Genomic DNA, 57671 nt, shown 5'->3' with positions numbered 1-57671 from the left:
CACGGTCGATAGCGAACATCACCGGTAAGTCCATGATCGCTACATCGTGGATCAACTGGTCGTAACCACGCTGTAGGAAGGTAGAGTAGATTGCTACAATCGGATGATCGCCCGCAATTGCCATACCTGTCGCGAGAGTCACGGCGTGCTGCTCTGCAATCGCGACGTCAAAGTACTGCTCTGGGTACTCTTTCGAGAAGCGAACCATACCAGAGCCTTCACGCATCGCTGGCGTAATTGCCATCAGCTTAGGATCTTGCGCCGCCATGTCACATAGGAAATCGCCAAAGATCTTAGAGAAGGTCGGCTTGCCACCGCTGCTCTTCGGCAAACTGTTATGTGATGGGTCGAACTTTGGTACACCGTGGTAACCAATAGGATCTTTTTCTGCTGGCTCATAACCTTTGCCTTTCTTGGTCATGATGTGCAGGAATTGAGGGCCTTTCAGCTCACGCATGTTTTTCAGCGTTTTGACCAGCTCATTCACATCGTGTCCATCAATAGGGCCGATGTAGTTGAAGCCTAGCTCTTCGAATAACGTGCCAGGAACAACCATGCCTTTTAGGTGTTCTTCCGTACGACGAACCAGCTCTTTAATTGGTGGGACACCAGACAACACTTTCTTACCGCCTTCACGGATAGAGGTGTATAGGCTGCCAGAAAGGACTTTAGCAAGGTGGTTGTTCAGTGCGCCTACGTTTTCTGAGATCGACATTTCGTTATCGTTCAGAATCACCAGCATATCTGGGTGAACGTCACCAGCGTGGTTCATCGCTTCGAAAGCCATACCCGCGGTGATTGCACCGTCGCCAATAACGCTGACCACTTTACGACCTTCACCTTCTTTTTGCGCACTGATGGCCATGCCAAGACCAGCACTGATAGAAGTAGAGGAGTGACCAACGGATAGGGTGTCGTATTCGCTCTCTTCACGCCATGGGAATGGGTGAAGACCGTCTTTCTGACGGATAGTTGGCATCTGATCACGACGACCAGTGAGAATCTTGTGTGGGTAAGCCTGATGGCCTACGTCCCAGATCAACTGATCTACGGGTGTGTTGTATACATAATGCAGAGCTACGGTTAGCTCTACTGTGCCTAAGCCAGACGCTAAGTGTCCGCTAGACTGACTCACTGAATTTAGCAGATACGTGCGTAGTTCATCGCACAATGTTGGCAATGTTTCTTTCGGAAGAAGACGCAACTCCTCCGGTGTATTTGCTAACGCCAGTGTTGGGTACTTTGAAATATCAAGAGTCATATAAATGCGCGCTTATAGTTTAGTTCTTGCGCTCGATGACATATCGGGCGAACTCTTCGAGTAACTGAGTATTGTATGGGATTGCTTCCAATGCTTGAAGAGCTTCCTGTAGCAGAGTGTGAGCTTTCTCCATTGCTCCCTCCAAACCCAGTAGAGATGGATAAGTACTCTTGTTCAGCTCTTGGTCTGAACCTTGAGGCTTACCCAGTGTTTCTGTGTCACTGATGATATCAAGAATATCGTCTTGAACCTGAAACGCCAAACCAATCGCTTTTGAGTAGCGCTCTAGGTGTGGCAAAACTTCTAGGCCTTTTTCGCCTGCGGCTAACGCGCCCAGTTTTACGGCACAGTTAATCAGTGCACCAGTTTTATTGCGATGAATTTCTTCCAAATCTGCGAGGGATACACGACGATTTTCTGCACCTAAATCCAACGTCTGGCCAAGACACATACCGCCAGCACCAGAGGCTTGCGCTAGAGCTTGTACCATTTTTATACGCTGGTTCTCTGCGTTCGGATTCAGTTCGCCTTCGGCAAGAATGGTGAAGGCAAGCGTTTGAAGTGCATCACCAGTTAGGATGGCTGTCGCTTCGTCAAACTTGATGTGACAAGTTGGTTGACCGCGACGCAAATCATCATCATCCATGGCTGGTAGATCATCATGAATCAGAGAGTAGGCATGGATACACTCTATTGCAGAAGCGGGCGTATCAAGATCTTCAGGTTTACAACCCAGCATTTGACCAGTGATGTAAACAAGGAAAGGACGAACACGTTTGCCGCCTAGTAGTAGGCCGTATTTCATCGCTTGAATCAGCGGCTGTTCTTGATGAGGCAGTTGCTCAAGCCACTGATTGAGTTGTTGGTTGTTTCTTTGTTGATAAGACGTCAATGTCTCTTGCATCACATTGCTCACTACTGATAATTATTCTGACTCAGGGTTGAAGTCACTCAGTGGTGCTTCATCATCTTCGCTAAGAAGAATGCTAACGCGCTGTTCGGCGTCGCTCAGTTTAGTTTGACCAGCACGAGCCAGTGCAATGCCACGCTCAAATTTACGTAGGGCATCATCTAGGGCAAGATCGCCATTCTCTAGTTGATCAACCAAGCTATCTAGCTCTTCAATGGTTGCTTCGAAGGTCATGTTTTCTGGTTTCTTGACCGCCATCTTTTATCTGCCTTAATCAAGCCTCTAATAGAATGCACGCAAGTTACCTTAGCCTACTAAGTTGGTCAAATTTAACCTTATATAATTGTCACAAAATTAGCGCTCAACGGGTCTGATGAGACAATCTCGATCATTTAGTTCGAGCCTAAACGATCTTTTTGTGATGTATTGACCAAGATTTTTCTAAAAAAACTGTTCTAGTTGTCGATACAAGTAATAATTCGCCTGACTAGGCAATGTTTAAGTATAGCGAGAGGAGTGCTTTGTGGATTTAGCAACCCTAATAGGTTTGATTGGTGGTTTTGCATTCGTCATTATGGCGATGGTGCTAGGTGGCAGCATTGGCATGTTCGTAGACGTCACCTCAATCCTAATCGTAGTTGGTGGTTCAGCATTTGTTGTGCTGATGAAGTTCACCATGGGGCAGTTCTTCGGCGCGACTAAGATCGCTGGTAAAGCGTTCATGTTTAAAGCGGATGAGCCAGAAGACCTGATCGCTAAGATTGTTGAAATGGCAGACGCGGCACGTAAAGGTGGTTTCCTTGCTCTTGAAGAGATGGAAATCAACAACAGCTTTATGCAGAAAGGCATCGACTTACTAGTCGATGGTCACGATGCAGATGTGGTACGTGCGGCACTACAGAAAGACATTGCACTTACCGACGAGCGTCATACTCAAGGTACTGGTGTATTCCGTGCGTTTGGTGACGTAGCTCCTGCGATGGGCATGATCGGTACACTGGTTGGTCTGGTAGCCATGCTTTCAAACATGGATGACCCAAAAGCGATCGGCCCTGCGATGGCGGTAGCGCTTTTGACCACACTATACGGTGCGGTGCTTTCTAACATGGTGTTTTTCCCAATTGCCGACAAGCTTTCGCTGCGCCGCGATCAAGAAACCTTAAACCGTCGTTTGATTATGGATGGCGTTTTGGCAATCCAAGATGGTCAGAACCCACGTGTTATCGACAGTTACCTGAAGAACTACCTCAACGAGGGTAAACGCGCTCTCGAGATCGATGAGTAATCCGGAGGTCATCTGATGGATGAAGATAACAAATGTGATTGTCCACCACCCGGCCTCCCGCTGTGGATGGGGACATTCGCTGACTTAATGTCACTGCTGATGTGTTTCTTCGTACTGCTGCTTTCGTTCTCGGAAATGGACGTACTGAAGTTCAAACAGATTGCGGGTTCGATGAAGTTTGCTTTTGGTGTTCAGAACCAACTTGAAGTGAAGGACATTCCAAAGGGCACCAGCATCATTGCGCAAGAGTTTCGACCGGGTCGTCCGGAACCAACGCCGATTGATGTCATCATGCAGCAAACCATGGACATCACTCAGCAGACGTTGGAGTTCCATGAAGGAGAATCTGACCGAGCGGGTGGTACTAAGCGAGACCAAGGTAAGCTAACGGGTGGCCAATCGCCAGAAACGTCAACGCATAACAACCAATCGGCGGAATCAGACATGCAACAACAGCAGTCTGAACAAACATCGCAAGAGATGGAAACCTTGATGGAAAGCATCAAGAAAGCGTTGGAGCGTGAAATTGAGCAAGGCGCAATTGAGGTCGAAAATCTCGGTCAGCAGATCGTGATTCGAATGCGTGAGAAAGGCGCGTTCCCTGAAGGCTCTGCGTTCTTGCAGCCGAAGTTCAGACCGCTGGTACGCCAGATTGCCGAATTGGTCAAAGATGTACCAGGCATTGTTCGAGTGTCAGGACATACGGATAACCAACCGCTGGATTCTGAGCTGTATCGCTCCAATTGGGACTTGTCGTCGCAAAGAGCGGTGTCGGTTGCCCAAGAGATGGAGAAAGTAAGAGGCTTCTCGCACCAACGCTTACGAGTGCGAGGCATGGCTGATACTGAGCCATTAGCGCCAAACGATTCTGATGCAAACCGCGCACTTAACCGCCGCGTTGAAATCAGCATCATGCAAGGTGAGCCACTTTACAGCGAAGAAGTGCCCGTAATTCAATAAGCGAATATTTGTTCTTATACTAAAAGCGAGCGTTAGCTCGCTTTTTTTGTCATTCCATTTCGCTTAGGTGTATAATCTTGCGCCTTTGAAGTGAGCTCAGGCTACCTTTTGTGACCAAGACGCACTTTTGCTGCGTATGAAGCATCGAGGTGGAGTATCACTCATTGTTGATTGCGAAACTAACCTGCGAACTAGACTATGAAATTTATTGTAAAGCCCCATCCAGAAATTTTTGTAAAAAGTGAATCTGTGCGTAAGCGCTTCACAAAGATTTTAGAGTGCAACATTCGTAACATCGTTAAGAGCCGTACGGAATCTGTCGCGGTATTCAACCGTCGTGATCACATTGAAGTGACCTCTGAGAGTGACGAGTTCCACGCTGAAGTTTTAGAAATCCTGACGCACACGCCAGGTATTCACCACGTTCTTGAAGTAAAGCAAACCGAATTTAAAGACTTGCACGACATTTACGAGCAAGTTTTAGAGCTAAGCGGTTCACTGATCGAAGGCAAGACCTTCGTAGTGCGCGCTAAGCGTCGTGGTAAACACGATTTTACTTCTATTGAGCTAGAGCGTTACGTAGGCGGCGGCCTTAACCAAGCGGTAGAAAGCGCTCGCGTTAAGCTAAGCAAGCCAGACGTAACGATCAACGTTGAAGTAACCAACGACAAGCTAAACCAAGTGTTGGCACGTCACAAAGGCCTAGGCGGTTTCCCTCTAGGTACACAAGAAGACGTACTAAGCCTAATCTCAGGTGGCTTCGACTCTGGTGTTTCAAGCTACCTACACATCAAACGTGGCTCTAAAGTACATTACTGTTTCTTTAACCTAGGTGGTCCAGCGCACGAAATCGGCGTTAAGCAGGTTTCTCACTACCTATGGAACAAATACGGTTCTTCAGCAAAAGTACGTTTCATCTCAGTTGATTTCGAACCAGTAGTGGCTGAAATCCTAGAGAAAGTTGATGACGGCCAAATGGGCGTGATCCTGAAGCGTATGTTCATGCGTGCAGCAGGCATGATTGCTCAGAAGATGAAGATCGAAGCATTAGTGACAGGTGAAGCGCTAGGTCAAGTATCGAGCCAAACACTAACTAACTTACGCCACATCGATAACGTAACAGATACTCTTATCCTGCGTCCGCTTATCAACTGGGACAAAGAAGACATCATTAACCTAGCGCGTGAAATCGGCACTGAAGACTTCGCGAAGACAATGCCAGAATACTGTGGTGTTATCTCTAAAAAGCCAACAGTGAAAGCGGTGAAAGGCAAGCTAGAAGCAGAAGAGCAGAAATTCGACTTCAGCATCCTTGAGCAAGTGGTTCAAGACGCTCGCATGATGGACATCCGTGATATCGCGAAAGAGTCTGAGCAAGCGGCTCCAGAAGTTGAGCAAGTACAAGCTGTAGAAGAGCACGCAATCGTACTGGATATTCGTAGCCCTGAAGAGGAAGACGATAACCCACTAGAAATCGATGGCGTTGAAGTAAAACACATTCCGTTCTACAAGCTAGGTACTCAGTTTGGCGATCTAGACCAATCGAAGACATACCTACTGTACTGTGACCGTGGCGTGATGAGTCGTCTGCAAGCGCTTTACTTGCAAGAACAAGGCTTCAACAACGTGAAGGTTTACCGCCCTTAATCGCGCGCTCTTAACCGCGTAGCAAAGCAGAGAATCACAAAGCGCAGACTGAGAAATCAGTTTGCGCTTTTTTTTGTTTTAACTCGTGCAAAATTTTGTTTTATAAAGTGATAATATTGAACTCAATCTCACACTTCGTAATTGGTATTGATATAACGATAATTAATCCGAAATTCGGCTGAAAAGGTGATGTGGATACCAATTCCTGGAGAAGAGGGATGGTGGGATTTTTCAGATAAAAAAACACCGCCTAATAAGGCGGTGCAAGAAATTTGACAGACAGGTCAAAATAAATACAGGAAGTATCTGTTTTGTCACAGGGAGTGTGGACAAAACATATGGTAGAAATCTACCTAACTCGAAATACGAGTTTGCAAACACAACATCGCAACAACGAAGCCAATTGATTCACAAATGGAATCAAGCCGTTCAGGCTCGTGTTGCGGGGTGAAATATAGAATTTATCTGGCTGTTCGGCAACGGACATTTTATAATGTTTCAGATAAAAAAAACTAATCCTACTTGAGGTCCCATAATGTCTCGCAGATTGCCTCCGTTGAATTCACTTCGCGTTTTTGAAGCGGCTGCTCGCCATCTTAGTTTTACCCGTGCCGCTGAAGAGTTGTTTGTTACTCAAGCGGCTGTAAGTCATCAGATTAAGGCTCTTGAAGAGTTCCTATCGTTGAAACTCTTCCGTCGTCGCAATCGTTCATTGTTGCTGACAGAAGAGGGGCAAAGTTACTTTCTGGACATCAAAGATATCTTCACTTCGATAGCCGAAGCGACCGATAAGGTATTGGAACGTAGCGAAAAAGGGGCGCTGACCATCAGTTTGCCACCAAGTTTTGCTATCCAGTGGTTGGTGCCGCGTTTGGCCGATTTTAATGCCCAAGAACCAGACATTGACGTACGTATCAAAGCGGTTGATATGGATGAAGGTTCACTGACTGATGATGTTGATGTGGCTATCTATTATGGTCGAGGTAACTGGCCTGGTTTGCGTGCTGATAAACTCTACCAAGAGTTTTTGATCCCACTTTGTTCACCTTCGTTACTTTTGGGTAACAAACCATTAGAATCTCTAAGTGACCTCAAATTACACACCTTGTTACATGATACTTCTCGTAAAGATTGGAAGCAGTTTGCTCGCCAGCAGAATATCGAAGGCATCAATGTGAATCATGGACCGATTTTTAGCCACTCGACCATGGTGTTACAAGCTGCTGCGCACGGACAAGGTGTTGCCCTAGGAAACAACGTACTCGCCAAACCTGAAATGGAAGCGGGACGCTTAATCGCGCCATTTGATGAGGTATTGGTGTCGAAGAATGCCTTCTATGTGGTGTGTCACGAACAGCAAGCGGACATGGGCCGTATCGCGACGTTTAGGGACTGGATGCTGGCTACTGCGAGAAAAGAACAAGAGGAAGTATTGGATGAGCCATTGGATAGCTGAGGGACCTGAAAATGGGCCACTGTTTATTTTTGCTCACGGCGCAGGGGCAGGCATGGAGCACGATTTCATGACTGCTGTTGCCAAAGGATTAGTTGAGCAGGGTATACGCGTGGTGCGTTTTAATTTTCCTTATATGGTTAAGCGAGCGGAAGACGGTAAGAAGCGTCCGCCAGATCGTGCGCCAAAGCTTCTTGAAGCCTATGAAGAAGTGATCGCTCACTTTACTACTCGACCTATCGTGATTGGTGGCAAGTCGATGGGTGGACGTATGTCGAGCTTACTTGCTGACAATGAGCTGGTGGCGGGGATTGCTTGTTTAGGTTTTCCTTTTCACCCACCCGGTAAGCCAGAGAAATACAAAGGTGAGCATTTAGCTAGCATCGACAAGCCAACCTTAATTCTACAAGGTGAGCGCGATACATTCGGTAAGCGCGAAGAGTTCGAAGGCTTTGCATTATCAGAGCAGGTCACAGTGAGCTTTCTGCCAGATGGTGACCACAGCTTTAAGCCACGCAAGAGCTCTGGCTATACGGAAGCAGGTAACATTGCCTCGACAGTGGAGCATTTAGCGGTATTTATTAAAGAGGTGTACCGTGAAAAGTAAGTGGTTACTCTCGTTTACTGGTCTTTCTGGCTTGATCTCGGTTGCGCTAGGTGCATTTGCTGCACATGGTTTGAAAGCGAAGTTGTCGCCTTATTCACTTGGTGTATTTGAAACCGGCGTTTTGTACCAGTTCATCCATACTTTGGCTATCGCATTTTGTGCGATTTTGCTGTTGCTCAATTTGGGACAAAAAGCACAAAAGTATTTTTTCATCGCGGCGATTTGCTTTATCATCGGCATCTTTTGTTTTAGCGGCAGTCTTTACGCGCTGGCGCTGACGGGCATTAAGTGGTTTGGACCAATCACTCCAATGGGAGGATTGTTGTTCATGATCGGCTGGTGTCTGTTCTTTTTTGCTGCGTTTAATATCAAAGAGGTCTCCAAGTGAAACAACTAATGCTCTATTGCCGTTCTGGCTTTGAGAAAGAGTGTGCTGGTGAAATTCAGGACAAAGCAACACAGCTGGAAGTGTATGGTTTCCCTCGTGTGAAGAAAAACTCAGGTTATGTTGTCTTCGAGTGTTACCAAGATGGAGACGCAGACAAACTAGCAAAAGGCATCGACTTTAGCGCACTGATTTTTGCACGTCAGATGTTTGCTGTGGCGGCTGAGTTTGAAGCGCTACCAAGCGATGACCGTATCAGCCCTATTTTGGCTGAGCTGTCTGAAATTGAAGCATTCCCGCGTTGTGGTGATCTGCGTATTGAAACCCCAGACACTAACGAAGCGAAAGAACTACTGAAGTTCTGCCGAAAGTTTACCGTACCAATGCGTCAAGCGATGCGCGGTAAAGGCCTGATGTGGAACAAAGACAACGCGAAGAAGCCAGTACTGCATATTTGTTTTGTGGCGCCGGGTCATTGTTACGTGGGTTACTCTTACCCAGGCAACAACTCGCAGTTCTTTATGGGCATTCCTCGCCTTAAGTTCCCAGCAGACGCGCCAAGCCGTTCTACGCTGAAATTGGAAGAAGCATTCCACGTCTTTATTCCTCGTGAGGAGTGGGATGAGCGTTTGGCTCCTGGCATGTGGGGTGTTGACCTAGGTGCTTGTCCGGGCGGTTGGACTTACCAATTAGTAAAACGTTCGATGTTTGTTCACTGTGTGGATAACGGCATGATGGCGGATAGCCTAATGGAAACGGGTCAAATTAAACACCACATGGTGGATGGCTTTAAATTCGAACCAGACCGTAAAAACGTGACTTGGATTGTGTGCGACATGGTTGAGAAGCCAGCACGCGTTGCACACCTTATGGGTCAGTGGCTGCTAAAAGGTTGGGCGAAAGAAGCGATTTTCAACCTTAAGCTACCAATGAAAGGTCGCTACGACGAAGTGCTGCAAGATCTTGAGAACCTAAAAACGTTCCTGATTGAGAACAAGGTGAAATTTAAGCTGCAAGCGAAGCACTTGTACCATGATCGCGAAGAGATCACGATTCACATTCAGTGTTTGTCTAACATCTCTCCACATTAATCTACGCGTTACTATGCGATAGAGCGGAATCAAAAAAGCGCCTACAGTAGGGCGCTTTTTTATTGCGGTTTAAGAACCGTGACCGTCACTTAGTTGCTGGTAGGCCACATCTCTTCCCATCTTAATGATTCCATGTTGTCCTCAATGCTATCTGGCGTTTGTGCAAAAAAGTCTAATCCAGTTTGACGCTCAACTTCGTCAATGGTGGTAATAAAGTTGGCTAACTCAGAGCTTGAAACATCACGGTGTGGGACAATGAACGCAATGGCTTCATCAAAGCTTGGATCAAGAATGACTTTGTAAAACGCGCTTGGGATCACCACGCCATTACCGATTGTTCCCTCGTTGCCTTGATAAATCGGCCCAGTTACCACATAAAGCTCGTTGTATTCATTGGCGAGATCACGAACATGCTCTTCTAAAACTCGCCAACCAACTCGGTTAAACCCCGGAAGTTGAGGTGACATGTTACTCATCAAAAAGCTTTGCTTCATAGACTCTTGGGTGAAATCCATTGTCGCTGATGGCGCAAGGTGTCCTCTGTCGTACCCTGAGCCTTTGTAGTCCGCTAGGGTAGAGCGTGCGTAATCCGGCATTTCAGTGTCTTCTTTGAAGGCGTTACTGCGTTTGTTGGTGATGTTCACGCTCTCCGCGGTAATGTGGTAAGCAACCCAGTCTGCGTTTTTGGTGTCGTAGTTGTACCCAACCGCATAGCCATCTCGGCAAAGGAACTGATCGCTGTTGGTTGAAGGCATGCCTTTATCAAGGTGTTGACCGCAAGTTTCAGCAAGAGCAGGGAGGGATAGGAGTGTTACTAAAGATACTAAGATGATGTTTTTCATTATTTTTCTCCGTTATAGGGAGATCTGAAAATAATGAAATTACTTACTAAGACTGTGAATTAGCTTATAAACTAATCAGTACCTTGTAGGTTAATAATGGGGTAAATATCATTGCTGTGAATGTAAAGGGTTACACAACAAATTTTATAAACGTGTTGTCTAACCCAAAACTGACAGTGTAAAGAGAGGTACTTACTCGGCTTGATTTGGTCCGGTAAAGCGAATGTCTTGCAGGTTAAAGCCGAGCTCGATATCGCATTTCAGCGCTGCTACTCGCTTGCATAGACGCGCAGACTCAATGTGTTCATCCAGCTTCTTACGATACTTCGGTACCAGCTCTTCACTTGCGTATGCCGCTTCAATGTCCTCAAATTGAGTGAGAATTTCCTTTGCTGCTTTTGGACCTACACCGGGAACGCCCGGAACTTGGCTTGAACTGATGCCCGTTAAGCCCCAGTAGTCAGCAAGCTGAGAGGGCTTTACGCCAAACTCTTTTTCGATAAACGGCTCATCTAGCCAGCGGTGTTGGAAGTAATCACGAATTTGCAAAGTCGGGGACAGCAACTGGCAGTATCCTTTATCGGTCGAGACTATCGTGACCTTCTCTCCGTGACTGGCGACTTTGGTGGCCAGAGTTGCAACCAAGTCATCCGCTTCATCGCCTTCAGACAGCAGCGAATCAATACCTTGTTCCCACCACGCTTGTTGAATCGCGTCTAAGCCTTTCATCAAAGGCTCTGGCATGGGCTTTCGGTTTTGTTTGTAGTCCGGGAGGATTTCTGCGCGCCAGCCGCGATCTTGCTCGTGGTGATCGAATACCGCGATGATGTGCGTCGGTTGCGCCTCAGACAGGATGCGAGTCAGTGTTCTGCCTGTGGTGGTAATGGTTCTTGCTATGTCAGTAGGATCGGGTTGCGCTGAGTGCACGCGGCGGATCAGGTTTAGGGCATCAATGATAACAAGATGAATAGACATAATGACTTAGCAATAAAAAAGGGGCGTAATGCCCCTAGTGTAACCAAAGCTGAGTTATCTATCGACCACCATTTTCCTGATGGGCAATGCGGTAACATGGTTCGTAAGCCGTCCCGCCAGGAAGTTTCATGCGGTGTTGAGCTACAAAGTCTTTCAATAGCTTGTCGAGTTTCTTCATCAAGACTGGCTCACCATTGATGGTGAACGGACCTTTACGTTCGATTTCTCGAATCCCTTCCGCTTTGACGTTACCTGCTACGATACCTGAGAAGGCTTGACGCAAACTTGCTGCCAGAACTTGTGGTTGCTGGTTGATGTTCAAGTTTAAGCTTGCCATTGCATCGTGAGTAGGCTCAAACGGTAGTTGGAACTCAGGCTCGATCTTCAGTGACCAGTTAAAGCTGTACGCATCGCCTTTTTCTTTACGATGCTGGCGAACGTCTTCCATTGAGCGTTTCATGATGCGAGCCACTTCTGCGGGGTCATCAATCACGATTTGGTAATGTTTCTGACCTTCTTCACCCAGGGTGTCAGCAATGAAAGCATCGATAGAGCGGAAGTAGGCTTCACTCTCTTTCGGGCCAGTTAGTACGATTGGCATTGGTTGGTCAGCATTTTCTGGGTGCATCATGATACCCAAGATGTACAGCAGCTCCTCGGCAGTACCAGGACCACCAGGGAAGATGACGATGCCGTGCGCCATACGAACAAAGGCTTCAAGACGCTTCTCAATGTCTGGCATGATCACCAGTTCATTCACGATTGGGTTTGGTGGCTCAGCCGCAATGATTGAAGGCTCTGTCAAACCAAGGTAACGCTGCTCGGTATAACGCTGTTTGGCGTGACCAATCGCTGCGCCTTTCATTGGACCTTCCATTGCACCCGGACCACAGCCCGTACAGATGTTCAGCTCACGCAGGCCGAGTTCGTTACCTACTTCGCGAGTGTATTGGTACTCGGTTGGGTTGATGGAGTGGCCACCCCAACACACCACAAGGTTTGGCTCAATGCCCGGCGTTAAAGCACCAGCATTACGTAAAATACCAAATACGAGGTTGGTTATGTGAGTGGCGTTAGTGAGGTTAAGGCGTTGGTTGTCCGCCAAGTGCATGTTTACGTATACAATGTCACGTAGAACAGAGAATAAGTGCTCTTGGATACCTTTAATGATTTCACCATCAACGAACGCGTGCTCTGGCGGGTTAGCAAGCTCAAGCTTGATACCACGCTCACGACGCACCACATTCACATCGAATGAAAGGTATTTGTCTAACAGCTCTTTTGAGTTGTCGGTATGGCTACCAGAGTTGAGGACCGCAAGCGTACAGTTACGGTAGAGCTGGTAAAGCTCACTTGATGCGGTTTTCTTAAGACGTTCAACTTCCAGTTGTGATAGCAAATCCATGCTACCTGCGGGGCTTATATGGGTAATCATAAGGCCTCCTTGCTAATGCATTTTTATAGGGTAGAAACCAACTCACCTACTTAGCTTATACGTGTCGTTCTACTCAAGTGGTTGGCAGACTTTGTTTTATAGCGTTTAAACAGCTTAGCAGACTGGAAGGGGAGAAACGTGATAACTCGTTGAAATTTTGAGGCAATATGACAAAAGAGAGGGTGAAAGCGGTTCGTTTGGTTGTTTTTTAAACGCTTTTAGGTCCAGTTGACTTGGTTGTTACCGCGCTGCTTGGCATCTTTTAGCATATTACCAAGGCGATCTAAGACGTATTCTGGGTTGTCTGCTTCTCTGAATGAAGTCGAAGCGGCGGTCAACGTGATCATGATGTTCTGTTCACGGAATTTAAATGGCAGCTTGCTGATATCACGCTGAATATTTTTCATCAGTTCAAGCGTGTACTCTTCTGATTGTTCTGGGATCAGTAAGATGAACTCTTCACCACCAAAGCGAGCTACGGTTTCTGTATCGGCGATACGCTTATTCATGGTACGAGCGATGATCTTCAGTGCTTTGTCGCCAGCGGTGTAGCCATAGCTGTCATTGACTGCTTTGAAGTTATCAACATCAAACAGCACTACGCGTAGGTTCTGTTGTGAACGGATCCAGCGACGGTATTCCAGTTCCAATCGGTCGTTGAATGCTGCACGGTTGTATACCTTGGTGAGCGGATCAAGCAGCATTCGCTGAGCTTGGTCTTCCAAACGTCGACGATAGTCTTGTGTGCTTTCGAATACGGCTTCCAGTTGATTCTTGCTGTAACTCAAGCGCTCCTGAAGGGCTTGTTCACGCTCTTCCGTCATTCTTAAGCGTTCGGTCAGTGACGCCATTTTGGCCAGAAGTGGTGACACTTCCCCTTTCAATTCTTCTAAATCTTGCGCTTGTTCGACCGACTCTTGGCTGCGTTCCACCAAGGAGGTCATCTCAGAGTTTAACTCTTGGCGATGTTCGAAGTAGGTTTGGTGTTGGTCGACGTTCTGATGAACGGTTTTAAGGTTGCTCGAAAGCGAGGTGTTCAACTGCTCTAGGAACTGTTCTGACGATTTACGTTCGTACTTGGTGGCTTCCACGACCAGTTTAAGTGTATTTAACGTCAGTTCGATAAGCGACTCTGCATTCACCCCCAACAGTAACTTGGCGCGAATATCCAACAGTTGATCGCCGGATTCACCCTCGAAGTCGAGTTCGGTGATGGTGTGTTGTAGATCGCTGGCAAGGCACTCTAATTGAGATTTATCCGGGCCGTTTTCTAGTTCGCCAAGGTTAAGGCGTGAGTTGGAAGTGATGATCTTGAGCGCGCGTTCGTAGATGCTCAGCAGTTTGGTTGCTTGGTCGACTTTTGTCCCGGCGTGAACTTCCGAAAAGCTCATTAGGTTACGCAACTCGCGTTTTAGCTGCGCAGGCAAGCCAGTGATACGTTGAAGCGTTTCACCACTGTGTTTGATTTGTTCGTCGAGATAACCGGTCTGTTTTTCCATCGCCTTAGACTGCTGTTTGAGCATTCTTTCTAGCACTGCTAAACGAGGGATCAGCGTGCTGACATCTTTTTGATGTTCAAGCTCTTGCTGAATTTCGAGCAGGTAGTTGGTTACTTGAGAGTTTGAACCCTGACAAGCAGAAGACAATGATGCCACAACTCGCTTTAGAACTTGCTGCTCACGTTGAAATTTGAGCGAAGTATCACGATGAGTCAGCCTGAGTTGGTCAAGTTGACAACTCAGCTGATGAAGCTGCGACTGAATATCGGATTCCAAGATTCCCATGAAGCGACTACGGTTAAGTCCATGTACTACTGACGATTATTTGATAATAACAAAAAACTTTATAGCGTCATCACTGATCGTGCTCAACCGTTGGTTAATTACCCGTTTTTTAATATTTTTTTGATGTCGTCCTCATTCTTATAAGAAGAATGAATCTTTATTAGTCCTTGATTGATGGCATGTTGACACGCGGTTCGTATGTCACCAGTTGCAAAGCTCGCGGCTGGTGCGTTATCAATTGCCTTCAAGAATACCCAGTGACTGTGTCTGTCTTTTAAGCTCACTTCACGGGCAATGTGGGTGGCAAGGAGTAACAGGTCAAGTAACTCTTCATCGTTAATCGCCGTGTATGCACGTGGTAAGAATGGATAGTCACTGATGCCCATACGAATGATGCGATTCACATCGTGCTTGGCCGCGAACTCATCCACCCAAGTTTGGAACTTGTTAAACGTTTCTTCTGCAGAGGCATCACGATCGGCGTTTGGCTCGATGTACAACAAGTTAGCATCGGAGAAATGATACAAACGTGTCGGCTTTTGGATGCGTTCTGCTAGGAACTCTCCAAATGCACGCTCTAACTCTAAGCCTGCTTTGTAACCATGCTGAACGTACATGCTGCGTAGGAATGGCAAATCAATCATCACGAAACGCAAACGGTCGTTGAGTGGTTCGTGAATTAGCTCGCCCATCTGCCACTGCTCGAACGTATCGCTCGATTTCTTCAGAGAGCGCGAGAGCTTAACGTTGAGCATGCGTAGGTTACGCAAACGCGAGCGGGAATGGGTAAACAGGTCATCGCGCAGTTTTTCAATTTCAGTCGCTTGGCGTTGCATGATGACGCCACGGCGCATGATGAAGAGGAACATTACCAATACGATAATGAACAATGCGAACGAGATTTTTTGGAACTTGCGGTGCTCCATGCTCACTTGAATCAGCTTTTCTGCCTGGCCGACATAATGGATGCTTTGCTCAGCAAACTCTTTCTGTTGGCGGAAGGCATCTTCACTGATTTGGTTAAGTTGTTTTTGTTCCAGTCGAACTAGGCTGGTGTACTTTTTATACGCTTGTAGAGATAGCTGATATTCGCCAGCTTGCTCGTAGCCTAAGCCTAACAAACGGTAGGACTGTTGTTTGATAAAGCCCGTCTCGTCTGGTGCTTTCTCTATTAGGTCGAGCGCTTTCTTCGCATTGACGATGACGTCTTTACTGTCGTTTTGGTGGTACGCCAAGCCAGATTGTAGCAGCGCCGCTTTAGCTTCTAACTGCGGTAAATCTGCATACTCTAACAAGTCCCTAGCACGATCTAAGTACTGCTCTGCCAGCGCGTAGTTATAGAGCTGTAAGTAGGTTGCCGCGAGACTCAAACGGATCTTGATGATGCGATTGATGTTCTTGCTGGTGCTGTCGTGGTCAAGCACATTGAAGTAATGCACCAGTGCTAGGTTGAATTTACCTTGGTAGAAGTAGATATCGCCCATTTGCTCTAACACATCAGCCAGAATTGGTGAGCTTGGGTAGCTGTCGTAAAAGTCGGCCGCCTGAGAGAGGTACTCGATGGCTTTATCGTAAACACGGCGCTCTTGGAATAGACGTGCTAACAGACGGTTTACCTTCGCCAGTCTTGCGCCGCTGTCATTTTCAATGGATTGCCAGTAACCATATAGCAGCTCTGACAGGGCAAGGTTGTACTTCTTATTGTTGAGATAAAACTCGCCGACGGCAGTGTGGTAATCAATCAGAGTTAGGTCTGAGCGATTGTCCTCTAGCATGGTTTTAGCTTTTGCGTACAAGCGCTCGGCGTTTACCGAATTACCGCTGTTAGCCGCCAGCAGTGCACGCTGCATCACTAAGCGGTAGCGAACGCTGTCAGTGCGTTGTAAAACCGGATTTGCTTCTTCAATCTGTGTTTCGATTTGGTCGAGTTTTTCTTCTGCTGCGGCGTAGTTTTTGTCGTACATCCAAATCATTTGATTGCGCATCAGTTGCACATCCAGATTCATGTACGGTAGTTGGTATTCTTTGGCGAGGCGTTCTGCTTCATCAAGGTTGTTGATGGCAGAGCGAATGTTGCCCATGGCGTAGTCGGCTTGCGCAATGATTTTATGCGCTTCAATCGTACTGCTTGGTGTGCGGATGCTACGGTCGGTCTCTTCACGAGACATGGCAGAAGGGCTGCCGTTCTCTTGGCGCTCAGTCAGTTCACGTTGCAAAAGGTAGTTTTTGGCCGCTTGTTTGGCTTGTGAAGGTTCGATCTCAGCCAGTTGCTGAGCTTCATTAAGCAAAGCGGAAGATAAAATGGTCGCGTGAAGTGGCTGTGCTAACAATAAGCAAAGAAAGCCAATCAGCCTAAATAGACGCGAACTGTCCCAAAACATCCTTTTCGTTCCCTTGAACTGTGTCGTAATTTACGTATTTTTGAATAATCAATAGTAGAGAAAAACGCCCAGCAATCCAACAGATAGCTGGGCGTTTTTGAGTATTTAAGTAATTAGTGTTTGAGTATGGAACTCAAATACTTTCATTACCTACTCAGATTACTGACGTGCCATGCGATTATTGTGTGCTGGCTTGTCTTGTTCCGTTGAGCGGTAAGGGTTGATATCCAAACCACCACGACGAGTATAACGTGCGAATACCGTAAGTTTCGTTGGTTGGCAGTACTTCATCAGGTCAGTGAAAATACGCTCAACACATTGCTCGTGGAATTCGTTGTGCTCACGGAATGACACTAAGTAACGAAGCAGCTTCTCACGATCAAGCTTAGCGCCTTGGTAGCGAATTTCTACGCTGCCCCAGTCTGGCTGATTGGTGATTAGACAGTTCGATTTCAGTAGATGACTGTGAAGAATTTCTTCTACTTGCTCATCACCAGCAGCACCTTCAAGCAGTGCAGCGTCAAAATCGTAGCTAGTGATTTCAATGTCTTGATCATCAATACACTCACCTTCCATCGTTACGATTGGTTGGTTGGTGTAGTGGTTAACTGGGTTTACTTCCACAAGTACCGCTTCGCCTGCACATGCCGATAGATCTTGCGTTAGACGCTCAGTCACTTCTTCCCAAGTAGCAAAACGGGTTTGGTTGTAGCTGTTTAGGTACAGTTTGAACGACTTTGATTCAATCAAGTTGGCGCTGGTCGCTGGAATGTACACTTCGCCAACCGCCACTTGAGGCAAGCCTTTGCTGTTTAGCCAAGATAGCTCGTACAGCGTCCAAATGTCGTGACCTAAAAACGGCAGGCTGTCGCCAAGCTCAAGGTCGTCACGGTTTAGGCTGCGAGGTACAGGTTGCAGCAAGCTTGCGTCGTATTGGTTTGCGTACTCAGTCTTTTTACCAAGCGTCAGGCCAGCAAGCTCTTTAGCGTCAGAATATTTGCTCATACTTTGTGGTCATTTTCGATTAGAATGGCGAGAATTTTACTGAATCCGCTGCTTAATTGCTATCCGGCAGACACCGCAACCTGATAAAAACAAACCAGGAGACCTTCATGACCCAAACCGTTCCTCAGGCTCTACAGGACTTTAGCCTGCGCTACCAACAAGCTTGGCAAGACAAGCACAATGAACTGCCACGCAGTGAAGAGCTTGCTGATCTTGTTTCTCCATGTGTAGAAGAGAAACGCGATGGGGCAGTACTGTGGAAAGCGTTCCCACGTGAAGAAATGGCGGATTTCACTAACATTGAGAACGCAATTGAGCTGACGCTGCATGAAGACATCAAAGCCTTCTACGGTTCTCAGTACAGCGCTGATATGGACGCGACGTGGCAAGGTAATGAGCTGACACTGCTGCAAGTATGGAGTGACGATGATTTTACTCGTCTGCAAGAGAACATTCTTGGTCACTTAGTCACTCAGCGTCGTCTAAAGCTAAAACCGACAGTATTTATCGCGGCGACAGATGCCGAGCTGGATGTGATTTCTATCTGTAACCTAACCGGTAATGTGATTCTTGAACGCCTAGGTTCGGATAAGCGAGATGTGCTAGCCGAGACACTGACTGAGTTTCTGAGCAAACTAGAGGCAGCGGTGTAAGCATGTACGTTGTTGAGTTGCAGTTTGAGTGTTTTGATAACACCACCGTAAGCGCCGTAGATAAAGCGATTAATGGTCTGATGGACGCACTGCGTTACAACGGACAAGTTCTGGGTCGTGAATTTCCTATCGTAATGGGGGATGGCGAGTTTTATGTTCGCGTGGTTTGCCCAGAGCAAGACAGTTTGCATCCTCGCTACCATTCTGACTTCGTCAAAGTGTGCATGAATCGTTTATCGGAAGCGTCGTTGCTTGCGCCGAAAATGCGCATGTTGGGTCGTGATTTGAATTCAGAAGAAGCGGCTGAAGAAGAAACACCAAGCTGGCAAGTGCTTTACACCACGTACGTTCATACGTGTTCTCCACTGCGAAGCGGTGAGACGCTATTGCCAATCCCACTTTACCGTAATGGTGCGACGCTGAATGGTGACCACAAAGCGGTGGTGAAATGGCAAACCGAATGGCAAGCGTGTGATGAAATCCAAATGGCGGGAGGCTGCCGTGCTGAACACGCTGCACTGCATGAAATCTGCGATGCTGACAGCGTGCTGTTCCGCCGCGGTTGGGACTTACGTGGTCGTATTGAATACATCACTAAGATCCCGACTTACTACTACCAATACCGAGTTGGCGGTGAGTCACTTGAAGCGGAAAAAGGGCGTAAGTGTCCAAAATGTGGTGGTGAATGGTTACTCGACGAGCCGCTGCACGATATCTTCTACTTCAAGTGTGACGATTGTCGTATTGTCTCCAACATCTCTTGGGATCACATTAAGTAGTCCATTTTTAAAGCTGGCGTCTATGCCAGCTTTTTTCTATCGCTCTAAATGAATCGAGCCTGTTCAGTAAAACTACCCATTATTGATGCTATCAATACTTTGATTTAAAAAGTATTTTTGTCAGCCATTCCTCTCATCCCCTTGCTTGTGATCTTTGTTCATATTCAAAGAAAAATGTAACCTAGTTGCATGGTTTATAAGCATTGAAACGTTTGCTTCTCAAAAATTTCAAATAACATCCATATCCTTTTTGAGGTTTTGGGAAGTGGGCCCCTTCCGAAAATATATATAAAAAAATAATCTGGAAGGAATTGAGATGACTTTATTTAAACGAAGCCTAGTCTGCATTGCTGTTGTCGGCTTGATGGCTGGCTGTGATGATGAAACCAAGTACGTAGAGGTTCCATCGGATTACAGCCCGGTGGTTGCAGAGGGAAAAACATTAACCAACACGCCAGACGTAGTTGTGAAAGGTGAAGCAACGCAAGCGGATGAAGTAACCATTGCTATCGCAGCAACATCGGATCTACACGGTCGCTTGTTTGGTTTTGACTACGCGTTAAACGCAGAAGACGATGACGCTGGTATTACTCGTGTAGCCACTTTGCTTGCTGACCAAAAAACGGCACATCCAAATATGATCCTGATTGATATCGGTGATACGGTTCAGGGCAACTCCGCGCAACTGTTCAACGATGATCCAACTCACCCAGTGGTCGAGAGCATGAACTCTCTTGGCTTTGACGTTTGGGTACCAGGTAACCATGAATTCAACTTTGAGCGTTCGTTTGTCGATCGCAACCTCGATCATTTTAATGGTGCGGTACTGTCTTCAAACATCAAATGGGAAAGCAACGATGTGAACTACATTCGCGCGTTCCAAATGTTTGAAGTGGAAGGCGTGAAAGTGGCGATCGTTGGTCTAACGCCGTCGAATGTGCCGAACTGGGAAGCGTCAGCGCCGGATCACTTCAAAGGTTTGAAGTTTGAGAACGAATTGGATGCAACCAAAGAAGCGGTTGACCAACTGGTGTCTAAATACACCCCAGACGTGATTGTGGGTGCGCTTCACCTTGGCCGCCAAGAAGATGGTGGTGTGGGCGTTTACGAAATCGCGTCTGCAATGGCGGATAAATTCGACGTCATCTTAGCGGGTCACGAACATGCCAACTACATCGAACAAGTGAGTGCGGACGGCACAGTCACACCAATCAGCAAAGCGACATCAGATATCGGCGGTGAAAATACGCTGATTGAAGACAAAGCGAAGTCTGGCGAATACAACCAAGACAATCGCGCGCAAAGCGTGAAAATCATTGAGCCGGGCAAGTGGGGTGCTTACCTAGCGAAAGCTGAAATTCAATTGAAGAAAGTCGATGGCAAGTGGACGATGGAAGACACGACCTTGACCAACATTGGCACGAAGAAAGTGGAAGAAGAGCAAGCACTGCAAGCTAAATTCCAATACGTGCACGATATCTCGGTTGAAGACGCAACTCGTGAATTGGGGCGTGTGACAGGTAACTTCACACCAAGTGCAACGGGTTACCCAGACGAAGCGACAGCAACGGATTACAACTACACCGCAGAGCGTTTGTACTCGACGATTCACCTAGCGAAAGTCGTTGATACGCCATTGATGGATGTGATTAACCAAATCCAAATGCAGAAAATTGAAGAGGCGATGGGTGAGGGGAATGGTGCGATTGTCTCTGCTGCGTCGTTGTTCTCTGATCAATCTAACCTAATCGACAACGAAGTGTACACCAAAGGTAAGTCGACCAACTTGTACAAGTACGATAACACCTTACTTGGCGTAGAGATGACAGGTACGAACCTAAAACGCTTCATTGAGTGGTCGTACTCTTACTTCAACCAATATAAACCGGGTGATATTACCGTATCGTTCAAGAAAGGCGCGCCAGCTTATCTTTACGATCAATTCGATGGTGATATCGAGTTCACTGTTGATCTGAGTAAGCCGTCTCTTGAGATGGATGAGAACAACGCAGTGACGAATGAAGGTAGCCGTGTGAACATTACCAGTATTGGTGGTGAGCAGTTCGATCCAAACGCGACCTATAAAGTGGCGATGAACAGCTACCGCTTTGGTTCGCAAATCCAGAAATATGGCTGGGCGAGCAAAGACGACGTGTTCTATGACTCAGTGAACGAGCAAGTCTACGCAATTCGCGACATGCTGACGGCTTATGTTGAAGAGCACAAAGGCATTGATGTGGCGGACTTCAGTGGCAGCCTTGGTAACTGGTCGTTCACTCAATACCTACCAAGCGGTGATATCACGACACTGCGTGAGGGCGAAGGCAAAGCGCTGTGGGAACAATTGAAGAACATGGAAATCTGTGTCTCGATTGATTTGGAAAACCCGAAATACCCGGCGATTGTTAAGTCTGTGAACATCAATGATTCATCTAGCTACTTTGTTAACCCTAACAAAGACGCAGCGACCCTTGATGAGAAAGTCGCAGGTTGTAATCCAACTCATTAATCCTGCATGTGGGCGCGGTAATCTTTATCGCGCCTAATTTTACTCGCTTGAGGCCAAGCCCGTTTGAGTGAGTGATGTAGAAGAGTACTTCATGATCAAAAGAATCTATAACCGATGGGGTTTCACCCTACTGATTACCCTTATCTCCACGCTTATCTTTCAGTTTTCTTCTTCGTGGAGTGAAGAATTCCGTCCTAAATCTCGCCAGCAACAAGAGTTTGTTGAAGCGACCGTCACGCGTTCTATCTCAAACCATGTTGCGCCTGATCCGCTTGTGCCGGATGTGATGACAGGTAAACAAGTCTTCATGGCAAAAATTCTTGAGGGAGAGAGCGAAGGCTTAGAGGTGGAAGTCACCAATCCTCTTAGTCGCCAGCACAACGTGTATGTCAGTGAAGGCGATACTTTCATCATGATGATCCGCGAAACCACCAATGGCACCGTCTATTGGGCGTATAACCACAAACGCTCAGATGCGATTTATCTGATGCTTGCGCTGTTTTGTGCGCTGCTGCTGAGCTTTGGTAAGAAAGAGGGCATCAACTCGATGGTCGCGCTTTATTTCACTGCTGCCTTGATCGTTGGTGTGTTGGTGCCAAGTATCTTTGCGGGCTGGAATCCGATGTTGGTCAGCATCTTATTGATGGTGGTGATCATCGTGGTCAGCTTTATTCTCGTTTCTGGCTATAACCGGAAGAGTTTATGCGCCATGGGCGGTACGTTATTGGGTGTGATAGCTGCGGGTGTCATGGCGCAGTGGTTTGGAGAAATGGCACACTTGTCGGGCATTTATCTCGACAAAGGCGAAGACGTAATTTACCTAACGCCGGTGAAGATGGGCATTCGCTGGCTGATGTTCGTGACTATTGTGGTGGCAGCGCTTGGGGCCGTTATGGATGTGGCGATTTCGATTGCATCGGCGTACGCGGAGCTGCAACAAACCGACCCGAAACTCAAACCAAAGCAGTTGGTTAAAGCCTCGATGAACATTGGCCGAGACATCATGGGCACCATGACTAACACCTTGATCTTGGCGTTTGCTGGCGGCTCATTGACGACCATCATGATGGTGTGGGGGCTTAACATGCCAGCGAGCCAGTTTATGAACATGCCGTTAGTGGGGCTTGCAGTGGTGAATGCGTTAGCGGGTAGTGTGGGCATTGTGCTTACTATCCCTTTTACTGCTTTTTTAGCGCCTTATGTGTTTAAACATCCTCAAGTGGATTCGCAGCCAGAACAGGAGCAAAAGAAGGTTGAGCAAGATGAAATTCAGCTGTTCTAACGATATAAAACCGCAATGAAAACAAATGCAAAAAGGGCGCTCCGATGAGCGCCCTTTTTAAGTTTCAAGTGTTGTAGAAAGAGGGGATTACCAACCTTTAACTACGCCACCTTTGAAGATGTCTTTCGCTGCTTCGTAAACTTCTTCAGTTTGGTATGCCTTAACGAAGTTTTGTACGTTAGCTGCTTGAACGTTGTCTTCACGAGCAACGATCAGGTTTACGTATGGAGACTCTTTGTCTTCAACGAAGATACCATCACGCTCTGGCGTTAGGTCGATTGAGCTTGCGTAAGTTGTGTTGATGATAGAAATCGCTACGTCATCAAGAGAACGTGGAAGTTGTGCAGCATCTAGCTCTACGATTGTGATGTTTTTCGGGTTACCAACGATGTCACGTACCGTTGCCAGTAGATCAACGCCGTCACGCAGTTCGATCAGACCTTGTTGCTCAAGAAGTAGAAGAGAACGACCTAGGTTTGTTGGATCGTTTGGTACCGCGATACGTGCGCCATCTTCGATTTCATCCACTGATTTTACTTGTTTAGAGTAACCAGCGATTGGGTATACGAAAGAGTTACCAGCAGTCACTAGTTTGTAGCCACGATCTTTTACTTGTTGATCTAGGTATGGCTTGTGTTGGAACGCGTTTACGTCGATTGAGCCATCATCCAGCGCTGCGTTTGGTGTTACGTAATCGGTAAAGGTAACCAACTCAACATCCAGGTTGTATTTCGCTTTAGCAACTTTTGCCGCAACTTCAGCGACCTGTGCTTCCGCACCTGCCATGACGCCAACTTTTACTTTGTTCACGTCGACTTCTTTGTCACCACAACCAGCAAGAACCAGTGCAGAAGCAGCAGTTGCAACAGTCAAAAGACTCTTAAGGCTAAATTTCATCTTTATCTCCTTATAATTGGTATTTTCAATTCTTATCTGTGGTCTACGCGGCGTACGATTGCATCACCGATAGACTGAATAATTTGTACGAGCACAATCAGCATCACGACGGTTACTGCCATGATCACTACGTCATAGCGGTGGAAGCCATAACGGATAGCTACGTCACCAAGACCGCCACCACCAACCGTCCCGGCCATTGCTGAATAGCTCACTAGCGTTACTAGAGTAATGGTTACTGAGTTAACAATAGTCGGCATTGCTTCAGGAAGCAGAACTTTTGTGATGATTTGTGTTGGCGTCGCGCCCATAGATTGCGCGGCTTCAACCAAACCTGATGGTACTTCTAGTAGTGCACCTTCGATCAGACGCGCTACAAATGGGATAGCTCCGATGGTTAAAGGAACAATCGCTGCTGTTGTACCGATAAAGGTACCAACCAACAGTTTGGTTACCGGAATAATCGCAACCATCAGTACTAGGAAAGGAACCGAGCGACCGATGTTAACGATGGCGCCAAGCACGCGATTAAGTTTGGTGTTTTCCAGCAAGCCACCTTTTTTAGTGGTGTGCAGAATGACGCCGAGTGGAATGCCCACTGCAAAACCAACGATGCCAGCAACGGCAACCATGTAAAGGGTTTCCCACGTTGCGCCCAAAAGTAGGTTGCTGTTTAAGCTCAGCCATTCAGAAATCGTATTAAAGGACATAGCCAAGTACCTCTACTTTCACGTTGTGCTCACGCAGGAACTCAATCGCTGCGTTATCGTCTTCTTCGTTACCAAACAGCTCCGCGACCATCATGCCGAACTTCACGCCGCCAGCGTAATCCAGATCGGAACTTAGGATGCTCACATCGATGTTGAACTTACGAGCGATTTGCGTCATCAGAGGGGCATCTACGGTAGCGCCAGTAAATTCTAGGCGAACCAATGGGTAACTGTTTTCTACGCGCGTGGTTTGTAAGCGTGCTTGGTAATCTTCTGGGATAGAAAGATCCAAAGTAGAGCGAATGAACTCGTGTGCCAGTGCTGTCTTTGGATGCGCGAAGATTTCACCCACGGTGCCTTTCTCCACTAGCTCACCATCACCGATGATCGCCACTTCGTGACAGATGCTCTTAACCACTTCCATTTCGTGAGTGATCAGTAGAATGGTGATTTCTAGCTTGCGGTTGATTTCTTTGAGCAGTTCTAAAATGGACTGCGTCGTAGCAGGATCCAGCGCGCTGGTTGCTTCGTCACAAAGTAGCACGCTAGGGTCTGATGACAATGCACGAGCGATAGCCACACGTTGCTTTTGACCACCACTGAGGTTTGCTGGGTAGCTTTCATGCTTGTCTGCAAGACCAACGAGCTTAAGAAGCTCAGTCACTTTTGTTGTGATTTGCGCTTTGTCTTTACCTGCTAGCTCAAGAGGGAGTGCGACATTGTCGAAAACGGTGCGAGACGACAGCAGGTTAAAGTGTTGGAAGATCATCCCGATGTTGCGGCGAGTTTCTCCCAATTGCTTTTTGCTTAATTTGGTTAGGTCAACGCCATCTACGATGATGGAACCTGAAGTTGGAGCTTCCAGCATGTTTACACAACGGATGAGGGTACTTTTACCCGCGCCCGATGAACCGATAACACCAAAGATGGTGCCCTTCGCGATATCTAGGTTAATGTCCTTAAGGGCAAGAATTTCCTTACTGCCTTGGTAGAACACTTTATTGACGTTTTTTATTTCTATCATGTTTCAACCTGCACAGAGATACTGGGAACTTCGCTGTTAAAAACGGCTTTTAACAGGAGTAAATTTTGAACTCTATCTCAATTCTCAGTTGATGCTATGGGTTAAGCAGTAGTAAGTCAATAGGTATTTTTACGTCTAGACGTCTAAATGTATGGATGTTCTGTAGGGAGAGTAAAACAGAGGTTGTGCGGTAGAAAGAAGCAATTAAGAGGGATACTTAAGATTTACCGATTCTCAGACGGCAAATCAACTGTTTTGTCGCGAACTTACACCAATTAGATAGTGTGAGTGCTTATAAGGTATGTAATAATCTGATGAAACCGAGTAAATAGAGAAATACGTTTTGGCAAAACCTGCTGTTTTTATCGATCGTGACGGCGTGATTAACGTTGACCACGGTTACGTTCATGATGAACATGATTTTGAGTACATTGACGGTGTGTTTGAAGCGACAAAAGCGCTGAAAGAGAAAGGCTACCTGTTGGTGCTTGTGACCAATCAATCTGGCATTGCACGTGGTAAATTCAGCGAAGACCGTTTCTTGTCTCTGACTCAATGGATGGATTGGAACTTTGCTGACAATGGCGTTGAGTTCGACGGCATTTACTACTGCCCACATCATCCTGAGCATGGCATCGGTGAGTACAAGCAAGATTGTGACTGCCGCAAGCCAAAACCAGGTATGTTCATTTCTGCGCGTGACTTCTTGAAGATCGACATGGAGAAATCTGTGATGATCGGCGACAAAGCCGAAGACATGATGGCAGCTGAGGCGGCAGGCGTTGGCACTAAGATTTTGGTTCGTACTGGTAAGCCAGTAACGGAACAAGGCGAAGCGATTGCTACGGTTGTACTTGATAGCATTGCCGATGTGCCTGCGTACCTAAACAAGTAATCTTCATTACTGATTGAGATAAGGGAAGCCGCTGCTTCCCTTTTGTTTGATTCCTTCTTTTAGTCTGAACACTTATGAGCAAAAAACTCACCATTCTTGATATCGCGAAATTGGCTGGCGTTGGCAAATCGACGGTTAGCCGTGTACTTACCAATGATCCCAAGGTAAAACCGCAAACGCGTGAGAAGGTTGAACAAATCATTCGTGAATCAGGCTATGTGCCATCCAAATCAGCACAATCGATGCGTGGTGGCAGCCAGAAAGTGGTCGGCGTGATCATTTCTCGTCTTGATTCCCCATCAGAAAACCGTGCCGTCGGCACTATGCTTAGTGCTTTGTACTCGGCAGGGTACGACGTGGTGATCATGGAGAGCCAGTTCGATCGCGATAAAACCAACGAGCATTTGGACGTTCTTAAACGTCGCAATGTCGATGGGGTGATCGTTTTTGGCTTTACTGGGTGTGATGAGCAAGCGTTAGCGGAGTGGGGCAATCGCATTGTCGTGATCGCCATGGACACTCAATTGGTTTCTTCGATCAACTATGATAACCAAGGTGTTATCGACATGGCGCTCTCCCATCTGGAACAGCAATCTATTTCTCGTATTGCCTACATCGGTGTTGACCCAGAAGATCGCACAACGGGCCTTGCTCGTCTAAATGCTTACCAAGCTTGGTGTGAGCAAAAGCGTGTTGAACCTTGTTTTCAAACGGGCAAACTTAGCCACGAAAGCGCCTACCAGCTGGTGGATCACGTTCTTCAATCCGACACGCAAGCCATCGCTTGTGCCAGTGACACCATTGCTCTCGGTGTGATCAAACGTCTGCAAGAAATGGGACGTGAAGATGTGGTGGTCACTGGTGTGGGTGGCAACGAACTACTCTCGTTCCTTTTTCCAAATGTCTTCAGCGTAGATCCGGGCTATGCACATGCCGGTGAGAAAGCCGCTAAGATGCTGATCAATCAGTTAAACGGTGATGAGTCTGTGGTGCATTTTACCCAGCAACCGATCCGCCATTAATCCCCCTGTCGACAATCTGCTCTAAAATTATACTGTGATCATTCTCAATTAATGGGACTGTTCCCATTTTGTTTTTTAAAGCGAGCTGGCATTATTAAAATTATCAAATGGGAATGTTCCCAAAAATAAAAATAATACGACGAATTGAATGTATCCAGTACAGGGTGGACAAAGTTATGAGTAAGATTGCGCGTCAAGATGTAGAGCGTCTTATTGAGCTGGTCGGGGGATCGGACAATATTGCCAGTGTTAGCCACTGCTTAACTCGCTTACGTTTCGTGTTGAATGACACAGACAAAGCCGATACCAAACAGTTAGATGCACTACCTATGGTGAAAGGCTGTTTTACCAACGCAGGTCAGTTCCAAGTGGTGATCGGCACGGAAGTCGATGAGGTATACAAGGTACTGATCGAGCTAAGCGGAAAAAGTGAAGCGAGCAAAGATGAATCTAAAAACGCCGCTCGTCAAAACATGAACATCGTTGAGCGTGGTATTTCCCATCTTGCTGAAATCTTTGTACCACTGCTACCTGCGATCATCACTGGTGGTTTGATTCTTGGTTTCCGTAACGTGATTGGCGACATCAAGATGTTTGATGGCCAAACGTTAACGGAAATCAGCCAGTTTTGGGCAACGGTACACTCTTTCTTATGGCTAATTGGTGAAGCAATCTTTTTCTTCCTGCCTGTTGGCGTGTGTTGGTCGACAGTGAAAAAGCTCGGTGGTACTCCGATTCTGGGTATCACATTGGGTGTCACACTGGTTTCGCCACAGTTAATGAACGCCTACCTAATTGGTAAGCAAGTGCCTGAAGTATGGGACTTTGGCTTATTCGCCATCGAGAAAGTGGGCTACCAAGCGCAAGTGATTCCTGCGATGTTAGCGGGTGTTGCCTTGGCGTTCATAGAAACCAATTTAAAGCGCATCATTCCGTCTTATCTTTACCTAGTGGTCGTACCGTTTGTCTCTATCATTGTGTCTGTGATTCTTGCGCACTCTATTATTGGTCCATTCGGTCGCATGTTGGGTGACGGCGTTGCTTTCGCAGCAAAAGCAGCCATGACGGGTGACTTCGCAATGATTGGCTCAACCATCTTCGGTTTCCTATATGCGCCATTGGTAATTACCGGTATTCACCACACCACTAACGCGGTTGACCTTCAACTGATGCAAGAGCTAGGTGGCACGCCAATTTGGCCTTTGATTGCACTTTCAAACATTGCTCAAGCGTCTGCAGTAGTCGGTATCATTATCATCAGTAAAAAACACGGCGAGCGTGATATCTCGGTGCCTGCGGCTATCTCTGCTTACCTTGGTGTGACAGAGCCTGCGATGTACGGCATCAACTTGAAATACAAATTCCCAATGCTAAGCGCGATGATCGGCAGTGCGATTGCCGCAGCTATCTGTGGCAGCGCAGGTGTGATGGCGAACGGCATCGGTGTGGGCGGTTTGCCGGGCATCTTGTCTATCCAACCGCAGTTCTGGGGTGTCTTTGCTCTGGCGATGTTGGTGGCGATTGTGGTCCCTGTGGCACTGACGCTTGTGCTGTATAAGCGCGCACAGATGAAAGGCGAGTTAGAAACCGCTAACGCGTAATTCAAACTGAGGCAGTGATTTGGCTGCCTCGTTTATCTCCTCTATTTTTTAAAGATTTTTAAGTTTCCGTTTAATGGTAAGTGAGCGTTAGAAATGGCAATGACCAAGCATGATGAGAGCTGGTGGAAAACCGCAACCATCTACCAAATTTACCCAAAAAGCTTTTGTGACAGTGGAAGTAAAGGCACGGGCGATATTAAAGGGATCATTTCTAAGCTGGATTATCTAAAACACCTTGGTGTGGATGCGATTTGGCTGACGCCGGTTTATCAATCGCCAATGATCGACAATGGTTATGACATTTCCGATTACTATGCGATCAACCCAGATTTCGGCACCATGCAAGATTTCGATACCCTGTTGGCTGAGGCTCACCAGCTGGGTATTCGAATCATCATGGATATCGTGGTGAATCATACTTCGACAGAACACAAGTGGTTCCAATCGGCATTGGGTGATAAAAACAGCCCATACCGTGATTACTACATCTGGAAAGATCCGGTTGATGGCGCAGAGCCAAACAATTGGCAATCTAAGTTTGGTGGTAACGCTTGGGCACTGGATGAAAAAACGGGTCAGTACTATTTGCACCTTTTTGCTAAAGAGCAAGCGGACTTAAACTGGGAAAACCCGGTAGTGCGTGAAGAAGTGAAAGAAGTCATCAGCTTCTGGGCAGAAAAAGGTATCGATGGTTTCCGTCTTGACGTTATCAACCTGATTTCCAAGCAGCAAGATTTCCCAAGTGACGATATTGGTGATGGTCGCCGTTTCTACACTGACGGTCCTCGCGTACATGAATATCTTCAAGAGATCAGCGAAGCTGTGTTCCAAAAGTACGGTAGCGTGACGGTGGGTGAAATGTCTTCCACCACGCTAGAGCATTGTCAGCAGTATTCAGCGCAAGATGGCAAAGAGCTATCGATGGTGTTCAACTTCCACCACTTGAAAGTCGATTACCCGAATGGTGATAAATGGACGAAAGCGCCGTTTGATTTCATCCAACTAAAACAGATCTTCAACCATTGGCAAACCGGCTTAAATGGCAAAGGGTGGGGCGCGCTATTTTGGTGTAACCACGACCAACCACGCGTTGTGAGTCGATTAGGTAACGACGAACAATACCGCGTCGAGTCTGCCAAAATGTTTGCGGCATCGGTGCACATGATGCAAGGCACGCCTTATGTTTACCAAGGTGAAGAGATAGGCATGACCAACCCAGGTTACACCGAAATCAGCCAATATCGCGATGTTGAAAGTACGAACATGTACGACATCATGGTCAATCGCGATGGCGTATCTCACGACGATATGATGGCGATTTTGGCGCAGAAGTCGCGTGATAATTCACGTACTCCAATGCAATGGAATAGTGCGAAACATGCGGGCTTTACTGAAGGCACGCCGTGGCTAGAGGTGGCTCAGAACTATTCTGAGATCAACGCGGAAACCGCGATTGCCGATTTGAACTCGGTGTTCTACTTCTACAAGCGCTTGATTGAACTGCGTAAGCAGGTACCAGTCATAACCGATGGTCGTTACGAGGACTTACTGCCTGAGCACAAACGTATTTTTGCTTACGCACGTCAGAACGACAAGCAAACGCTGCTGTGTATTAACAACTACTACGGCGAAGAAGTGGAGTGTGTGTTACCAGAGCGCTTTGATATGAGCAAAGCCAAGAACCTGCTTTCCAACTATCAGAATGCGACCAGCGCGATTGCTTCCAACCACCAAGTACTGCGTCCTTACGAAACTCGCATCTTGCTGATTGAAGAATAAAAGCAAATAAAAAGTACCCCTAAGGATTTCGATCCTAAACAAAAGGCTTTGGAGTGCTCCCCAAAGCCTTTTTCTATGAGATAAGATTGTGGTTTATGCTTTCTCGATCTTGTTCAGTGTCGCTTTCTCTTCACTGATTTGAGTCTGTTCTGCTTTCAACAGTTCAACCTGCTCAATCAAGCCTAGTGCAGGGTTGAACCAACGTTCTGCCGATGATTCAAATTCCATAGAATCCATGCCATCACATCTTAGGTTGTAGGTGTTCTTCTCTGTTAGATATGCCGCTTCAATTGACTTGCCAGAAACGTGGAAGGTCTTACGTGAACCTGTCTCAGTGATCTGTTGGCTCCAATATGTTTGGCAAGAAGCATCGTCAGGCAGCTTTTGTACCCATTCATGGTCTGAAAAGTTGTCAAGCAAGTTCGCTACCTGTTCGCCTCGAAGGGGTAAGTCGATAGAGACCGTGTTCACGCTGATATCAATGTTCGGATCTTTATCCTTAACCGTTGAGCCTTCCAAGCGAAATAGAGGGCTGCTGTTCATCACTAACGAGATGAGCTTGTGGTCAACCAGAAAAGTATCGTTGAATTCGTGGAGTGCACCGTCTGTGCCTGCGAAGTATAGGTTTTCTTCGCTTTCAGGTTTATCTTCGATATCTTGCGTTGATAAGTAAAACTGAGTGATGCCATTGTTGATGAGATCATTAATGATTGGAGCGACGATTGCTGCGTCTGGATCTTGCTCGGCAAAATCGACAAGGTCTTGAGCACTGATAGGCTTAAAGTTCATCATCATGCTACCGGTAGGTTGCTCATCTACAGCGAACGCATAGCCTAGTTTTGTGGTTTCAACTGGCGCGAAAGTCGCATTTTTGATTGGGTAATCAAAATTATTTTGAGGACCTTTGTTGCCGTCTGAAGAGCCGCCACCACAGCCGTAAAGTGCCATAGTTGCTGCTGCGATCAGCGTCATTTGTTTAAGCATGAGTTTACATTCCTAATGTTAGAAGGCTGATAAATCGAGCCGTTATTTGAATGTCGTCATGCTAAGTTTTATGGATGAAAAAGGGCAAAAAACAAAAGCTAACAGAGTTTAATGAAAGCTTAATTTTATATTTATATCTTTGTTTTTATTGGGCTAATTTCCGAGTCGATATTAGTGCAGTATTCTTCAATTAACGCCTTCCAACGCATCACAATTTCTTTATCTTGAATGCTGACTCGCAGTTTGGTCCAAGGTTGTAGACAGGTTTCTTTTGATTCCGGTTGAGACAAACGGCTAAACAATTCTTCAGAAGGCATGACACGTAATAGGGCTACTAGAGACTCCATGTAATTTAGGCGGAATTGGTCGAGCTTATTTTGTTTATAAGCAATGTGCGAGACAAAGGTATACACCAGAGCATTCTGAATTCGTGAGTCACCCGCAGGCGTCGTCAACAATGTTTTTGCTTTATCTAGGTTGCCTAATTTGTAATGCAACAGACCAAGCCAAAGGTTCAATTCATCGGGAAGAATATCGAATGCAGATTGAGCTTGAATAAGATACTCCTCAAGCTTGGACTTATCTTGTTCATACAACGCAAGGTGACGAGCAATGGTGATCGCGGTGAATTCATCCATGTGCTTGACTGACTCTGTTGGGAACTTTTTGTCGAGCAGCATCTTTTCGTGCTCTTTAGTAAAGTGCCAAGCGCTTTTTGATGGTTCTGGTAAGTTGAAGTATCGAGCAATATCGGTATGTAGGTTGAACAAATCCGATTGTAAATGTGCGATACGCAATGTGTACTCGTTACGAAATGCCAACTTACCCGTTGCAGGATAAATCAGATTCATTTGTGCTTTTAACTGCCCCTCTGTCGGACTGTCTTTGAGTTCGATATTAAGCAGGTAGTCGCTGGTCTGCATGTTACGAGCGCCGGGGAAATAGGGAGTCTCGTTGATTGGGTCGAGAAAATAACTCGGCGCATCTTGGTTAGCGATATCGGTATAGGGATATTCGACTTGCTGTTGCAGCAAGATAGCTTTTACCACGGTACGATACTCACGAGCAGCGGTGCCTATTGCATCTACCCGGTTCAGTAGCAGCTCTACTTTTGGGATGAGTAATTGGTTACGCGTTTGCTGAGTGGAAATACCTTGTTGCTGCCAGAGTGTTACACCAAGCCCAATACTGGTCACGGCGAACAACGCACATAAACCATAAACAAAGCCGAGTTTACGAGAAGAGCGGGATGGTTCTGTTTCAGCTAATTTGGCTTTCCTCTTGCCTGATTTTTTCGGTTGCAGTAATCGGACATTAGCCTGATTAAGGAAGTAGCCTTTACGTGGGTAGGTGACCAACAATTTGGCGGCATCGTGCTCCGGCAAGTGTTCTTGAAGCAAAGCTCTGAGTGTGCTGATTCGGTTGGTGAGCACGTTCTTTGAAATGAACTTACTTTGCCAAATGGTCTCGATGATGGTTTCAGCAGAGAGCGGGTGTCCCACACTGGTGAGTAACAGTTCCAGTAACTCGACGGTACGCGGCTCAAGATCGATTGTGCTCGCTTGTTTGTGAAGCGTCTGGGTCTCTGGGTTGTAGATCAGTTCGCCAATAACAATCTGACTGTTGGTCTGTTTGGCTTGTTGTAGAACGTCGCGCATACCATCATGAGTGATTAGGGAATGGCGAGATATTATATAGTCATTGGAGCGCAAAATCTTATAAATCGCGCTCCAATTATCATGGAAAGATTATGAACCGTAACTTACTGAGTAGCGATGCGGTTTGTGATTCATTGCAAGTACAAGGTTCAGTGCGAAGGCGCCAAGAATCGATAAGCCGATCACCCAAGGTGTGACGAAGAAGAAAGACGCAAACAAGATACACGCGTCGATCGCCATCTGAGATTTCCCGACCGAAATACCGAATTTGTCCTGAATGAACAAGCACAGCACGTTGAAGCCACCCAAACTTGAACGGTGACGGAACAGGATCAACATACCCAAGCCCATCAACAGCCCGCCAGCAACCGCACAGTAAATCTCATTAATCGACTCGAGTGAGATCAGCAAATACAGATTATCCGCAAAGATAGAAACCAAAGCGCCAGAAATTGCACTATTAATCGCAAAATGACGGCCGAAGCGTTTCCATGCTAGCAAGTAAAAAGGACAGTTGGCTAAAAAGTACAGCACACCAAACGTAAAAGGTGTAAATTGGCTAATAAGCAGAGCCAATCCTGTGGTGCCTCCGGTTAAGAGGTTCGCGGATTGGAGAAAGAAAACGCCTTGAGCGACCAAAAAGGTCCCCGTAAGAATTGCCATCCAGTCTTCTTTTCTTGAGTGTTTTTCCATCTATTATGCAGTCGTTAGTGATAAATCGGCCGTGCATAGTAGTAAAAAGATGATCTTTTCGGTAGCTAGAGGGTAAAATTTGCGGTAAACCTATGTAATTGTCGTTTTACAGGGTGTAAAGCACAAAATTGACAGTCAACGGATCATGGTTAAACGATTGCAACATCGTCATGATATTTCTTGCTTGTCACCATGAAAAAACTGCATGAGAAAAATTGTAAATTTCTCTTTATGACCTAGATCAAATTATGTAGAATGCGCGCCATTAGGTCGACGAAAACGTTTGCGTTAGGTCGTTATCCAGTTTTTTTGCAACTTTCAGTACCAATCTGAGTCAGGAGATACAGATGCTTAAGCGTGATATGAACATCGCAGATTACGATGCGGAACTGTTCGCAGCTATCCAGGAAGAAACACTTCGCCAGGAAGAACACATTGAACTAATCGCTTCTGAAAACTACACAAGTCCACGTGTAATGGAAGCTCAAGGTTCTCAGCTAACGAACAAATACGCTGAAGGCTACCCAGGCAAGCGTTACTACGGCGGTTGTGAGTACGTAGATAAAGCTGAAGCACTGGCAATCGATCGTGCATGCCAACTGTTCGGTTGTGAGTACGCGAACGTACAGCCTCACTCAGGTTCTCAAGCAAACAGCGCAGTTTACATGGCGCTTCTAAACCCAGGCGACACAGTTCTGGGTATGAGCCTAGCGCACGGTGGTCACCTAACTCACGGTTCACCAGTAAACTTCTCTGGCAAGCACTACAACGTGATTCCTTACGGTATCGACGAAGCAGGTCAAATCAACTACGACGAGATGGAACAGCTAGCGCTTGAGCACAAGCCTAAGATGATCATCGGTGGTTTCTCTGCTTACTCACAAATCGTTGATTGGAAACGCATGCGTGAAATCGCGGACAAAGTTGACGCTTACCTATTCGTAGACATGGCACACGTTGCTGGTCTAATCGCAGCAGGCGAGTACCCAACACCAGTTCCACACGCTCACGTAGTAACAACGACTACGCACAAAACGCTAGCAGGTCCTCGTGGAGGCCTTATCCTTTCTAACGAAGGTGAAGAGCTGTACAAGAAGCTGAACTCAGCAGTATTCCCTGGCGGTCAAGGTGGTCCTCTAATGCACGTTATCGCTGGTAAAGCTGTAGCGTTCAAAGAAGCGATGGAGCCTGAATTCAAAGCTTACCAAGCTAACGTAGTGAAAAACGCGAAAGCAATGGTTGGTCAATTCCAAGAGCGTGGCTACAAGATCGTTTCTAACGGTACTGAGAACCACCTATTCCTAGTTGATCTAATCGACAAAGACATCACTGGTAAAGATGCAGATGCAGCACTTGGTGCAGCAAACATCACAGTAAACAAGAACTCTGTTCCAAACGATCCACGCAGCCCATTCGTAACGTCTGGTATCCGTGTAGGTACGCCAGCAATTACTCGTCGCGGCTTCACTACTGAAGACGCGAAAGAGCTAGCAAACTGGATGTGTGACGTTCTAGATAACATCGGCAACGAAGAAGTTATCGAAGCGACAAAACAGAAAGTTCTAGAAATTTGTAAGCGTCTACCAGTTTACGCGTAACTTTCTTCATTGAGTGCGCCGATTTCGTTGTCGAACATACTCATTTGCTAGAAGCAAACTCCGTGTGTTCTCCTAGAACTCGACACATCTATTTCGAAAGTTCACCCAATTTAAAGGTCCTCATTTGAGGGCCTTTTTGTTTTTCTAGCGTATGGAAGTATCAGCTCAGAGTACGTTGAAAGCAGATTCCTGATATCGCCTAGGCTCTTCGGAATGACGCGCTTTGGGTTTTGAGAGACAGGTTGTTATGTGGAGGCTCGGGAGTATTTGAGTGGAAAACGAAAGAGATTATTAGATTCTGAATATACTTCGGATTTACTCAAGAGCCCAACCTCGTCATTCCCTACAAGCGAGGAACGAGCGGGATAGGGAATCTCTAATTGTCATTGCTGCTTAGAGAGTGCGTTGAAACGAGATTCCTGATATCGCTTAGGCTCTTCGGAATGACGCGTTTTTAGTTGTGAGAAATAGGTTTGTTGTGTGGAGGCTTTTGGGGAAGTAGAAAAACGAAAGAGATGATTAGACTCTGGATATATTTTTGATTTACTCAAGAGCCCAACTTCGTCATTCCTTACAAGCGAGGAACGAGCGGGATAGGGAATCTCTAATTGTCACTGCTGCTTAGAGAGTGCGTTGAAATGAGACTCCTGATATCGCCTGGGCTCTTCGGAATGATGCGCTTTTGGTTTTGAGAATCAGGTTGTTATGTAGTGGCTTGGGAGTATTTGAGTGGAAAAAGAAAGTGATGATTAGACTCTGAAGATACTTTGAATTTACTCAAGATCCCAACGTCGCCATTCCCTACAAGCGAGGAACGAGCGGGATAGGGAATCTCTAATTGTCACTGCTGCTTAGAGAGTGCGTTGAAATGAGATTCCTGATGTCGCCTAGGCTCTTCGGAATGACGTGCTTTGGTTTGAGGAGAGCGGCTCGTTATCCGAATAGCAGTGGTTTAGATTCATCAGAAACAAAAAAGGTTGGCACTGAGCCAACCTTTCTTTTCAAAACAAGCGAGTGCTTATTTAATCTCGATACCTTGAGCCTGCATATCGGCATGGTAAGAAGAGCGAACAAATGGACCACACGCCGCGTGGGTGAAGCCAAGTTCTAGTGCGATTTCTTTTAACTCGTCAAACTCTGAAGGTGGAACGTAACGCTCTACTGGCAAGTGGTGACGGCTTGGCGCTAGGTACTGACCAAGAGTCAGCATAGTTACGCCATGTGCACGAAGGTCTTTCAGTACTTCGACGATCTCTTCTTTCGTTTCACCAAGACCCATCATTAGACCTGATTTCGTCGGTACATTTGGATGCTGCTCTTTGAATTTTTGCAGCAATTGTAGTGACCATTTGTAGTTCGCGCCTGGGCGAGCTTTACGGTACAGACGAGGTGCCGTTTCTAGGTTGTGGTTGAAGACATCTGGCGGGTTGTCTTTCATAAGATCAAGTGCCACATCCATACGACCACGGAAGTCAGGAACCAGCGTTTCAATCTTGATGTGTGGGTTTAGTTCGCGGATCTCGCGGTTACAGTTGGCAAAATGCTCTGCACCGCCATCACGCAAGTCATCACGGTCAACTGAAGTGATTACAACATACTTCAATTTCATGTCTGCGATGGTTTTCGCTAGCTTTTTAGGCTCTTCAGCTTCAACAGCAAGTGGGCGACCATGGGCAACGTCACAGAAAGGGCAACGGCGAGTACAAATCGCGCCAAGGATCATGAAAGTGGCCGTACCGTGGTTAAAACACTCAGCTAGGTTAGGGCAAGATGCTTCTTCACATACAGAGTGAAGGTTGTTCTTACGCATCGCTGATTTGATGTCTTGAATACGTTGGCTGTCGGCTGGTAGCTTGATCTTCATCCAATCAGGCTTACGTAGCACTTCTTTCTGCTCTGAAGGCATGTTCTTTACGGGAATCAATGCCATCTTGTCGGCGTCGCGGTATTTAACGCCTTTTTCCATCTGGATTGGTTTGCTCATGCTTTGTTACCTTGAGAAGGTGCTTCTGTGCTGAATTCTACTTGCTCGTAATCAAGCAAAGTAACGAGTTCTTGTATTAGTTGTTTTTCCACGGCTTCGATGTCTTCTGGTCCACCAACTTGGCTAACCTGAACCATCTCCATTCCTTCATAACCACATGGGTTTATACGTAAAAACGGACCTAAGTCCATATTGACGTTCAACGCTAGGCCGTGGAATGAGCATCCTTTTCGAATGCGAAGTCCGAGAGAACATATTTTTTTACCGTCGACATAAACGCCCGGAGCGTCAGGTCGCGCAGCAGAATCGATATTGTATGCCTTAAGAGTGTTAATAACGAGGTTCTCGATGTGTGTAACGAGATCTCGCACTCCTAATTTTTTGCGACGTAGGTTGATCAGGAAGTACGCGACTAATTGACCAGGGCCATGATAAGTCACTTGACCACCACGATCGCTTTGAACAACAGGAATATCACCAGTGTTAATCAGGTGCTCGGCTTTACCCGCTTGACCTTGTGTAAATACTGGGTTGTGTTCTACCAACCAAACTTCATCAGGCGTGTCGTCTGTGCGTTGGTCAGTGAACTCATGCATCGCCTTCCATACAGGCTCATAATCTTGGCGTCCAAGTCGTTTCACAACAAGTTGGTGTTGCATGGGAATTCCTGTCGCTAATATATAAAGTTTTTGGATTATAAACCGGATGAACCTGATGCTCTACAGCTGAGTAACAGATTTTTAACTGAAAGACTCGCTGTTTTGCATTATCTACATGATAAATAAAAAGAAAGCAGCCGAAGCTGCTTTCAAAAAAAATTTAATTTATCAAAAAATTATAGAACCATGCGTACGATGTCGATTTCACCCAGTTCTTTGTATAGGGTTTCAACTTGCTCGATAGAGGTTGCAGTGATGTTGATAGACACCGAGTGGTAGTTGCCCTTAGCACTTGGTTTTACTGTTGGGCTGTAGTCACCTGGAGCATGGCGCTGGATAACTTCTAGAACTAGCTCTGGAAGCTCAGGCTTTGCATGACCCATTACCTTGTATGTAAATGAACAAGGGAACTCAAGCAGGTCTTTCAATTTTGCATCAGAGTTGATGGTTAGCATATCGGTAACTCCAGTTGGTATTCGTTGCGGTGCGAAATAGTACAGTCAAATTAGGGTGAACTCAAGATTAACAAAGCCGCCCTAGTTGGCGGCTTTGCAGACTTGTTTGTTGGTCAGAAGCGACTGTTAGAAGAAGCTCTTAAACAACAATACGATGTAGTCCCACATGCGGCTAAATAGGCTGCCTTGGTCCACTGTTTCCAGTGCCATTAGTGGGTACTCAGCAATATCTTCACCATCAATTTGATAGTATAGCTTACCAACTACATCACCTTTCTTAATTGGGGCTTCTAGCTCTTTTTCAAGTACGAAGCTTGCTTTTAGGTTCTTTGCTTCACCGCGAGGCAGTGTCACGTAAGTATCTTGGTCAAGACCTAGTGCTACAGTGTCTTTGTTACCCATCCATACTTTTTCTTCTACGAAAGTTTCACCGGCTTTGTGTGGTGCCACTGTTTCGAAGAAACGGAAACCGTAGCTCAGTAGCTTCTTGCTCTCTGATTTACGTGCGTTTGCATCTTTTGTACCCATTACAACAGCAACCAGACGCATCTGACCTTCTGTTGCAGAACTTACTAGGCTGTAACCTGCATTGCTCGTGTGACCAGTTTTGATACCGTCAACGTTCATGCTCTTGTCCCACAGTAGACCGTTACGGTTGTACTGAGTGATGCCGTTGTAAGTGAATTTCTTATCAGAGTAGATACGGTACTCGTCTGGCACGTCACGGATCAGTGCTTTACCAAGTAGTGCCATATCGTAAGGCGTTGAGTATAGGTTCGGGTTGTCTAGGCCGTGAACGTTAGCGAAATGCGTGTTCTTCATGCCCAGTGTGTTTGCCCATGCGTTCATTAGATCAACGAATGCGTCTTCAGAGCCAGCAATGTGCTCAGCCATTGCCACACAAGCATCGTTACCTGATTGAATGATGATGCCGCGGTTTAGGTCATGAACCTTAACCGTTGTACCTACTTCGATGAACATTTTTGAAGAATCAGGGAAGTTTTTCGCCCAAGCATTCTTACTGATGGTCACATCATCGTCTTCTGAAATATTACCACGCGCTAGCTCTTGGCCAATTACGTAGCTGGTCATCATCTTTGTCAGACTAGCAGGAGACAACTTTGTGTTCATCTCTTTCTCAGCCAGAACTTTACCTGAGTTGTAATCCATCAAAACGTAGCCTTTGGCAGCGATTTGAGGTGCATCTGGGACAACAACTGGTGAAGCAAAAGCAGATTGAGCGATGGTTGCAGATAGTGCAACCGTAGAAACGAGAATAGATTTCACAAACTTATTTTTATTCATGGTAATTCAAATTTTTTGGTTAACTGCCGACATCTTAACAGAATCCCCACTTATGTAAGAGGGGCTCTGCATAGAAAATCATGACACCAAGGTCATTTGTCAGTTTTGTGTTTTTTAATAAATGCGGTCGAATAGCCGAGCAACTTTACTTTATCCAGAGTGGCTTGCGTCAGGGAATAGTCAGTATATGGGCCTAGCAGCAAGCGATACGTATCTTTCGAGGACTCCAAGAAAGTTTCCGTATCCAGCTTTTGACCAAGCTCTTGGCCTAAAGTTCGCGCTCGATCTTCATATTTTGATGACGCAACCTGAATCACGTATCTCGGGTGTGCAGCGAGCGACTTCTCATCGGTCGGTTTATCTACCGTGATGACTTCAATCTCTACGTTTGCGGTACCGGTTTTCACGACATCTAGCTTATGTGCCGCTGCGTAACTCAAGTCAATGATACGGCCATCATGGAAAGGGCCACGGTCATTCACTCGGACTACGGTTGACTTGCCATTGTCGGTATTGGTTACCTTCACGTAGCTCGGCAGTGGCAGGGTTTTATGCGCCGCTGTCATTGAGTACATGTCGTAGATTTCGCCGTTCGAGGTTAAATGGCCTTGGAACTTTTTGCCATACCATGAGGCACGACCTTTTTCCGTAAAGCCTTTTGCGTCACGAACGATTTTGTAGTCCGAACCGCGCAGGTTGTAATCGCTGTTACCACCTAAGCTATAAGGTTCGTATTTAGGATGCGCATCCTCAATGTGCTCGACCGATAGTGGTTTATCAGGAGCTACATCGGATTCAAGCTCATAACGGCCTTCCTGTGTTTTTTGGTCGGTAGAAGAACAGCCCGCCAAAATCACAGCAGAAAAAACTAAGGAATATAAAGCGCGTTTTTGCATGGTCTAGGTCGCCTTAGAGAATGCTTTTCGGTGCGTGTGGATCGACATCAGAATGCCAAAACCAGCCATCAGTGTCACCATTGAGGTACCACCATAACTGATCAACGGTAAAGGTACGCCTACTACAGGTAGGATGCCACTTACCATGCCGATATTTACAAAAATATACACGAAGAAGCTGAGTACAATACTGCCTGCCATCATTCGACCAAACGCGGTTTGCGCTTGGCTCGCGAGGTAGAGACCACGGCCAATAATGAATAGATAGATGGCTAATAGGCAAAGGAAGCCAATCATACCCCATTCTTCTGCAATTACTGCAAAGATAAAGTCAGTGTGTCGCTCTGGAAGAAATTCCAATTGTGATTGCGTGCCTTGTAACCAGCCTTTGCCGGAAATACCACCAGAACCAATCGCAATCTTACTTTGGATGATGTGGTAGCCAGCGCCAAGTGGGTCCGACTCCGGGTTAAACAGCGTTCGTACGCGAACCTTTTGGTATTCACGCATCAAGAAGAACCACAGAATGGGGATAAATCCACCGAGTGCCACTGCCGCGGCAGCAATGATTTTCCAACTGATACCAGCAAGGAAGATAACGAAAATACCGGAGGCTGCGATCAGGATAGAGGTACCCAAATCAGGCTGTTTGGCGATAAGAATAGTCGGTAAACAGACCATAATCAGCGCCACAATCAGGGTTTTGAATGTCGGTGGGAGAGGTTGGCGGCCGATGTAGCGAGCGACCATCAAAGGCACGGCAAGCTTGAGAAGTTCAGATGGTTGGAATCGGACGAAACCAAGGTTTAGCCAGCGTTGGGCACCTTTGGATGCTTCACCAAAGAACAGCACCCCAAAGAGGAGTATGACCCCGCCAACGAACATCAGTGGAGCGAGGCTCTCATACGTTCTTGGTGAGATTTGCGCCAAAACGATCATGACTACTAAAGACAGCACCATACGCATCGCTTGGCGATCCATCATAGCCAAACTTTGGCCACTTGCGCTGTACATAATGACTAGGCCAAAGCCCATCAATGCAAAGATGCCGAGTAATAACGGCAAGTCGATATGGAAGCGTTCAAACAGGGCGCGGTTTTTGCCTGTAGAGGGATCCATTTTCATCACTGCGTTACCTCTTTCTTCGCGTTGTTTTGCTCTTCTTCAGGTTCAATTTTTTCAGGGCCGATAATGACTCGGTCGAAGATCTTTCTCGCAACTGGCGCACCATTACTTGAACCACCACCGGCGTTTTCTAGCACCACTGATACCACCACTTTAGGATCATCAAAGGGTGCAAAGCCGGTAAACAAGGCGTGGTCACGTAAGTGCTCTGCGATTTCATCCGCGTTGTATTCTTCATCTTCACCAAGGCCAAAGACCTGTGCGGTACCGGATTTACCACCAGTTTGGTAATCCATGTTGTAGAAAGAGCGACGAGCGGTGCCTTTCGTACCATGGTTTACTAAACGCATGCCTTCTTTCGCCATATTCCAGTACTTGTCTGGCACATTTTGAATCGGTGGGTAGGTGACGTATTCCGAATTTTCTTGCTCTTCGAAATCACCGCCGTTATCGATGGTGGCTTTCAATAAGTGAGGAGCTGTCACTGCACCTTCGTTGACCAGTACTGAGGTTGCTTTGGCAATCTGCATTGGCGTTGCTGTCCAGTAGCCCTGACCAATACCAACCGGAATGGTGTCACCCTTGTACCAAGGTGTCTTATGGCGTGCCATCTTCCACTCACGAGTTGGCATGTTGGCCTTACTTTCCTCATAAATGTCGATGCCCGTGTAATCGCCAAAGCCAAACATCATCATCCAATTTGATAGCCGATCAATGCCCATGTCGTAGGCAATTTGGTAGAAGAAGGTATCGACCGATTCTTCAATCGACTTAATGATGTCTACGCGGCCATGCCCCCAACGCAGCCAATCTCGGAATGGGCGAGTGTCGGAGTTTGGAATACGCCAGTATCCAGGGTCATTACGTGTGGTTTTCGGAGTAATGACTCCTTCTTCCAGCGCTGCTACAGCAATGAAGGGTTTGATGGTCGAAGCTGGTGGGTAAATACCTAGCGTTGTACGGTTAACCAATGGGCGGTTCTTGTCGTTCAGTAGTGCGCGGTACGCTTTACCGGAGATACCGTGTACGAATGCGTTCGGGTCGTAACTTGGGCTTGAAACCATCGCAAGTACGCCGTTATCACGAGGATCAAGCACAACAGCACTACCACGTCGGCCATCAAGCAGTTGGTGCACGTAAAGCTGTAGGTTGATATCAAGGTTTAAGACGATGTCTTTCCCCGCAATAGGCGGAACGTATTTCAGGGTACGAATGACGCGACCACGACTGTTGACTTCAACCTCTTGGTAGCCCGCTGTGCCGTGCAGCAAGTCTTCGTAATACTTTTCGATGCCTAACTTACCAATGTCGCGTGTCGCTTGGTAGTTGGCGTCTTTTTCTTCACGGATTAGGCGCTGCATATCGCGGTCATTGATTCGTGACACGTAGCCAATGACGTGAGTCAGGACTTCGCTGAATGGGTAGTAGCGTTTCAATGTCGCACTGATTTCAACACCAGGAAAACGGTATTGATTCACTGAGAAAACAGCGACTTGGTTTTCATTCAATTGAGTTAACAGTGGCACAGACTTGAAGCGACGAGTGCGCTTACGTTCACGGTGGAAACGCTCAACTTGTTCGGGCGTGATCTCAAGGATGGTTTGCAGCGCTTCAATGGTACTGTCGATGTCTTTGATTTTCTCTGGAGTCAGCTCCAAGTTGAAGACTGGACGGTTTTCCGCGAGCAATACACCGTTGCGGTCATAGATAAGACCACGGTTAGGAGCGATTGGAACCACTTTAATGCGGTTATCATTAGAGCGGGTTTTATAGTCTTGAAACTGGTTTACCTGAATGTTGTACATATTGGCAACCAGCAAGCCCATCAAAATGACGATACCTAAAAATGCAACAATAGCGCGGCTAGAAAATAGACGCGCTTCTGCTTGGTAATCTCGAATTTGACTGCGGCGTTTACGAATCATTAACGCTTGTCTCTACAGCTAAGTAGCGATTATTCGCGGTGGTAAGGGTGGTTAGCAGTAATGCTCCACGCTCGGTATAAGCTCTCTGCCATCACGATGCGCACAAGTGGGTGCGGCAGTGTCAATGCAGACAGTGACCAGCTTTGGTCTGCTGCGGCTTTACAAGCTGGCGCTAAACCTTCAGGGCCACCGATCAGAATCGACACATCACGACCATCGAGCTTCCACGCTTCTAGCTGCTCGGCCAGTTGCGGGGTATCCCACTTTTTGCCTGGGATATCGAGAGTGACGATACGAGCACCTTTAGGTACGGCTGCCAACATCGCTTCGCCTTCTTTTTGCAAGATACGCGCGATGTCTGCATTTTTGCCGCGTTTACCCGCAGGGATTTCAACCAACTCAAGTGGCATATCATGTGGGAAACGACGACGGTATTCTTGAAAACCTTCTTCGACCCATTTTGGCATTTTTGTGCCGACGGCAATTAGTTGAATTTTCAAACGATTAACCCCAGAGTTTTTCTAGTTGGTATAGCTCGCGGTGCTCTTCTTGCATCACGTGAAGCATTGCGTCGCCCATATCTAGGACAACCCATTCGCCTTCATTTTCGCCTTCCATACCTAGCGGCTCTAGACCTGCCTTCTTCACTTCAGATGCGACGTGATCAGCGATAGATGAAACGTGACGCTTAGATGTGCCAGTACAAATGATCATGTAATCTGTCACGCTTGATTTGCCTTCTACATCTAGAATAACAATCTCTTCCGCTTTCATGTCGTCGGCTTTATCGGCTAAAAAGTCTTTAAGTTCTTCGCGAAGCACTCGGTTTTCCTCGGTATTTTCTTTTCTGTCTGTGGGCGTTTTGAATAATGGTTATCAAAACTGGTCGCGCACTATATCACGCTTTGAATTTTAAATTGCCAGCTTAATATCAGGAGAGCAGGTTTCTAAGCTCAACTGGTGGATCGTTGGCCACACAGATTCATCATATTGGGTTTTGGCTTTTATCTCGGCGTGCGCCAAAAGAGACAAAAGTGCACAAATTCGTGAGGCTGACAGACGAGTCAGCGCAGCATTGTAGAGTGGGCGTTTGTTTTGCCACACTCGATGCTTTTCAAACACCTGACTCATACCCATTTGGGTCAAGTCGCGGTGCATATTCAGTAGTTGGTTGAACTCTTTTTGGATGCTACGGATCAGAATAACGGTTTCTACGCCTTCTGCTTCCAGTTGGCGCAGAATGCGCTGGGCACGGTTGCCTTTGCCTGCAAGCAGAGCATCAATCCAGTGGAACGTTGTAAAGTGGTTATGGCGACTCAGAGCTTCTTCTAAGCGTACAACGGTCAGTTCACCATCAGGGTAGAGTAGAGCAAGTTTCTCTAAACTTTGCGATAGCGCGAACAAATTACCTTCGTGCCACTGTGCCAACATTTGCAGTGATTGTTGATCAGCTTTTAGCCCTAAAGCTCGGCAACGTGCTTGAACAAACATAGGAAGACGCTGTAAATCTGGCGTTAAGCAGCTTACCCAATCGCCTTTGCCGCTCAGAGCTTTAAACCACTTTGCGTTCTCTTGCGCTTTGGTCAGCTTGCTACCTACAACCACAAGCATGATGTCGTCGTGCAGCATTTCGCATAGGTTGACCAGCTCTTTACTGATCGCTGCGTTAGCTCCTACCTCTGGCAGCTCCAGTTCAATGAGCTGACGGCTAGAGAATAGGCTTAGCGCTTGGAAGCAATCGTACACTTGATTCCAATCTAAGCTGGCATCGACAGCAAAACGGTGTCTTTCTTCAAAGCCTTGTTGGCGAGCCATGTTTTGGATCGTTTGACGGCTTTCTTGAATCAACAGAGGTTCATTACCAAAGATCAGGTAAACCTGCTTAATGTGTTTCGCTAGATGGTCAGCCAGCTTGTCGGCAAAAATTCGCATTCTGATTAAGAGTTTGTGTTCGTAGAGTTAGCGTTTGTCGCTTCAGGAGCAACGTGGCCTTGTTCGTATTCAGCACGAACCCGACCTAGTTGGCGCATCATTTGGCCAGCCGCTTGTTGACGCATTTCATCTTCGATAACGTCACGTTCTACTGATTTCGCTAGTGCAGTTAGCGGGTTATCTAGGTAGTTACGGTTAACGGTGGTCGTGAAATCTTTTGCACCGAAGCCAGGGATCGTCACTCGGTATTTCACCACGTAAGTCAGCTCTTTTTCTGCTGCTCGACTGTTTTGGTAAAGCGACAGCGTACGCTCGTCAATGGTCGCTTCACTAAGGTGTAGGTTCGGAGTATTTGATGACGGTTTTACTAAATCGACCTTGTTCAATTCAAGTTGAGCGCGGATGTAACGCGTCAATGGGCTGTATTCATCATAGCTAGTGAAAGACATGGTGTGGAGTTCTTCCGGAACGGAGTACTCGCCACGAAGGTGAAAACCACAGGCAGAAAGAAGCCCCGCTAATACCAAAACCACTGGTAGTTTAATCAAAGAGAAAAAGCGCATTGATTGTATTCATCCTAAATTGAAGGGGTTATTTACCTTAAACCACTCGACGTGAATGGTTTGAGGTAAATAAACAGGGTGATGACTCACCCTGTTAAAAGACTCATGCAGAACGAATAAGTTCGCTCGGCGTTGAGTTTTTGCAAGCTGCGTTTCGTTAATAGCGAGAGGCTAGTTTGCAACGATGTTCAATAGTTTACCTGGTACGTAAATGACTTTACGGATAGTTAGACCATCTAGGAACTTCTTCGCGTTCTCATCGTTTAGACCAAGCTCACGAACTTGTTCTTCTGACGCGTCAGCAGCAACAATTAGTTTCGCACGTAGCTTACCGTTGATCATTACAACGATAGTCTTCTCGTCTTCAACCAGTGCTTTCTCGTCAAACGTTGGCCAAACTGCGTTATCGATGTCTGATTCACCTAGCGCAGTCCATAGCTCGTATGAGATGTGCGGAGTGATTGGGTAAAGCATTGCAACTACGGCTTTAAGTGCTTCATCAAGGATCGCACGATCTTGTGCTGACTCTTGAGGCGCTTTCGCAAGCTTGTTCATCAGTTCCATGATAGCGGCAATCGCAGTGTTGAATGTTTGACGACGAGCGATATCGTCAGTCACTTTTGCGATTGTTTTGTGAACGTCGCGACGTAGCGCTTTTTGGTCACCAGAAAGTGCAGCTGTATCAACAGACTCAGCAGCGCCTTTTGAAGCGTGAGTGTTAACCAGTTTCCAAACACGTTTCAGGAAGCGGTTAGCACCTTCTACGCCAGACTCTTGCCACTCAAGCGTCATGTCTGCTGGTGAAGCAAACATCATGAATAGACGTACTGTGTCTGCACCGTACTTATCTACCATCTCTTGAGGGTCGATACCGTTGTTTTTCGACTTAGACATTTTGATCATGCCTGAGTGTGTAACATCGCGGCCTTCAGTGTCTTTCGCAGAAGTGATGCGGCCTTTACCGTCACGCTCAACAGCAACATCTGTTGGTGCAACCCACTCTTTACCGCCTTTCTCGTTCTCGAAGTAGAACGCATCTGCTAGTACCATGCCTTGACACAGTAGTTGCTTGAACGGTTCGTCAGACGTTACGTAGCCAGCATCACGTAGTAGTTTGTGGAAGAAGCGAGAGTACAGTAGGTGCATACAAGCGTGCTCAATACCACCGATGTACTGGTCTACTGGTAGCCAGTAGTTTGCTTTTTCTGGATCTAGGATGTCGTCAGCTTGTGGTGAACAGTAACGCGCGTAGTACCAAGAAGATTCCATGAACGTGTCGAACGTATCTGTCTCACGTAGAGCAGGTTCGCCGTTGAAGGTTGTCTTCGCCCACTCTTTGTCTGCTTTGATTGGGCTTGTTACGCCGTCCATTACCACATCTTCTGGAAGAATGACTGGTAGTTGGTCAGCTGGTACTGGGTGAACTTCACCGTCTTCAGTCGTTACCATAGGGATTGGAGCACCCCAGTAACGTTGACGAGATACGCCCCAGTCACGTAGACGGAAGTTAACTGTCTTAGTGCCTTTGCCTTCTGCTTCTAGCTTCGCTGCGATTGCATCGAACGCCGCTTGGAATTCTAGACCGTCGAATTCACCTGAATCGAACAGTACACCTTTCTCTGTGTATGCCGCTTCAGAGATGTCTAGCTCGCTGCCATCAACTGGCTTGATAACAGGCACGATGTCTAGACCGTACTTAGTTGCGAACTCGAAGTCACGTTGGTCGTGCGCAGGTACTGCCATTACAGCGCCTGTACCGTAGTCCATCAGTACGAAGTTTGCTACGTAAACAGGAACTTCACGGCCGTTCAATGGGTGAATAGCAGTAAGGCCAGTCGCCATACCTTTCTTCTCCATTGTCGCAAGTTCAGCTTCTGCTACTTTGGTGTTCTTACACTCTTCGATGAACGCAGCAAGTTCTGGGTTGTTCTCAGCCGCGATAGTCGCTAGAGGGTGACCTGCAGCGATACCAACGTAAGTGACGCCCATTAGCGTGTCTGGACGTGTTGTGTAAACTTCTAGGTCTTGTTGACCCTTGACTTCAAACTTGAGCTCAACACCTTCAGAACGGCCGATCCAGTTGCGCTGCATGGTTTTCACCATTTCTGGCCAACCTTCAAGTTTGTCTAGATCGTCCAGCAACTCTTGAGCGTATTCTGTGATCTTAATGAACCACTGAGGAATTTCTTTTTGCTCTACTGGAGTGTCACAACGCCAGCAGCAGCCATCTTCAACCTGCTCGTTCGCAAGAACAGTTTGGTCGTTTGGACACCAGTTAACAGAAGAAGTCTTTTTGTAAACCAGCCCTTTCTCGTAAAGCTTAGTGAAGAACTCTTGTTCCCAACGGTAGTACTCAGGTGTACATGTTGCGAATTCACGGTTCCAATCGTAACCAAAGCCAAGAAGCTTAAGTTGGTTCTTCATGTATTCGATGTTTTCGTAAGTCCATGGTGCAGGTGCAGTGCTGTTTTTCACTGCTGCGTTTTCTGCAGGTAGACCAAATGCATCCCAACCGATTGGTTGCATTACGTTTTTGCCTTGTAGGCGTTGGAAACGAGATACTACGTCACCGATGGTGTAGTTGCGCACGTGACCCATGTGCAGTCGACCACTTGGGTATGGGAACATGGATAGACAGTAGAATTTTTCTTTATTTGGGTCTTCACTTACAACAAAGGTCTTGTTGTCATCCCAGTGCTTTTGAACTTTCTGTTCAAGGTCTTGTGGATTGTATTGTTCTTGCATCGATGGTATCCGGTTATCTTGGAATTTGTGAGTTCGGTTAGAACAGACTTAAATAGATCGTCATAGAATACCTAAAGCTAGGGATCACAACAATAGCCAATCTGTACCCATACGCCTTGAAGTGGTGCTTGGTAGTAGAAAGATGGAGGTCAGTTATGCCTAAACGTAAAGCAGGTTACGAGGAAATGCTCGAGGATGTGATTGAAACCTTGAAGCACAGTCCGGATGAAGTTAACAAAGTATTCGAAACGTCGGGCAAAGTGGTGGATGCTGCCAACGACATGACCAAAGACGAGCTCTCACTGATATCAGCTTATGTCAAAGCCGATTTAAAAGAGTTTTCTGATAGCTATGAAGAAGGTAAGAGTGGACCCTTCTATCTCACAATTGCCGATTCCGTTTGGCAAGGTTTGCTCGAAATTACAGACCGAACCAAAGTGGAGTGGGTTGAACTGTTTGATGACTTAGAACATCAAGGTCTTTATGAGGCGGGAGAGGTGATTGGACTTGGCACATTGGTCTGCGATGAATGTGGTCATAAGACGACATATAACCACCCAACTGTGATCATTCCATGCATTAAGTGCAATCATACTGGCTTTAGTCGTCAGTCTCTCAAGCCATAAGAACAGCTTTAACAAACGTAAAAAAAGAGGCCCAAGCGCCTCTTTTTCACTTATGACTTTTTCTTCCTTGATAACCACCAAGCCAACATCAAACTTAATCCAGCCCAAATATACAGAGGCCAAGTGCCGACGATGCGATACGGAGTTTGACCATCGGTAGGAACAAGTTCTGCGCGAAGCACTGCGGTTTCAAATTGAGGGATTTGTTCAATCACCTTACCTTTATGGTCGGTCACTGCGGTTACGCCATTGTTGGTCGAACGAATAAGTGGCTTACCCAGCTCTAGAGCACGCATTCGAGCGATTTCCATGTGCTGTAGTGGACCAATTGAATGACCGAACCAAGCGTCGTTAGAAAGCGTTAGAATGAAATCAGTATCGTCGGTCACGTTCTGACGAACTTGTTCGCTGAAGATGATTTCATAACACAGTGCAGGATCCATGTGCTTTCCATTCGCCACGATGTTTGGCTGAATAAAATCGCCACGGCTGAAGGAAGACATTGGCAAGTTGAAGAATGGTGCAAGTGGGCGCAATACGTCTTCAAACGGCACGAACTCACCAAACGGAAGTAAGTGGTGCTTGTGGTAGCGCTTGTCCATATCAAAGCTGTAATCACCGTATGGATTTACACCCAGCGATAAAATGCTGTTGTAGAATTGACCGTCTTTTCCTTGGTTTACCACACCCGTAATAATGGCGCTGTTGTTCATTTTCGCCGCAGTATCGATGTTTCTCAAGAACGACGGGACTTCAATTTCAAATGCAGGAATGGCAGCCTCTGGCCATACGATGATGTCAGCATCCCAGTTCTCACGAGTGAGGTCTGCGTATTTCATGATGGTTGGCCAGCGTTGGCTCGGTAGCCATTTTAGGTTCTGGTCAACGTTACCTTGGATCAGCGCTACTTTGGTTGTGTCTTCAATGCGAGGAGTTACCCAATCGTATTGGCGAATACCAAAGCCTGCACTTAACAGTACCGCAGGGATGATGATCATTAACCATTGCTTGTGAATCCAAGCATACGCCAATGCACCAGCACTGATCATGATGAACAGTGTTAGTAGTTCTACACCACCGATGGGTGCAAAGCTGGCAAATGGTGCGTCAATTTGACTATAGCCAAGCCATAGCCAAGGGAAACCTGTCATAACCCAGCCACGTAGCCAGTCGGTCACTAGCCATAATGCAGGAGCAGCAAGCAATGCTTTGCTCAGGGTAAATTCAGGGAAAAACTTGTTAGCGAGCCACGCAAATAAGCCGGTGTATATGGATAGGTAGGCGATTAACAAGCCCATGAGGAATAGGTTTGCAATCAGCGGCATGCCGCCAAAGCCTGCAATGCTAACGTAAACCCAGCTTACTCCTGTCGCAAATTGCCCTAAACCCCATGAATAACCGATCCAAAGCGCACGCCTAGGTGATTGGTCTGCAAGAAGAATAAGTAGGATAGCAGGGCTAAGTATGGCAAGCGGCCATAGCTGATAAGGAGCAAATGCTAGGGTAGTGGAGGCGCCAACAAAAGCGGCCACGAAGGGCCGCTTGAGGCGATGAAAGAGTACATTCATCATTTTATTTTTCTGATATTCCCGATGTTAGGGTATCGCGTTACTCTTGAGTGGCTTCAACCAGCTTTTCTTCGTCTGGAATCGTCACTTGAAGTTGAATGACACGACGGTTGTCGGCTGCCGTTACTTTGAAGCTGTATGCTTCAATATCCACGACTTCGCCACGCGATGGTAGGTGACCAAAAGCAGTCATTACCATGCCGCCAACGGTATCCACTTCTTCATCACTGAAGTTGGTACCGAATGTCTCATTAAACTCTTCAATGGTTGTCAGAGCTCTGACAGCAAACGTGTGTTTGCTCAGCTTACGGATATCGGTTTCTTCATCATCATCGAACTCATCTTCAATATCCCCTACGATTTCTTCAAGGATATCTTCGATAGTTACAAGACCAGAAACACCGCCGAATTCATCGACAACAATCGCCATGTGATAACGTTCTTCACGGAATTCTTTTAGCAGGCGGTCTACACGTTTACTTTCCGGTACTACGACTGCTGGTCGAATCACTTCTTCGATATCAAATGGGTTACTGCCTGAGCCCAAGTATTTGAGTAAGTCCTTCGCTAGTAGAATGCCTTCCACATGGTCTTTATCTTCGCTGATCACAGGGTAGCGAGAGTGTTGAGCATCAGTGATCAGTGCGATCAAAGTATCAAGATCGTCTGTGCGCTCGACAGTAACCATTTGCGAACGCGGGATCATGATGTCACGCACGCGCATTTCGGAGATTTCCATTACACCTTCAAGCATGTCGCGGGTGTCGTGGTCAATCAGGTCATTGATTTCAGAGTCGCGGATCACATCCACAAGCTCTTGGCGGTCTTTTGGTTCGCCTTGAAATAGTTGACCTAGACGTTCAAAGAAGGACTTTCTACTCGGACCTTCTGCCTTTTCTTTCTTGCCTTCATTAGAAGAGGGAGAATTATCTTCGTTCATTGTTTCTCAATTAAGTAACGCTATCAGATGTGTGATAGCTCACATAGAAAGACGAGTACGAGATGGTTATCTGGGTAGTTCGCCTTTCCCTGTCGAGCAACCAAAGCTACTCTTTTTCAGCAATATATGGGTCTTCATAACCCATACCTTGCATGATTTCTGTCTCGAGGGATTCCATCTCTTCAGCTTCATCATCCTCGATATGGTCATAACCTAGCAGATGCAAGCTGCCATGTACAACCATATGCGCCCAATGTGCTAGTAGAGGCTTGTTCTGCTCTACTGCCTCTTTTTCAACGACTTGGCGACAGATAATCAAATCGCCCAGTAGGTCCATTTCCATACCCGGTGGTACTTCGAATGGGAAAGACAGCACATTGGTCGGCTTGGCTTTACCACGGTATTCGTGGTTTAGCTCGTGACTTTCTTGCTCGTCGACAATACGAATCGTCAGTTCCGCTTGTGGTTGGAAAAGAGAAATAGTCTTATCTAGCCACAATTGGAAATCTTGCTCAGAAGGTAAGCCTTCTTCATTTTCGACTGCCAGTTGCAAATCAAGTTCAATTGCCATGGTTATTCCTTAGTCGCCGCGACTTGTGCACTCAGTTCTGCTTTGGCTGCTTCTAGCAGTTTGGCATCACGTTCTTCACGACGGCGTTTTTCAAACTCTTTACGTTCTTTCTGGTCTTGCGCTTCCCACTTCTCATAAGCGTTAACGATACGAGCAACCACTGGGTGGCGCACTACGTCGTCAGCTTGGAAGAAGTTAAAGCTGATGTCGTCAACTTCGCTCAGTACTTCAATTGCATGACGAAGACCCGATTTTGCACCACGAGGCAAGTCAATCTGTGTCACGTCACCAGTGATAACTGCACGAGAGTTGAAGCCGATACGCGTTAGGAACATCTTCATCTGCTCGACGGTGGTGTTTTGGCTCTCATCAAGAATGATGAAGGCGTCGTTTAGAGTACGGCCACGCATGTAAGCAAGAGGTGCTACCTCAATCACGTTACGTTCAATCAGCTTTTCTACGCGCTCAAAGCCCAGCATTTCAAATAGGGCATCGTACAGAGGACGTAGGTAAGGGTCGACTTTCTGGCTCAAATCACCAGGTAGGAAGCCCAGTTTCTCGCCCGCTTCAACCGCAGGACGAGTTAATAGAATACGACGGATCTCTTGGCGCTCTAGTGCGTCAACGGCTGCTGCAACCGCTAGGTAAGTTTTACCTGTACCTGCAGGGCCGATACCGAAAGTGATATCGTGCGTCACCATGTTCATCAGGTATTGACCCTGATTTGGTGTGCGAGGCTTGATCACGCCTTTCTTGGTTTTTACGAAGACTTCTTTACCGTGTTCGATGTTCGACTCGGTATTTTGCTCCAGCACACCTGATTCTTTGATCGCCAGATGGATCTGCTCTGGTTCGATATCAGGCGTTTCGCCGCGGACAGGAGCGGTGTCTACATAAAGGGTTTTCAGAATATCCAGCGCAGCTGCTGCGGTATGAGGTTTACCGACAATGGTGAAAAGGTCGCTACGGTGGTTAATTTCAACGCCTAGACGACGTTCTAAATGCTTGATGTTGTCATCGAATGGACCGCACAGGCTTGCTAGTCGGCGGTTGTCTGAAGGTTCTAGATTGATTTCTAGCGTTACGATTTTATTGCTCAATGTTGCCTCTCATTTTATGCCACTTAACGAGAGCCTGATAACGACCAGGCTCTCAATGGCTATTTGTACGAGCTTATGGCGTAAAAGTAGCTACACCTAGCTCATCTTCGCGACGTGTTTTCGCCATCATTTGCGTTGGTGAAATCACACTACGAAGGTCCATGTCTTTTTCTGTACGCACTAGCTCACCACGTAGTGAGTTAGCAAATACGTCCGTAATCTTCACGTCAACGAATTGACCAATTAGGTCTGCGCTACCTTCAAAGTTTACTACACGGTTGTTTTCTGTACGAGCGCGTAGCTCCATTAGGTTCTTCTTAGAAGGACCTTCAACCAGAACGCGTTGCTCAGTGTCTAGCATTTGACGAGAGTAGCGCATTGCTTGCGTGTTTACTGTTTGTTGTAGCTCGTATAGACGCTCTTTCTTCACTTGCTCTGATAGGTCACAAGGGTAATCTGCCGCTGGCGTACCTGGACGTGGAGAGAAGATGAAGCTGAAGCTCATGTCAAAGTCTACGTCTTTGATTAGCTTCATTGTGTCTTGGAAATCTTTGTCTGTTTCACCAGGGAAACCAACGATAAAGTCTGAACTGATTTGGATATCAGGACGTGCTTTACGCAGTTTACGGATGATCGACTTGTACTCAATCCCAGTGTGAGGACGTTTCATCATAGTCAGCACTCGGTCACTACCACTTTGTACTGGTAGGTGAAGGAAGCTCACTAGCTCAGGTGTGTCTTCGTATACTGCGATGATGTCATCAGTAAACTCTAATGGGTGGCTTGTTGTAAAGCGGATACGATCAATACCATCGATAGACGCAACCAAACGAAGCAGTTCTGCAAATGAACAGATCTCACCGTCGTGCATAGGACCACGGTATGCGTTTACGTTTTGACCTAGTAGGTTTACTTCACGTACGCCTTGATCTGCTAGTTGTGCGATTTCGAACAGTACGTCATCCATTGGACGGCTTACTTCTTCACCACGAGTGTACGGTACTACACAGTAAGTACAGTACTTAGAACAGCCTTCCATAATAGAAACGAATGCCGTTGCACCTTCAGCACGAGGCTCTGGTAGACGGTCAAACTTTTCGATTTCTGGGAATGAAATGTCCATTACTGGTGCTTCATCCGATTGAGATTGTTTAATCATCTCAGGAAGACGGTGAAGAGTTTGTGGACCAAAAATTACGTCAACGTATGGAGCACGCTGACGGATGTGATCACCTTCTTGAGTTGCTACACAACCACCTACGCCGATAACTACGCCAGGTTTTTTATCTTTTAGTGTCTTCCAACGACCAAGCTGGTGGAAAACTTTCTCTTGCGCTTTTTCACGGATCGAACAGGTGTTAAGTAGAAGTACGTCTGCTTCCTCTGGCTCTTCGGTCAGCTCATAGCCGTTTGCAGCATTAAGCAGGTCGGCCATTTTTGATGAATCGTATTCGTTCATCTGGCAGCCCCAGGTTTTAATTAGCAGTTTCTTACTCATCTCACTTTCGCTCGTTCAGTTGTACTTAAATCGGAGAGCTATTGCTCAAATTATAGCCGCCATCTCGGCGGTAAGCGGCGTATTGTACTGCTTTAAAAAGCACCTGACTAGTGATCTGACGAATTCTCTGCAAACCCTGATGAAATCTAGTTTTTTGCCCTATATACAGCAAGGTTTTTTGTTAAACAATTTTGTAAAAATAGCCATGGAACGTACAATTAAAAAACGCCAATTAATCAATATGATGAAGAGCAAAAAATGAACAAGTATGACATCGCCGTAATCGGTGGCGGCATGGTCGGGGCAGCGGTGGCTGTTGGGTTTGCCAAGCAAGGCAGAAGCGTTGTAATGGTAGAAGGCGCAGAGCCAAAGGCGTTTGAGGCTTCTCAAGCGTTGGATATTCGCGTTTCCGCGATTTCTCATCAGTCGGTGAAGCTACTTGATTCATTAGGTGCATGGTCCGCGATTGAAAGCATGCGTGTGTGCCCTTATCGTCGTTTGGAAACGTGGGAACATCCTGAGTGCCGTACTCGTTTTCACTCTGATGAACTGTCATTGGAGCAGTTAGGATATATTGTTGAAAACCGTCTAATCCAACTGGGGCTTTGGCAAACTTTCGCACAATACGACAACTTAACGGTGATGTGCCCAGAGCGATTGAAAGATATTCAATTTGCCGAAGTAAACTGTGTAACGCTAGAAAGCGGCGAGCAGTTTGAAGCTAATTGGGTGATTGGTGCCGATGGCGCGAACTCAAAAGTTCGTCAATTGGCGGGTATTGGTGTAACCGCATGGGATTACCGTCAACACTGCATGTTGATCAACGTAAAAACCGAACTCCCTCAACAAGACATCACTTGGCAGCAATTTACTCCCTCAGGTCCACGTTCGTTCTTGCCGTTATGTTCACTAACTGAGGATGGTAAAGAAGTCGGGCAGGGGTCGCTGGTGTGGTATGACTCGCCAAAACGCATTAAACAATTGTGTGCGATGACGAAACCTCAGTTAAAAGAGGAGATCCTACGTCATTTCCCTGCTGAGTTAGGCGATATTGAAGTTTTACAATTTGGCTCATTCCCACTCACTCGTCGCCATGCCCAAAGCTATTCAAACAAGAATTGCGTGTTAGTGGGGGATTCTGCTCATACAATCAACCCACTTGCTGGGCAAGGCGTGAATCTTGGCTTCAAAGATGTTGATGTTCTGCTTTCAGTGACGGATCAGCAAGAGCAACTTAATGATTCATTACTCGCCAAGTATGAGCGCGCTCGTCGACCAGATAACTTGCTAATGCAAACGGGCATGGATGTGTTCTACAAAGGCTTTAGTAATGATTTAGGGCCACTGAAGTTCGCTCGTAATGCGGCATTAAAGTTGGCGGAAAACTCAGGGCCGATTAAAGCACAAGTATTGAAGTACGCATTGGGTATGTAAGTCTGGATACCCTTAAGCGTCAGGTAGAAAAGTAATAGATAGAAAAAAAGCGAGCCATGAGCTCGCTTTTTTAATTCGATAAATCAGAGATCTACCGAGTCCAGAATCGGAAAAAGAAAAAACCCAGCAAATTAATGCTGGGTTTTTCAATCATGGTGCGGTCGGAGAGACTTGAACTCTCACACCTTGCGGCGCCAGAACCTAAATCTGGTGCGTCTACCAATTCCGCCACGACCGCAT

50 protein-coding genes and 1 tRNA gene (1 of these 51 running past the window's edge) are annotated in these 57671 nt (G+C 46.6%); 18 read left to right on the top strand and 33 right to left on the bottom strand.

The window, feature by feature from the left end:
* The 3 genes in view from dxs to xseB are tightly spaced (at most 21 nt apart) and all read right to left on the bottom strand, a layout consistent with a single transcriptional unit that may run on beyond the window.
* Positions 1–1261, bottom strand: partial view of a 1-deoxy-D-xylulose-5-phosphate synthase gene (gene dxs, locus GXP65_RS17710; protein WP_162093380.1) — the 5' portion only. It extends 605 nt beyond the left edge of the window; the window shows 1261 of its 1866 coding nt (coding positions 1–1261); it begins with the start codon at positions 1259–1261; the stop codon falls past the left edge of the window.
* Between the two features lie 19 nt (positions 1262–1280).
* Positions 1281–2165: a (2E,6E)-farnesyl diphosphate synthase gene (gene ispA, locus GXP65_RS17705; protein ID WP_162093379.1), complete on the bottom strand. Its 885-nt coding sequence runs from the start codon at positions 2163–2165 to the stop codon at positions 1281–1283.
* Positions 2166–2186: 21 nt separating this feature from the next.
* Entirely contained in the window at positions 2187–2429 is a 243-nt protein-coding gene (xseB, locus tag GXP65_RS17700; protein ID WP_005427560.1) for an exodeoxyribonuclease VII small subunit, read from the bottom strand.
* A gap of 265 nt (positions 2430–2694) precedes the next feature.
* Between xseB and pomA the strand changes: the two genes are divergently transcribed.
* The 7 genes from pomA to rlmM all read left to right on the top strand — a co-directional run bounded on the left by pomA (position 2695) and on the right by rlmM (position 9599).
* Positions 2695–3456: a flagellar motor protein PomA gene (pomA, locus tag GXP65_RS17695; RefSeq protein WP_005427558.1), complete on the top strand. Its 762-nt coding sequence runs from the start codon at positions 2695–2697 to the stop codon at positions 3454–3456.
* A gap of 15 nt (positions 3457–3471) precedes the next feature.
* Positions 3472–4416, top strand: coding sequence for a flagellar motor protein MotB (locus GXP65_RS17690; RefSeq protein ID WP_005530654.1), 945 nt, complete (start codon positions 3472–3474; stop codon positions 4414–4416).
* A 198-nt stretch (positions 4417–4614) separates the two neighbouring features.
* A complete protein-coding gene (gene thiI / locus GXP65_RS17685) occupies positions 4615–6063 on the top strand; it encodes a tRNA uracil 4-sulfurtransferase ThiI (RefSeq protein ID WP_162093378.1) in 1449 nt (482 codons plus the stop codon).
* A 535-nt stretch (positions 6064–6598) separates the two neighbouring features.
* Positions 6599–7519 (top strand): transcriptional regulator GcvA, encoded by a 921-nt coding sequence (locus tag GXP65_RS17680; protein ID WP_005447583.1) that lies wholly within the window; start codon positions 6599–6601, stop codon positions 7517–7519.
* Positions 7500–8123 (top strand): alpha/beta family hydrolase, encoded by a 624-nt coding sequence (locus GXP65_RS17675; RefSeq protein WP_162093377.1) that lies wholly within the window; start codon positions 7500–7502, stop codon positions 8121–8123. Before GXP65_RS17680 ends, GXP65_RS17675 begins: the two co-directional genes overlap by 20 nt.
* Positions 8113–8511 (top strand): DUF423 domain-containing protein, encoded by a 399-nt coding sequence (locus GXP65_RS17670; protein ID WP_162093376.1) that lies wholly within the window; start codon positions 8113–8115, stop codon positions 8509–8511. Before GXP65_RS17675 ends, GXP65_RS17670 begins: the two co-directional genes overlap by 11 nt.
* Positions 8508–9599, top strand: coding sequence for a 23S rRNA (cytidine(2498)-2'-O)-methyltransferase RlmM (gene rlmM, locus GXP65_RS17665; RefSeq protein ID WP_010648228.1), 1092 nt, complete (start codon positions 8508–8510; stop codon positions 9597–9599). Before GXP65_RS17670 ends, rlmM begins: the two co-directional genes overlap by 4 nt.
* Positions 9600–9688: 89 nt before the next feature.
* Here the strand turns inward: rlmM and GXP65_RS17660 are convergent, their stop codons facing one another.
* From GXP65_RS17660 to queF, 6 genes are all read right to left on the bottom strand, one after another.
* On the bottom strand, positions 9689–10441 hold the full coding sequence (locus tag GXP65_RS17660) for a DNA/RNA non-specific endonuclease (protein ID WP_038891664.1): 753 nt from the start codon (positions 10439–10441) through the stop codon (positions 9689–9691).
* A gap of 192 nt (positions 10442–10633) precedes the next feature.
* Positions 10634–11416, bottom strand: a complete 783-nt coding sequence (xni, locus tag GXP65_RS17655) for a flap endonuclease Xni (protein ID WP_005432691.1) — start codon at positions 11414–11416, stop codon at positions 10634–10636.
* 58 nt (positions 11417–11474) lie between these two features.
* Positions 11475–12851: a nucleotide 5'-monophosphate nucleosidase PpnN gene (gene ppnN / locus GXP65_RS17650; protein ID WP_005432689.1), complete on the bottom strand. Its 1377-nt coding sequence runs from the start codon at positions 12849–12851 to the stop codon at positions 11475–11477.
* A 218-nt stretch (positions 12852–13069) separates the two neighbouring features.
* A complete protein-coding gene (locus tag GXP65_RS17645) occupies positions 13070–14635 on the bottom strand; it encodes a GGDEF domain-containing protein (protein WP_162093375.1) in 1566 nt (521 codons plus the stop codon).
* A gap of 98 nt (positions 14636–14733) precedes the next feature.
* Positions 14734–17016, bottom strand: coding sequence for a tetratricopeptide repeat protein (locus GXP65_RS17640; protein WP_162093374.1), 2283 nt, complete (start codon positions 17014–17016; stop codon positions 14734–14736).
* A gap of 159 nt (positions 17017–17175) precedes the next feature.
* Positions 17176–18021, bottom strand: coding sequence for an NADPH-dependent 7-cyano-7-deazaguanine reductase QueF (gene queF, locus GXP65_RS17635; RefSeq protein ID WP_038891670.1), 846 nt, complete (start codon positions 18019–18021; stop codon positions 17176–17178).
* A gap of 107 nt (positions 18022–18128) precedes the next feature.
* Between queF and syd the strand changes: the two genes are divergently transcribed.
* From syd to GXP65_RS17615, 4 genes are all read left to right on the top strand, one after another.
* Positions 18129–18674, top strand: coding sequence for a SecY-interacting protein (syd, locus tag GXP65_RS17630; RefSeq protein WP_162093373.1), 546 nt, complete (start codon positions 18129–18131; stop codon positions 18672–18674).
* Positions 18675–18676: 2 nt separating this feature from the next.
* Entirely contained in the window at positions 18677–19453 is a 777-nt protein-coding gene (locus GXP65_RS17625; protein ID WP_005432677.1) for a Zn-ribbon-containing protein, read from the top strand.
* A 316-nt stretch (positions 19454–19769) separates the two neighbouring features.
* Positions 19770–21962, top strand: coding sequence for a 5'-nucleotidase C-terminal domain-containing protein (locus tag GXP65_RS17620; protein WP_162093372.1), 2193 nt, complete (start codon positions 19770–19772; stop codon positions 21960–21962).
* A 91-nt stretch (positions 21963–22053) separates the two neighbouring features.
* The gene (locus tag GXP65_RS17615) at positions 22054–23244 is read left to right on the top strand and encodes a YibE/F family protein (RefSeq protein ID WP_162093371.1); all 1191 of its coding nucleotides are present in this window, start codon (positions 22054–22056) and stop codon (positions 23242–23244) included.
* An 87-nt stretch (positions 23245–23331) separates the two neighbouring features.
* Here GXP65_RS17615 and GXP65_RS17610 read toward each other — a convergent pair whose 3' ends face one another.
* From GXP65_RS17610 to metN, 3 genes are read right to left on the bottom strand one after another with little or no spacing between them, the layout of a single operon-like run.
* Positions 23332–24141 carry a MetQ/NlpA family lipoprotein gene (locus GXP65_RS17610; RefSeq protein WP_005432673.1) on the bottom strand — a complete coding sequence of 270 codons (810 nt, stop codon included), beginning with the start codon at positions 24139–24141 and terminating at the stop codon, positions 23332–23334.
* A gap of 32 nt (positions 24142–24173) precedes the next feature.
* Positions 24174–24851: a methionine ABC transporter permease gene (locus GXP65_RS17605; RefSeq protein ID WP_005432672.1), complete on the bottom strand. Its 678-nt coding sequence runs from the start codon at positions 24849–24851 to the stop codon at positions 24174–24176.
* Positions 24841–25875 (bottom strand): methionine ABC transporter ATP-binding protein MetN, encoded by a 1035-nt coding sequence (gene metN / locus GXP65_RS17600; RefSeq protein ID WP_005530689.1) that lies wholly within the window; start codon positions 25873–25875, stop codon positions 24841–24843. Before metN ends, GXP65_RS17605 begins: the two co-directional genes overlap by 11 nt.
* A 343-nt stretch (positions 25876–26218) precedes the next feature.
* Between metN and gmhB the strand changes: the two genes are divergently transcribed.
* The 4 genes from gmhB to treC all read left to right on the top strand — a co-directional run bounded on the left by gmhB (position 26219) and on the right by treC (position 31172).
* Positions 26219–26770, top strand: a complete 552-nt coding sequence (gmhB, locus tag GXP65_RS17595) for a D-glycero-beta-D-manno-heptose 1,7-bisphosphate 7-phosphatase (RefSeq protein WP_005432670.1) — start codon at positions 26219–26221, stop codon at positions 26768–26770.
* 74 nt (positions 26771–26844) lie between these two features.
* The gene (treR, locus tag GXP65_RS17590; RefSeq protein ID WP_162093370.1) at positions 26845–27792 is read left to right on the top strand and encodes a trehalose operon repressor TreR; all 948 of its coding nucleotides are present in this window, start codon (positions 26845–26847) and stop codon (positions 27790–27792) included.
* Positions 27793–27968: 176 nt separating this feature from the next.
* Positions 27969–29393 carry a PTS trehalose transporter subunit IIBC gene (gene treB / locus GXP65_RS17585; RefSeq protein ID WP_005530695.1) on the top strand — a complete coding sequence of 475 codons (1425 nt, stop codon included), beginning with the start codon at positions 27969–27971 and terminating at the stop codon, positions 29391–29393.
* Positions 29394–29486: 93 nt separating this feature from the next.
* Positions 29487–31172 carry an alpha,alpha-phosphotrehalase gene (gene treC / locus GXP65_RS17580; protein WP_162093369.1) on the top strand — a complete coding sequence of 562 codons (1686 nt, stop codon included), beginning with the start codon at positions 29487–29489 and terminating at the stop codon, positions 31170–31172.
* 93 nt (positions 31173–31265) lie between these two features.
* Here the strand turns inward: treC and GXP65_RS17575 are convergent, their stop codons facing one another.
* The 3 genes from GXP65_RS17575 to GXP65_RS17565 all read right to left on the bottom strand — a co-directional run bounded on the left by GXP65_RS17575 (position 31266) and on the right by GXP65_RS17565 (position 34507).
* Entirely contained in the window at positions 31266–32156 is an 891-nt protein-coding gene (locus GXP65_RS17575; RefSeq protein WP_162093368.1) for a hypothetical protein, read from the bottom strand.
* A 131-nt stretch (positions 32157–32287) separates the two neighbouring features.
* Positions 32288–33814: a winged helix-turn-helix domain-containing protein gene (locus GXP65_RS17570; RefSeq protein WP_162093367.1), complete on the bottom strand. Its 1527-nt coding sequence runs from the start codon at positions 33812–33814 to the stop codon at positions 32288–32290.
* A gap of 90 nt (positions 33815–33904) precedes the next feature.
* Positions 33905–34507 (bottom strand): YitT family protein, encoded by a 603-nt coding sequence (locus tag GXP65_RS17565; protein WP_005530699.1) that lies wholly within the window; start codon positions 34505–34507, stop codon positions 33905–33907.
* A gap of 347 nt (positions 34508–34854) precedes the next feature.
* On the opposite strand from GXP65_RS17565, the gene glyA reads away from it, so the two are divergent.
* Positions 34855–36105, top strand: coding sequence for a serine hydroxymethyltransferase (gene glyA, locus GXP65_RS17560; RefSeq protein WP_038865388.1), 1251 nt, complete (start codon positions 34855–34857; stop codon positions 36103–36105).
* 1018 nt (positions 36106–37123) lie between these two features.
* Here glyA and lipA read toward each other — a convergent pair.
* The 12 genes from lipA to leuS form a co-directional block, all read right to left on the bottom strand.
* Positions 37124–38089 carry a lipoyl synthase gene (gene lipA, locus GXP65_RS17555; protein WP_162093366.1) on the bottom strand — a complete coding sequence of 322 codons (966 nt, stop codon included), beginning with the start codon at positions 38087–38089 and terminating at the stop codon, positions 37124–37126.
* Entirely contained in the window at positions 38086–38748 is a 663-nt protein-coding gene (gene lipB / locus GXP65_RS17550) for a lipoyl(octanoyl) transferase LipB (protein WP_005438575.1), read from the bottom strand. Before lipB ends, lipA begins: the two co-directional genes overlap by 4 nt.
* A gap of 176 nt (positions 38749–38924) precedes the next feature.
* The gene (gene ybeD, locus GXP65_RS17545; RefSeq protein ID WP_005384135.1) at positions 38925–39203 is read right to left on the bottom strand and encodes a DUF493 family protein YbeD; all 279 of its coding nucleotides are present in this window, start codon (positions 39201–39203) and stop codon (positions 38925–38927) included.
* A gap of 126 nt (positions 39204–39329) precedes the next feature.
* Positions 39330–40508 (bottom strand): serine hydrolase, encoded by a 1179-nt coding sequence (locus GXP65_RS17540; protein WP_005530703.1) that lies wholly within the window; start codon positions 40506–40508, stop codon positions 39330–39332.
* 92 nt (positions 40509–40600) lie between these two features.
* The gene (locus GXP65_RS17535; RefSeq protein WP_045370446.1) at positions 40601–41404 is read right to left on the bottom strand and encodes a septal ring lytic transglycosylase RlpA family protein; all 804 of its coding nucleotides are present in this window, start codon (positions 41402–41404) and stop codon (positions 40601–40603) included.
* Between the two features lie 3 nt (positions 41405–41407).
* Positions 41408–42529 carry a rod shape-determining protein RodA gene (gene rodA, locus GXP65_RS17530; RefSeq protein ID WP_005530707.1) on the bottom strand — a complete coding sequence of 374 codons (1122 nt, stop codon included), beginning with the start codon at positions 42527–42529 and terminating at the stop codon, positions 41408–41410.
* On the bottom strand, positions 42529–44454 hold the full coding sequence (gene mrdA, locus GXP65_RS17525) for a penicillin-binding protein 2 (protein ID WP_162093365.1): 1926 nt from the start codon (positions 44452–44454) through the stop codon (positions 42529–42531). Before mrdA ends, rodA begins: the two co-directional genes overlap by 1 nt.
* A 29-nt stretch (positions 44455–44483) precedes the next feature.
* Positions 44484–44954, bottom strand: a complete 471-nt coding sequence (rlmH, locus tag GXP65_RS17520; protein WP_005447517.1) for a 23S rRNA (pseudouridine(1915)-N(3))-methyltransferase RlmH — start codon at positions 44952–44954, stop codon at positions 44484–44486.
* A 4-nt stretch (positions 44955–44958) separates the two neighbouring features.
* A complete protein-coding gene (gene rsfS, locus GXP65_RS17515; RefSeq protein ID WP_005425840.1) occupies positions 44959–45276 on the bottom strand; it encodes a ribosome silencing factor in 318 nt (105 codons plus the stop codon).
* Positions 45277–45366: 90 nt separating this feature from the next.
* On the bottom strand, positions 45367–46386 hold the full coding sequence (gene holA, locus GXP65_RS17510; RefSeq protein ID WP_162093364.1) for a DNA polymerase III subunit delta: 1020 nt from the start codon (positions 46384–46386) through the stop codon (positions 45367–45369).
* 5 nt (positions 46387–46391) lie between these two features.
* The gene (gene lptE / locus GXP65_RS17505) at positions 46392–46949 is read right to left on the bottom strand and encodes an LPS assembly lipoprotein LptE (RefSeq protein ID WP_005425837.1); all 558 of its coding nucleotides are present in this window, start codon (positions 46947–46949) and stop codon (positions 46392–46394) included.
* A gap of 171 nt (positions 46950–47120) precedes the next feature.
* Positions 47121–49694, bottom strand: coding sequence for a leucine--tRNA ligase (leuS, locus tag GXP65_RS17500; protein WP_162093363.1), 2574 nt, complete (start codon positions 49692–49694; stop codon positions 47121–47123).
* Positions 49695–49849: 155 nt separating this feature from the next.
* Here leuS and GXP65_RS17495 point away from each other — a divergent pair, with 155 nt between their 5' ends.
* Positions 49850–50320 carry a zinc ribbon-containing protein gene (locus GXP65_RS17495; protein ID WP_005447499.1) on the top strand — a complete coding sequence of 157 codons (471 nt, stop codon included), beginning with the start codon at positions 49850–49852 and terminating at the stop codon, positions 50318–50320.
* Between the two features lie 50 nt (positions 50321–50370).
* On the opposite strand, the gene lnt is transcribed toward GXP65_RS17495, so the two are convergent.
* From lnt to miaB, 5 genes are all read right to left on the bottom strand, one after another.
* Positions 50371–51891 carry an apolipoprotein N-acyltransferase gene (gene lnt, locus GXP65_RS17490; protein ID WP_162093362.1) on the bottom strand — a complete coding sequence of 507 codons (1521 nt, stop codon included), beginning with the start codon at positions 51889–51891 and terminating at the stop codon, positions 50371–50373.
* 37 nt (positions 51892–51928) lie between these two features.
* Positions 51929–52828, bottom strand: a complete 900-nt coding sequence (corC, locus tag GXP65_RS17485) for a CNNM family magnesium/cobalt transport protein CorC (protein WP_005425551.1) — start codon at positions 52826–52828, stop codon at positions 51929–51931.
* 106 nt (positions 52829–52934) lie between these two features.
* Entirely contained in the window at positions 52935–53399 is a 465-nt protein-coding gene (gene ybeY / locus GXP65_RS17480; protein WP_162093361.1) for an rRNA maturation RNase YbeY, read from the bottom strand.
* A gap of 2 nt (positions 53400–53401) precedes the next feature.
* Positions 53402–54499: a PhoH family protein gene (locus GXP65_RS17475; protein ID WP_005438593.1), complete on the bottom strand. Its 1098-nt coding sequence runs from the start codon at positions 54497–54499 to the stop codon at positions 53402–53404.
* Positions 54500–54572: 73 nt separating this feature from the next.
* A complete protein-coding gene (gene miaB / locus GXP65_RS17470) occupies positions 54573–55997 on the bottom strand; it encodes a tRNA (N6-isopentenyl adenosine(37)-C2)-methylthiotransferase MiaB (protein WP_010446468.1) in 1425 nt (474 codons plus the stop codon).
* 258 nt (positions 55998–56255) lie between these two features.
* Here miaB and GXP65_RS17465 point away from each other — a divergent pair, with 258 nt between their 5' ends.
* The gene (locus GXP65_RS17465; RefSeq protein WP_162093360.1) at positions 56256–57431 is read left to right on the top strand and encodes a 2-octaprenyl-3-methyl-6-methoxy-1,4-benzoquinol hydroxylase; all 1176 of its coding nucleotides are present in this window, start codon (positions 56256–56258) and stop codon (positions 57429–57431) included.
* A 153-nt stretch (positions 57432–57584) separates the two neighbouring features.
* Here GXP65_RS17465 and GXP65_RS17460 read toward each other — a convergent pair.
* Positions 57585–57669 (bottom strand) — tRNA-Leu (locus GXP65_RS17460).
* Positions 57670–57671: the final 2 nt, after the last annotated feature.

It is taken from the genome of Vibrio sp. LB10LO1 (assembly GCF_010092875.1).
In the GTDB taxonomy this organism is placed as follows: domain Bacteria; phylum Pseudomonadota; class Gammaproteobacteria; order Enterobacterales; family Vibrionaceae; genus Vibrio; species Vibrio campbellii.
This window is presented reverse-complemented; position numbering and strand designations above follow the sequence as displayed.

Excerpts from the sequence above, each read along its gene's own strand:
- ispA (WP_162093379.1), bottom strand. The coding sequence starts at position 2,165 with ATGCAAGAGACATTGACGTCTTATCAACAAAGAAACAACCAACAACTC.
- xseB (WP_005427560.1), bottom strand. The coding sequence starts at position 2,429 with ATGGCGGTCAAGAAACCAGAAAACATGACCTTCGAAGCAACCATTGAA.
- GXP65_RS17690 (WP_005530654.1), top strand. The coding sequence starts at position 3,472 with ATGGATGAAGATAACAAATGTGATTGTCCACCACCCGGCCTCCCGCTG.
- thiI (WP_162093378.1), top strand. The coding sequence starts at position 4,615 with ATGAAATTTATTGTAAAGCCCCATCCAGAAATTTTTGTAAAAAGTGAA.
- GXP65_RS17680 (WP_005447583.1), top strand. The coding sequence starts at position 6,599 with ATGTCTCGCAGATTGCCTCCGTTGAATTCACTTCGCGTTTTTGAAGCG.
- GXP65_RS17675 (WP_162093377.1), top strand. The coding sequence starts at position 7,500 with ATGAGCCATTGGATAGCTGAGGGACCTGAAAATGGGCCACTGTTTATT.
- GXP65_RS17660 (WP_038891664.1), bottom strand. The coding sequence starts at position 10,441 with ATGAAAAACATCATCTTAGTATCTTTAGTAACACTCCTATCCCTCCCT.
- xni (WP_005432691.1), bottom strand. The coding sequence starts at position 11,416 with ATGTCTATTCATCTTGTTATCATTGATGCCCTAAACCTGATCCGCCGC.
- ppnN (WP_005432689.1), bottom strand. The coding sequence starts at position 12,851 with ATGATTACCCATATAAGCCCCGCAGGTAGCATGGATTTGCTATCACAA.
- GXP65_RS17645 (WP_162093375.1), bottom strand. The coding sequence starts at position 14,635 with ATGGGAATCTTGGAATCCGATATTCAGTCGCAGCTTCATCAGCTGAGT.
- GXP65_RS17640 (WP_162093374.1), bottom strand. The coding sequence starts at position 17,016 with ATGTTTTGGGACAGTTCGCGTCTATTTAGGCTGATTGGCTTTCTTTGC.
- queF (WP_038891670.1), bottom strand. The coding sequence starts at position 18,021 with ATGAGCAAATATTCTGACGCTAAAGAGCTTGCTGGCCTGACGCTTGGT.
- syd (WP_162093373.1), top strand. The coding sequence starts at position 18,129 with ATGACCCAAACCGTTCCTCAGGCTCTACAGGACTTTAGCCTGCGCTAC.
- GXP65_RS17625 (WP_005432677.1), top strand. The coding sequence starts at position 18,677 with ATGTACGTTGTTGAGTTGCAGTTTGAGTGTTTTGATAACACCACCGTA.
- GXP65_RS17620 (WP_162093372.1), top strand. The coding sequence starts at position 19,770 with ATGACTTTATTTAAACGAAGCCTAGTCTGCATTGCTGTTGTCGGCTTG.
- GXP65_RS17615 (WP_162093371.1), top strand. The coding sequence starts at position 22,054 with ATGATCAAAAGAATCTATAACCGATGGGGTTTCACCCTACTGATTACC.
- GXP65_RS17610 (WP_005432673.1), bottom strand. The coding sequence starts at position 24,141 with ATGAAATTTAGCCTTAAGAGTCTTTTGACTGTTGCAACTGCTGCTTCT.
- GXP65_RS17605 (WP_005432672.1), bottom strand. The coding sequence starts at position 24,851 with ATGTCCTTTAATACGATTTCTGAATGGCTGAGCTTAAACAGCAACCTA.
- metN (WP_005530689.1), bottom strand. The coding sequence starts at position 25,875 with ATGATAGAAATAAAAAACGTCAATAAAGTGTTCTACCAAGGCAGTAAG.
- treR (WP_162093370.1), top strand. The coding sequence starts at position 26,845 with ATGAGCAAAAAACTCACCATTCTTGATATCGCGAAATTGGCTGGCGTT.
- treB (WP_005530695.1), top strand. The coding sequence starts at position 27,969 with ATGAGTAAGATTGCGCGTCAAGATGTAGAGCGTCTTATTGAGCTGGTC.
- treC (WP_162093369.1), top strand. The coding sequence starts at position 29,487 with ATGGCAATGACCAAGCATGATGAGAGCTGGTGGAAAACCGCAACCATC.
- GXP65_RS17575 (WP_162093368.1), bottom strand. The coding sequence starts at position 32,156 with ATGCTTAAACAAATGACGCTGATCGCAGCAGCAACTATGGCACTTTAC.
- GXP65_RS17570 (WP_162093367.1), bottom strand. The coding sequence starts at position 33,814 with ATGCGCGACGTTCTACAACAAGCCAAACAGACCAACAGTCAGATTGTT.
- GXP65_RS17565 (WP_005530699.1), bottom strand. The coding sequence starts at position 34,507 with ATGGAAAAACACTCAAGAAAAGAAGACTGGATGGCAATTCTTACGGGG.
- glyA (WP_038865388.1), top strand. The coding sequence starts at position 34,855 with ATGCTTAAGCGTGATATGAACATCGCAGATTACGATGCGGAACTGTTC.
- lipA (WP_162093366.1), bottom strand. The coding sequence starts at position 38,089 with ATGAGCAAACCAATCCAGATGGAAAAAGGCGTTAAATACCGCGACGCC.
- lipB (WP_005438575.1), bottom strand. The coding sequence starts at position 38,748 with ATGCAACACCAACTTGTTGTGAAACGACTTGGACGCCAAGATTATGAG.
- ybeD (WP_005384135.1), bottom strand. The coding sequence starts at position 39,203 with ATGCTAACCATCAACTCTGATGCAAAATTGAAAGACCTGCTTGAGTTC.
- GXP65_RS17540 (WP_005530703.1), bottom strand. The coding sequence starts at position 40,508 with ATGAATAAAAATAAGTTTGTGAAATCTATTCTCGTTTCTACGGTTGCA.
- GXP65_RS17535 (WP_045370446.1), bottom strand. The coding sequence starts at position 41,404 with ATGCAAAAACGCGCTTTATATTCCTTAGTTTTTTCTGCTGTGATTTTG.
- rodA (WP_005530707.1), bottom strand. The coding sequence starts at position 42,529 with ATGAAAATGGATCCCTCTACAGGCAAAAACCGCGCCCTGTTTGAACGC.
- mrdA (WP_162093365.1), bottom strand. The coding sequence starts at position 44,454 with ATGATTCGTAAACGCCGCAGTCAAATTCGAGATTACCAAGCAGAAGCG.
- holA (WP_162093364.1), bottom strand. The coding sequence starts at position 46,386 with ATGCGAATTTTTGCCGACAAGCTGGCTGACCATCTAGCGAAACACATT.
- lptE (WP_005425837.1), bottom strand. The coding sequence starts at position 46,949 with ATGCGCTTTTTCTCTTTGATTAAACTACCAGTGGTTTTGGTATTAGCG.
- leuS (WP_162093363.1), bottom strand. The coding sequence starts at position 49,694 with ATGCAAGAACAATACAATCCACAAGACCTTGAACAGAAAGTTCAAAAG.
- GXP65_RS17495 (WP_005447499.1), top strand. The coding sequence starts at position 49,850 with ATGCCTAAACGTAAAGCAGGTTACGAGGAAATGCTCGAGGATGTGATT.
- lnt (WP_162093362.1), bottom strand. The coding sequence starts at position 51,891 with ATGATGAATGTACTCTTTCATCGCCTCAAGCGGCCCTTCGTGGCCGCT.
- corC (WP_005425551.1), bottom strand. The coding sequence starts at position 52,828 with ATGAACGAAGATAATTCTCCCTCTTCTAATGAAGGCAAGAAAGAAAAG.
- ybeY (WP_162093361.1), bottom strand. The coding sequence starts at position 53,399 with ATGGCAATTGAACTTGATTTGCAACTGGCAGTCGAAAATGAAGAAGGC.
- miaB (WP_010446468.1), bottom strand. The coding sequence starts at position 55,997 with ATGAGTAAGAAACTGCTAATTAAAACCTGGGGCTGCCAGATGAACGAA.
- GXP65_RS17465 (WP_162093360.1), top strand. The coding sequence starts at position 56,256 with ATGAACAAGTATGACATCGCCGTAATCGGTGGCGGCATGGTCGGGGCA.